Source organism: Silvimonas terrae (assembly GCF_014202765.1).
In the GTDB taxonomy this organism is placed as follows: domain Bacteria; phylum Pseudomonadota; class Gammaproteobacteria; order Burkholderiales; family Chitinibacteraceae; genus Silvimonas; species Silvimonas terrae.
This window is the reverse complement of record NZ_JACHHN010000001.1, coordinates 146,118-203,788: the sequence shown is the minus strand read 5'-3', so window position 1 is coordinate 203,788 and position 57,671 is coordinate 146,118. Positions and strand designations below refer to the sequence as shown.

At 58.2% G+C, this 57,671-nt stretch carries 46 protein-coding genes (1 of these 46 only partly in view); 7 read left to right on the top strand and 39 right to left on the bottom strand.

Annotated features, from left to right (window positions below; all coding sequences use genetic code 11):
- The 6 genes from HNQ50_RS00820 to HNQ50_RS00795 all read right to left on the bottom strand — a co-directional run.
- Nucleotides 1-612, bottom strand: the 5' portion of a protein-coding gene (locus HNQ50_RS00820) for a hypothetical protein (RefSeq protein WP_184096576.1). The gene continues 54 nt to the left of window position 1, outside the view; the window shows 612 of its 666 coding nt (coding positions 1-612); it begins with the start codon at nt 610-612; its stop codon lies off the left edge, out of view.
- 119 nt (nt 613-731) lie between these two features.
- Nucleotides 732-1,823: an ABC transporter ATP-binding protein gene (locus HNQ50_RS00815; protein WP_184096574.1), complete on the bottom strand. Its 1,092-nt coding sequence runs from the start codon at nt 1,821-1,823 to the stop codon at nt 732-734.
- A 5-nt stretch (nt 1,824-1,828) separates the two neighbouring features.
- Nucleotides 1,829-3,151: a GH1 family beta-glucosidase gene (locus HNQ50_RS00810; RefSeq protein WP_184096572.1), complete on the bottom strand. Its 1,323-nt coding sequence runs from the start codon at nt 3,149-3,151 to the stop codon at nt 1,829-1,831.
- 221 nt (nt 3,152-3,372) lie between these two features.
- Nucleotides 3,373-4,212 carry a carbohydrate ABC transporter permease gene (locus HNQ50_RS00805; RefSeq protein WP_246428522.1) on the bottom strand — a complete coding sequence of 280 codons (840 nt, stop codon included), beginning with the start codon at nt 4,210-4,212 and terminating at the stop codon, nt 3,373-3,375.
- Between the two features lie 2 nt (nt 4,213-4,214).
- Nucleotides 4,215-5,186: a carbohydrate ABC transporter permease gene (locus tag HNQ50_RS00800; RefSeq protein ID WP_184096570.1), complete on the bottom strand. Its 972-nt coding sequence runs from the start codon at nt 5,184-5,186 to the stop codon at nt 4,215-4,217.
- 409 nt (nt 5,187-5,595) lie between these two features.
- Nucleotides 5,596-6,849, bottom strand: coding sequence for an ABC transporter substrate-binding protein (locus tag HNQ50_RS00795; RefSeq protein ID WP_184096568.1), 1,254 nt, complete (start codon nt 6,847-6,849; stop codon nt 5,596-5,598).
- A gap of 370 nt (nt 6,850-7,219) precedes the next feature.
- Here HNQ50_RS00795 and HNQ50_RS00790 point away from each other — a divergent pair, with 370 nt between their 5' ends.
- A complete protein-coding gene (locus HNQ50_RS00790; RefSeq protein WP_184096566.1) occupies nt 7,220-8,239 on the top strand; it encodes a LacI family DNA-binding transcriptional regulator in 1,020 nt (339 codons plus the stop codon).
- Nucleotides 8,240-8,256: 17 nt separating this feature from the next.
- Nucleotides 8,257-8,556, top strand: a complete 300-nt coding sequence (locus HNQ50_RS00785) for a hypothetical protein (RefSeq protein WP_184096564.1) — start codon at nt 8,257-8,259, stop codon at nt 8,554-8,556.
- On the opposite strand, the gene HNQ50_RS00780 is transcribed toward HNQ50_RS00785, so the two are convergent.
- The 11 genes from HNQ50_RS00780 to HNQ50_RS00730 all read right to left on the bottom strand — a co-directional run bounded on the left by HNQ50_RS00780 (nt 8,545) and on the right by HNQ50_RS00730 (nt 19,965).
- Nucleotides 8,545-9,117, bottom strand: a complete 573-nt coding sequence (locus HNQ50_RS00780; protein ID WP_184096562.1) for a carboxymuconolactone decarboxylase family protein — start codon at nt 9,115-9,117, stop codon at nt 8,545-8,547. The genes HNQ50_RS00785 and HNQ50_RS00780 overlap by 12 nt on opposite strands.
- Nucleotides 9,118-9,188: 71 nt before the next feature.
- On the bottom strand, nt 9,189-10,229 hold the full coding sequence (locus HNQ50_RS00775) for a hypothetical protein (protein ID WP_184096560.1): 1,041 nt from the start codon (nt 10,227-10,229) through the stop codon (nt 9,189-9,191).
- A 107-nt stretch (nt 10,230-10,336) separates the two neighbouring features.
- Nucleotides 10,337-11,044, bottom strand: a complete 708-nt coding sequence (locus HNQ50_RS00770) for an alanyl-tRNA editing protein (RefSeq protein WP_184096558.1) — start codon at nt 11,042-11,044, stop codon at nt 10,337-10,339.
- A 126-nt stretch (nt 11,045-11,170) separates the two neighbouring features.
- Nucleotides 11,171-11,647: a hypothetical protein gene (locus tag HNQ50_RS00765; RefSeq protein ID WP_184096556.1), complete on the bottom strand. Its 477-nt coding sequence runs from the start codon at nt 11,645-11,647 to the stop codon at nt 11,171-11,173.
- Between the two features lie 222 nt (nt 11,648-11,869).
- Nucleotides 11,870-12,226 (bottom strand): DUF1304 domain-containing protein, encoded by a 357-nt coding sequence (locus tag HNQ50_RS00760; RefSeq protein ID WP_184096554.1) that lies wholly within the window; start codon nt 12,224-12,226, stop codon nt 11,870-11,872.
- A 36-nt stretch (nt 12,227-12,262) separates the two neighbouring features.
- The gene (locus HNQ50_RS00755) at nt 12,263-13,417 is read right to left on the bottom strand and encodes a trans-sulfuration enzyme family protein (protein WP_184096552.1); all 1,155 of its coding nucleotides are present in this window, start codon (nt 13,415-13,417) and stop codon (nt 12,263-12,265) included.
- Nucleotides 13,418-13,584: 167 nt separating this feature from the next.
- Complete coding sequence (locus HNQ50_RS00750) at nt 13,585-14,475, bottom strand: pyridoxal phosphatase (protein ID WP_184096550.1); 891 nt, start codon at nt 14,473-14,475, stop codon at nt 13,585-13,587.
- The gene (gene araC, locus HNQ50_RS00745; protein WP_184096548.1) at nt 14,472-15,431 is read right to left on the bottom strand and encodes an arabinose operon transcriptional regulator AraC; all 960 of its coding nucleotides are present in this window, start codon (nt 15,429-15,431) and stop codon (nt 14,472-14,474) included. Before araC ends, HNQ50_RS00750 begins: the two co-directional genes overlap by 4 nt.
- Nucleotides 15,432-16,226: 795 nt before the next feature.
- Nucleotides 16,227-17,231: an L-arabinose ABC transporter permease AraH gene (gene araH / locus HNQ50_RS00740; RefSeq protein WP_184096546.1), complete on the bottom strand. Its 1,005-nt coding sequence runs from the start codon at nt 17,229-17,231 to the stop codon at nt 16,227-16,229.
- Nucleotides 17,232-17,278: 47 nt separating this feature from the next.
- Nucleotides 17,279-18,805, bottom strand: coding sequence for an L-arabinose ABC transporter ATP-binding protein AraG (gene araG / locus HNQ50_RS00735; RefSeq protein ID WP_184096544.1), 1,527 nt, complete (start codon nt 18,803-18,805; stop codon nt 17,279-17,281).
- 182 nt (nt 18,806-18,987) lie between these two features.
- Entirely contained in the window at nt 18,988-19,965 is a 978-nt protein-coding gene (locus HNQ50_RS00730) for an arabinose ABC transporter substrate-binding protein (protein ID WP_184096542.1), read from the bottom strand.
- A 365-nt stretch (nt 19,966-20,330) separates the two neighbouring features.
- Here HNQ50_RS00730 and HNQ50_RS00725 point away from each other — a divergent pair, with 365 nt between their 5' ends.
- Genes HNQ50_RS00725 through araA form a run of 3 tightly spaced genes read left to right on the top strand, consistent with a single transcriptional unit; the run spans nt 20,331 to nt 24,295 of the window.
- Nucleotides 20,331-22,016 carry a ribulokinase gene (locus tag HNQ50_RS00725; RefSeq protein WP_184096540.1) on the top strand — a complete coding sequence of 562 codons (1,686 nt, stop codon included), beginning with the start codon at nt 20,331-20,333 and terminating at the stop codon, nt 22,014-22,016.
- A 1-nt stretch (nt 22,017) separates the two neighbouring features.
- Nucleotides 22,018-22,755 (top strand): L-ribulose-5-phosphate 4-epimerase, encoded by a 738-nt coding sequence (locus tag HNQ50_RS00720; protein WP_184096539.1) that lies wholly within the window; start codon nt 22,018-22,020, stop codon nt 22,753-22,755.
- Between the two features lie 34 nt (nt 22,756-22,789).
- Nucleotides 22,790-24,295: an L-arabinose isomerase gene (gene araA, locus HNQ50_RS00715; RefSeq protein WP_184096538.1), complete on the top strand. Its 1,506-nt coding sequence runs from the start codon at nt 22,790-22,792 to the stop codon at nt 24,293-24,295.
- 568 nt (nt 24,296-24,863) lie between these two features.
- Here araA and HNQ50_RS00710 read toward each other — a convergent pair.
- From HNQ50_RS00710 to HNQ50_RS00645, 14 genes are all read right to left on the bottom strand, one after another.
- Nucleotides 24,864-25,985: an ABC transporter ATP-binding protein gene (locus tag HNQ50_RS00710; RefSeq protein WP_184096536.1), complete on the bottom strand. Its 1,122-nt coding sequence runs from the start codon at nt 25,983-25,985 to the stop codon at nt 24,864-24,866.
- A 63-nt stretch (nt 25,986-26,048) separates the two neighbouring features.
- Nucleotides 26,049-27,677, bottom strand: a complete 1,629-nt coding sequence (locus HNQ50_RS00705) for an alpha-glucosidase family protein (protein ID WP_184096534.1) — start codon at nt 27,675-27,677, stop codon at nt 26,049-26,051.
- Between the two features lie 364 nt (nt 27,678-28,041).
- A complete protein-coding gene (locus tag HNQ50_RS00700; protein ID WP_184096532.1) occupies nt 28,042-28,872 on the bottom strand; it encodes a carbohydrate ABC transporter permease in 831 nt (276 codons plus the stop codon).
- Nucleotides 28,872-29,771, bottom strand: a complete 900-nt coding sequence (locus HNQ50_RS00695) for a carbohydrate ABC transporter permease (RefSeq protein ID WP_184096530.1) — start codon at nt 29,769-29,771, stop codon at nt 28,872-28,874. The genes HNQ50_RS00700 and HNQ50_RS00695 overlap by 1 nt, the downstream gene beginning before the upstream one ends.
- Nucleotides 29,772-29,964: 193 nt before the next feature.
- Nucleotides 29,965-31,221, bottom strand: coding sequence for an ABC transporter substrate-binding protein (locus HNQ50_RS00690; RefSeq protein WP_184096528.1), 1,257 nt, complete (start codon nt 31,219-31,221; stop codon nt 29,965-29,967).
- 637 nt (nt 31,222-31,858) lie between these two features.
- The gene (locus HNQ50_RS00685; RefSeq protein WP_184096526.1) at nt 31,859-32,578 is read right to left on the bottom strand and encodes a dienelactone hydrolase family protein; all 720 of its coding nucleotides are present in this window, start codon (nt 32,576-32,578) and stop codon (nt 31,859-31,861) included.
- Nucleotides 32,579-32,799: 221 nt separating this feature from the next.
- Nucleotides 32,800-33,423, bottom strand: a complete 624-nt coding sequence (locus HNQ50_RS00680; RefSeq protein WP_184096524.1) for an HNH endonuclease — start codon at nt 33,421-33,423, stop codon at nt 32,800-32,802.
- Between the two features lie 349 nt (nt 33,424-33,772).
- On the bottom strand, nt 33,773-35,230 hold the full coding sequence (locus HNQ50_RS00675) for a GIY-YIG nuclease family protein (RefSeq protein ID WP_184096522.1): 1,458 nt from the start codon (nt 35,228-35,230) through the stop codon (nt 33,773-33,775).
- A complete protein-coding gene (locus HNQ50_RS00670; protein WP_184096520.1) occupies nt 35,227-36,756 on the bottom strand; it encodes an EAL domain-containing protein in 1,530 nt (509 codons plus the stop codon). Before HNQ50_RS00670 ends, HNQ50_RS00675 begins: the two co-directional genes overlap by 4 nt.
- A 21-nt stretch (nt 36,757-36,777) precedes the next feature.
- Nucleotides 36,778-39,324, bottom strand: a complete 2,547-nt coding sequence (locus tag HNQ50_RS00665) for a LuxR C-terminal-related transcriptional regulator (protein WP_184096518.1) — start codon at nt 39,322-39,324, stop codon at nt 36,778-36,780.
- Nucleotides 39,325-39,382: 58 nt separating this feature from the next.
- Nucleotides 39,383-41,002, bottom strand: coding sequence for a methyl-accepting chemotaxis protein (locus HNQ50_RS00660; protein ID WP_184096516.1), 1,620 nt, complete (start codon nt 41,000-41,002; stop codon nt 39,383-39,385).
- A 649-nt stretch (nt 41,003-41,651) separates the two neighbouring features.
- Nucleotides 41,652-42,863, bottom strand: coding sequence for a metallopeptidase domain-containing protein (locus HNQ50_RS00655; RefSeq protein ID WP_184096513.1), 1,212 nt, complete (start codon nt 42,861-42,863; stop codon nt 41,652-41,654).
- 71 nt (nt 42,864-42,934) lie between these two features.
- Nucleotides 42,935-43,942, bottom strand: a complete 1,008-nt coding sequence (locus HNQ50_RS00650) for a hypothetical protein (protein WP_221302933.1) — start codon at nt 43,940-43,942, stop codon at nt 42,935-42,937.
- Between the two features lies 1 nt (nt 43,943).
- Complete coding sequence (locus HNQ50_RS00645) at nt 43,944-44,555, bottom strand: hypothetical protein (protein WP_184096511.1); 612 nt, start codon at nt 44,553-44,555, stop codon at nt 43,944-43,946.
- A 158-nt stretch (nt 44,556-44,713) separates the two neighbouring features.
- On the opposite strand from HNQ50_RS00645, the gene HNQ50_RS00640 reads away from it, so the two are divergent.
- A complete protein-coding gene (locus tag HNQ50_RS00640) occupies nt 44,714-45,727 on the top strand; it encodes a LysR family transcriptional regulator (RefSeq protein WP_221302932.1) in 1,014 nt (337 codons plus the stop codon).
- 409 nt (nt 45,728-46,136) lie between these two features.
- Here the strand turns inward: HNQ50_RS00640 and HNQ50_RS00635 are convergent, their stop codons facing one another.
- From HNQ50_RS00635 to HNQ50_RS00625, 3 genes are all read right to left on the bottom strand, one after another.
- Nucleotides 46,137-46,910, bottom strand: a complete 774-nt coding sequence (locus HNQ50_RS00635; RefSeq protein ID WP_221302931.1) for a FimD/PapC N-terminal domain-containing protein — start codon at nt 46,908-46,910, stop codon at nt 46,137-46,139.
- A gap of 211 nt (nt 46,911-47,121) precedes the next feature.
- Nucleotides 47,122-47,622, bottom strand: coding sequence for a hypothetical protein (locus tag HNQ50_RS00630; RefSeq protein ID WP_184096507.1), 501 nt, complete (start codon nt 47,620-47,622; stop codon nt 47,122-47,124).
- Nucleotides 47,619-48,128: a hypothetical protein gene (locus tag HNQ50_RS00625; protein ID WP_221302930.1), complete on the bottom strand. Its 510-nt coding sequence runs from the start codon at nt 48,126-48,128 to the stop codon at nt 47,619-47,621. Before HNQ50_RS00625 ends, HNQ50_RS00630 begins: the two co-directional genes overlap by 4 nt.
- Before the next feature lie 335 nt (nt 48,129-48,463).
- Here HNQ50_RS00625 and HNQ50_RS00620 point away from each other — a divergent pair, with 335 nt between their 5' ends.
- Nucleotides 48,464-49,195, top strand: coding sequence for a S1 family peptidase (locus HNQ50_RS00620; RefSeq protein ID WP_184096503.1), 732 nt, complete (start codon nt 48,464-48,466; stop codon nt 49,193-49,195).
- Nucleotides 49,196-49,301: 106 nt separating this feature from the next.
- Here HNQ50_RS00620 and HNQ50_RS00615 read toward each other — a convergent pair whose 3' ends face one another.
- The 5 genes from HNQ50_RS00615 to HNQ50_RS21845 form a co-directional block, all read right to left on the bottom strand.
- Complete coding sequence (locus HNQ50_RS00615; RefSeq protein ID WP_184096501.1) at nt 49,302-49,637, bottom strand: hypothetical protein; 336 nt, start codon at nt 49,635-49,637, stop codon at nt 49,302-49,304.
- A gap of 67 nt (nt 49,638-49,704) precedes the next feature.
- Nucleotides 49,705-49,926, bottom strand: coding sequence for a hypothetical protein (locus tag HNQ50_RS00610; RefSeq protein ID WP_184096499.1), 222 nt, complete (start codon nt 49,924-49,926; stop codon nt 49,705-49,707).
- Between the two features lie 69 nt (nt 49,927-49,995).
- Nucleotides 49,996-55,350, bottom strand: coding sequence for an autotransporter outer membrane beta-barrel domain-containing protein (locus HNQ50_RS00605; RefSeq protein ID WP_184096497.1), 5,355 nt, complete (start codon nt 55,348-55,350; stop codon nt 49,996-49,998).
- 128 nt (nt 55,351-55,478) lie between these two features.
- Complete coding sequence (locus HNQ50_RS00600; RefSeq protein WP_184096495.1) at nt 55,479-57,140, bottom strand: response regulator; 1,662 nt, start codon at nt 57,138-57,140, stop codon at nt 55,479-55,481.
- Between the two features lie 285 nt (nt 57,141-57,425).
- Nucleotides 57,426-57,671 (bottom strand): hypothetical protein (locus HNQ50_RS21845; protein ID WP_221302929.1); only part of this gene is annotated, 246 nt, incomplete at its 5' end.

Genomic DNA, 57,671 nt, shown 5'->3' with positions numbered 1-57,671 from the left:
CTTGATGGCCTCCAGGTATTCCACTGTTTTCTGCTTGGTCAATCGCATCGGTTTATTGTTGCTGGCTTCAAACGCACTGCCTGGGCGCCAGGAATATTGCACTTTGTGCAGAAAGTCTTTGCCTTCAATAAACGCCACAAACTGACCTTCGCCAAACGGGGCATTGGGCTCGAGCTTGTCGCAAAAGCCGCCACTCACGGCAAACAGCAAGCCATCGATCTGGTTCAGGCCGTGGGAGGTTTCTTCTCGCTTGCCACCACAACCGGACTGAGTGGCGGTCATGAACTGGGTGAGTGCCACTTCCGACAAATGCACTTTCTTGTCTGCCATTTGTTTGAGCACGGTGGCTGAGGGGTATGGGAAGCGTGCAATCGCCAGATATTCGCCGCGCCAATGATTGATGTCTTCCGCTTCTGGCACGTATTCCGCCATGAAACCGCCTGCGGGGTCCCCTTGCATCCAGGCCAGTTTCCAGCCCTTGGGAATTTGCGTGGTCACCCGCTCGCCCGTCACGGCAAAGGGTGCGCCGACAGCAGGCGCGGCCGGGGCGGCCTCTACGGCTGCCGTGCAAAAAAGAAGATGGATCAAAGAGATCAAAACAAAACGAGACATGACACCGCTTTCAAAAAATAACCAGAACACCGCCCCGCGTAGCGCACGGCGCGCAACAACATCATAAAGAAAAAGCCCCGCTTACGCGGGGCCTTGCATGATACGAAACTGCACGCTGATCAGGCCAGTTCCAGCGCCCGACCGCTGCGGTCAAACAACAAGGCACGGCTTGATTCAATGCGCAGACCAACGGTCTCGCCCACGCGCGGCACTTCGCTATCGCCCGGCAGGCGGATAGAGAACGGCTCGGCGCAACCGGCGACAGCGGTGTGGATGAGTTGCGTATCACCCAGGTTTTCCACCAGGTCCACCCGCGCTTGCAGGCCTTCTGCCGCACTCACCACACGGACGTGTTCCGGGCGGATACCCAGCGTGACTTCTTCCGGCACCTCGGCCGCAGCGGCGCGATCCAGCGTCAGGCGCTGCTCACTGCCCACCTTGAGCAGCAGGTTGCCCGAAACACCGCCAGCGGTCTGGCAGGAGAGGAAGTTCATCTTGGGCGAACCCAGGAAACCCGCGACAAAGGTGCTCTTGGGCTCTTTGTAGAGTTCAATCGGCGCGCCGACCTGCTCCAGCTTGCCCTGGTTGAACACGGCAATGCGGTTGCCCAGCGTCATGGCTTCCACCTGATCATGCGTGACGTAGACCATGGTGGTGCCCAGTTCGCGGTGCAAACGGGCCAGCTCAATCCGCATTTGCACGCGCAAAGAGGCATCCAGGTTGGACAGCGGTTCGTCAAACAGGAACACCTTGGGCTGGCGCACAATGGCGCGGCCAATGGCCACCCGCTGACGCTGACCGCCCGAGAGCGCGGCCGGCTTGCGGTTCAAGAGGTGGGTGATGTGCAGCACTTCTGCCGCACGGCCCACGGCCTCTTTGATTTTGGCCTTGTCCATGCCGGAGAGCTTGAGCGCAAAGCCCATGTTCTCCCCCACCGTCATGTGCGGGTACAGGGCGTAGCTCTGGAACACCATGGCAATGCCGCGTTCGGACGGATGCAGGTCGTTGGCGCGTTCGCCCTCGATGAAGAGGTCGCCACCGGTGATGTCTTCCAGACCGGCAATCATGCGCAAGAGCGTGGATTTGCCGCAGCCGGACGGGCCGACAAATACAACAAATTCGCCCTTTTTAACTTCCAGGTCCAGGCCCTCAATCACCGGCGCGTTATCGCCGTAGGCCTTCTTGATGTTCTTCAGTGAAATGGCAGACATGATGCTCAGCCCTTTTTCTGTTGGCTGATGAATTCACGGTACCAGTGCGCGCTGTCTTTGAGCGTGCGCTTCTGGGTCTGGTAATCCACGTGCACGATGCCGAAACGCTTGGACAGGCCCGAATCCCATTCAAAGTTATCCAGCAGGCTCCACTCAAAGTAACCACGGATATCCACGCCGGCATCCATGGCGTCTTTCAGGGCCGAGAGGTGGCGTTGCAGGAAGTCGATCCGCTGCGGATCGTTCACTGCGCCGTCTTTGATGCTGTCGGCATTAGCCATGCCGTTTTCAGTGATCAGGATCGGGGGCAGATCAGCGTATTCACGCTTCAGGCGCAACAGCAGGTCGGTCAGGCCCTTCGGATAGATTTCCCAACCCATGTCGGTGCGGCCCAGTTCGCACGGTTCCGGAATCTTCGGGGTATCGGTCGAGCACCAGGCGCGGAAGTAGTAGTTCACGCCCAGGAAGTCGATCTTCTGACCGATGATTTCAAAGTCGCCGTCTTGCACCTTGGGTGCGGCATCGCCATACACTTCCAGCGCCAGCGGCGGGTAGTGGCCCTTGAAGATCGGGTCCATAAACCAGCCGGTGAAGTTTTCGTACTCAAGCTGCGCCTGGCGCTTGTCGGCGGCGCTGTCGGTGGCCGGGTCGGCATCAGACTGGTTCAGCACGATACCCAGTTGGGCGGAGATATTCAGTGCACGCAGTGCCTTGATGGCTTCACCGTGCGACAGCAGCAAGTGGTGGGAGACCTGGTTGGCCAGCGCGACATCCTTGAAGCCCGGCGCAAAACGGCCCAGATGGTTGCCCAGATAAGCCGTGCACCACGGTTCGTTATGGGTGGCGATGGAGGCAACGCGGTTGCCAAAGCGGCGGCCGACTTCGGCGGCGTATTCGGCAAACAGTTGTACAGTTTCGCGGTTAGCCCAGCCGCCACGATCTTGCAGCGCTTGCGGCAGGTCCCAGTGGTACAAGGTGACGTGCGGCTTGATGCCCTTGGCTTCAAGTTCCGTGATCAGGTTCTCGTAAAAGGCAAAGCCAGCTTCGTTCCAGGCACCAAAGCCTTTAGGCTGTACGCGCGGCCAGGCAATGGAGAAACGGTAGGCATCCAGGCCCAGGCTGGCCATCAGGGCGACGTCTTCTTTGTAACGGTGGTAGTGATCACACACCACAGTGCCATCGCTGCCATCACTGATCTTGCCCGGGGTGGCGCAGAAAGTGTCCCAGATGGACGGGCCACGCCCGTCGACGTCAGTAGCGCCTTCAATCTGGAAAGAACTGGTGGCAGTGCCCCAGATAAAGTCGCGGGGGAAATTCAGGGTAGTCATGGCAACTCCGTTTGGATTCAAGTCAGTCAAATTCGGTGCGCCTGCCAACGTCACCATTTAAAGCATTCAAAACATTCAAATCGTTCGACCAACCAGACTGAAAACGTTTTCAAGGCAGTTTGTAAAAACACCCTCCCTGCCCGACCAATGGCCGGGTGGGATATGAACGGTGTTTGAAAACGGAAAAATCTGGCCGTAACTTATCTCTACATCGGCCCGGATCAGCCCTTGACCGCACCTGCAGTCAAGCCGGCAATCAGGCGGCGGGAGAACAGTGCAAACAGGATCAGCAGCGGCAGTACCGCAATGGCAGAACCTGCCATCACCGCGCCCCAGTCCGTATTGGTCGGGCTTTGCATGGAACGCAACGCGACCGGCACGGTGAAGCTCTCTGGTGTGTGCATGATCACCAGCGGTTGCAAGAAGCTGTTCCAGCTACTGATAAAGGTGATCAAACCCAGCGTACCGAGTGCCGGACCAATCAGCGGCAGGACCACGTTCCAGTAAATGCGGAACTCGCCACAACCGTCGATCCGTGCGGCTTCCATCAGCTCTTTGGGCACGGCCGAGCTGATGTACTGGCGCATCAGGAAAATCCCGAACGCAGCGGCCGCAGCCGGCAGATACAGGGCGCGCGGTTGATCCAGCCAGCCGATGAAGTTCATCAGCATGAAGGTCGGGATCAGACCCAGGAACGGCGGCAACAACATGCTGCCAAGCACCACGGTGAACAGCGCCTTCTTGAAACGGAACTCGTACATGGCAAATGCAAAGCCGGCCATGGAGCAGAAGAACAGCGCCAGCACCGTGGTCATGACGGCCACGTAAAAGCTCATGCCCAGGTTATGCCAGTACGGGATCATATCCGTCAGCGTGTGGATGTTCTTCATCAGATTGCTGCCAAACCACATGGGTGGCGGAATCTGGTAAATGCGGTCACGCGGCTGCGTGGCCAGCACAAAGGTAAAGAAGAACGGTGCCAGCATCAGCACGGCGCCCACGGCAACAATGGCCCAGGCAAGCGGCCGCGCGTAAGTTTTGCGGGTGTTGACCATGGCCATGATTACTCCTCCTTGCCGCCGGCAAGGGCGAACAGCTTGTGGTTACCGTACGAGAGCACGGCAATCACGATGAACATCACCCAGGAAATGGCACACGCCGTACCAAAATCGCTGAAGTAGAACGCGGTGCGATACATGTACATGGCGGTGGTCATGCCAGCCTGACCAATACCCCCGTTGTCGCCCAGCAAGATGAACGGTTCTTCAAACAACTGCAGGTTGTTGATCAGCGTCAGCGAGACGGCAAAGAACATCATCGGGCGGATCATGGGCAGCGTGATGTGCCAGAACTTGCGGAAGGTCCGCGCGCCATCCAGCGTAGCGGCTTCGTACAGGTCTTCCGGAATGGTCTGCATGGCGGCCAGGTACAGCACGGTGTTCCAGCCCACATAACGCCAGAACACAACAAAGCTCACCGTCGGTTTGACCAAAGAGGTGTCGAGCAGCCAGTCAATCTTGTGATCCGGGAAGATCATGCCGATACCTGGCAGGCCGTGCAGCCACATCAGGATGGCGTTGATGGCACCAAAGTCTTTGGAAAACAAGGAGCTGAAAATCAGCGCAATAGCCACGCTGGAGGTAATGAACGGCATGAAGTATGCCCCTAGGACCGTATTGCGACCACGCAGGACAGTACTGAGGAATGCCGCAAACGGAATCGCCACAAGGTGTTGCGGCAAACCCGAAGCAATGGCGATATAGACCGTGTTACCCAGAGACTTCCAGAACCAGGTATCGGTCAGCACAAACTTGTAGTTATCGAAGTGAATCCACTTGATGGCAGAAAAGCCGGCAGCCGGATCCCACTGTGCAAAAGACAGTGTGGCGGAGAATACCAGCGGGAAAATACCGAACACACAAAAGATGATCAGGAAGGGACTGATAAACAGATACGGGGCCCATTTCCAGGCCTGAATGCGCTTTTTGCGCGGCCGCGTTTCAACACTGGCGGCGGGGGACAACACGGATTCCATCAAACTTGCTCCGGCGTTCCGGTAATAAACGGCCAAAGGGACGGAACTGTCCTTTGACCCTGTAACGGGCACCCTGTAAGAGCGGCCAACAAAACCTTGCTGGCTGCGTTGTGCTCACTTGCCGTACTAAGTTGTACTGCCTGCGTTTCGCACGCCTTGCCACCATCGCTTCGCTGGGCTTTGTTGGCCGCTCTAAACACGTTGCGGGACGCATGCAATCAACCCTGCCCTACCCGTCACCGGCCGTTGTCCGCGGTGGCAGCCGCAGCGTCAGGTCGGTGTTCATGGTAAAGCCGCATCTGCACCACGTTCCCGCAACCCCCAGGAAAATGCAAACCCGGTCAAACAGGCGGCAGGCTAACCCCGAAAGGATCACCCGCCGCCGCAGTCTTTCTTTTAGATCAAATGCTTAGCGACGGGCGCGGCGATCGATATCAGCCTGGGCATCAGCCAGAGCGGCCTTGATGTCCTTGTTCTGATGCACAACTTGATCGAGCTGGTCGTTGATGATGTCTTCAGCAACGCCGTCGTTCTTGTTGATCGGGATTTCCGGGATGTGTTTTGCAGCTTCACGCCACATTTCACGTGCCTTCTGGCCACCCAGGTACGGCAGCGGTTCGGACATGATCGGATCATCCTGAGCGGACTTCAGCGACGGGAAGGCATCCATTTCCTTGAACGTAGCCAGTTGCTGGTCACGGTTCAGGGTCAGGAACTTCAGGAATTCATAAGCTTCAGCCTTGTGCGCGCTCTTGGCCGGAATGGCGTAGAACGAGCCGCCCCACGATGCATAAGCACCTTGCGGCAGGTTGGTAGCGCGCCACTTGCCGCCTTCATCCGGAGCCAGCCAGTGAGCCAGGTGACCATTCAGCCATGCACCGATCGGCTGGGTAGCGATCTGGTCATGCTGAAAGCCGGCGGCCCAGTCGTTGGTCCACTGCTTGATGTTGCCAGCAATACCGGCGTCCTGAGCTTCCTTGGCCAGCTTGAAGGCGTTTTCGAAGCGCGGGTTGCCGGCCACGATGACCTTGCCGCTCTTGTCAAAGTAGATGCCTTCGCCGTTCTTCAGGTTGGAACGGATGTAGATATCCTTGATGTCCACCGGGCTGGCAACCAGGTAAGCGCCCGTTGCAGCCTTGATCTTCTTGCCGGCAGCAATGTAGCTTTCCCAGGACTTGTTCAGATCGGCTTCAGAGACGCCGGCCTTGTCCAGCAAATCCTTGCGATAGAACATGGTGCCCGGGCCGATATCCACCGGAATGGCGTACTGGTCGCCGTTCGGGCCCTTGGCCTGTGCCCAGGAATAGCTGGTCACGAGGTTCTGGAACTGGCCGACGTTATACGGTGCCTTGGAGAGGTCTTCCAGACCGCCGGAAGCAACAAAACGGCCCACGAAGCCAATTTCCAGACCCACGAGGTCAGGCAGACCGGTACCGGATGCCAGTTGGGTGGTCATGGCGTTCACGTGGTCGACGCGTTCGCGGCTGACCAGTTTGATTTCGACTTCTGGGTGAATCTTCTTGTACAGCGGGATGGCAACCTTGATGTCACGATCCAGATCCGGGAAGCTGGCTACGGTCAGCGTGACCGGAGTTGCAGACAGTGCCGGCACAGCTGCGGCCAGCAGAGCACCCATAACTGCGAGTCGTACTACTTTGTTCATCGCTCTCTCCAACGACTTGGGGGTTGTAGTAACATTGAAATCGATTTCGCGATTGCAGCATTTTCAAGCTAGTTTCGCTGATTTTTTTGAAATCGTTTTCAGTTTCAGGCATCCTTTTTACCAGGGCAATAAGTGGTTCCATGTAGGTGCAGCGTTTGCACTACAACTTGGCACCCCAAAAGCCATACCTGGCGTAACGATCACAGCACAAGCACAATAAGTCAGGCAAACAGTTGATTTAGCTGGTTATAAAACAGTAACCACGATCATTCAATGCGCTGATTGCAAAACCGTTAAACTTGCGAAGAACAGACAATTTGCGCACAAATATAGTGCAGCACGGTGTAGTCAAACCAACAACAGAAGCAAAATGGAAGACCAATCTGCAAAAAAAGACAATGTGACAGTGCAGGATGTCGCGCGTGAGGCGGGGGTGTCGGCCAGCACGGTGTCGCGCTATCTGACCGGCGTGACGGGCGTCTCCAAAATCAAGCAGGAGGCCATCTCCCGCGCGATCGAACTGTTGAACTTCACGCCTAACGTGTTGGCGCAGAGCCTGAAAACCGGCAGCACCAAAACCATAGGCATCATCACCCAGGATCTGGGCTCCCCTTTCTTTGGCGAAGAGCTCAAAGGGGTGGAGCACGCCATCTCTGGCACCGGCTATGCGCTGTTGATCGTGAGCGGGCACTGGCAATCACGTGAAGAAAAAGATCACGCGGAGTTGCTGATTGGCCGCCGGGTGGATGGCATCATCATTTTCACCACAACCTCCAGCGACAAGCAAATCCTGGCCTTGTCGCGCCAGGTGCCGGTGGTGATCACCGGCCGGCGGCTGGATGCCATGCCGCGTGCGCTGGGGCTGGCGGTAGATAACGAGCTGGCGGCGTACGAAGCCACACGGTATCTGTTAAGCCAGGGCCATCGCCGCATTGCCCATATCTGCGGCCGCCTGGGTCAGCCCGATGCCGAAGAGCGCTTGCAAGGCTACAAGCGCGCGCTCAAGGAAGCCGGCATTACGGTAGACCAGCGCCTGATTGCCAGTGGCGACTTCACGGAAACCGGTGGGGTACTGGCCATCAACCAGTTGCTGGAATCACGCAGCCCGTTTACCGCCATCTTTGCCGCTAACGATCAAAGTGCGCTGGGCGCGCGGCTGGGCTTGTACCGGCGTGGTATTCGCGTGCCGGAAGAAATCTCGTTGATCGGCTTTGATGATCTGGCGGTATCCAATTACATGCTGCCGCCCTTGACGACGATCCGTCAGCCCACATTTGATCTGGGACGACTGGCCGGGCAAACCTTGCTGAGTATGTTGCAAGGCTCGACCACACCTGTGGTGCAACCGCAGTTTGAACTGGTCAAACGCGAGTCCGTACGGCGTATCTGACCGTTCAAGACGTTACAATGACGCAGCGGTCCGGGTCTTATGCTCCGACCGCTGTTTTTCTTTTCTTTTTATCTTTGTTTACGCAGGACACAAAGACCATGAAAACCAGAGGCAAAACCCTGGTGCCGCGCAATCCGTTTGCGCTGGCAGCCAGCCAACGACACGCCGGTGCGCACGATAAACAGCACAAGGTCAAACGGCGTGACGACAAACAGGCGCTGAAGCGAGAAGTAGCGCAAATGAAAAAGGGAGGCAGTTTTTTGCCTCCCTTTCTTTTTGTCTCGCACATTTCGCTTGCCGGCGCTTCAGCGCGGTAGCACCGGTAAGGGCACCGGGGTGATGGCGGGCGTATGTGCGGCGTTCAGCATCATCACCATGCCCGTGAAATAGCCAATCAACCCCACCAGTTCGACCGTCCCTTGTTCTTGCCATTGCGCCAGCGCACGTTGCCAGGTGATGTCACTCACGCCCTTGTTGCGGGTGAGTTCCAGCGTAAAATCCCAAGCCAGCGCTTCATCTGCGGCCATCTGTTGCGGCCGGCTGCCTTGCGCCAGCTCATCCAGTGTGGTTTGGGCGACACCCGCCTCCAGCGCCAACGGGTAATGCACCGACCATTCAAATGGTTCGCTCCACTCCCGCGCAACAATCAGCGTCACCCATTCATTGATACGCCGCGGCAGAATGCTGTCATAGCGCAGGTATTCGCCCACGCGCTGGATGCGGTCCATCAACTCCGGACTACGCAGCAGGGGCACAAAGGGGCCTTTTACCCCTTTGCGCGGGCCATTGATCAGCGCCTGGGCCGCCTTGCGCTGGGCATCGTTCAGTTGTGCTGGCGCCAGGGGCGGTAAACGGTCAGTCCTTGCAGATTCGGTCATGCCAACTCCAGGGGCGTGGTCGCGACCCTGCAACACTGACATAGCTGCTCATCCTGGTAAATGAGAATGCATCACCGCGCTGGGGTCTGGATGGACTGCGGGCGTGCCACGATAGGGCTGGCGTCTTGCCACTGGCGTTGAATGGCGGCCGCCAGGGCGTCTGCCGCTACGCGGTTAAAAGCCGGCATGCGTGTCACCGTGCGCCCTGCCCGGTCGTATTCCGCGCGATACACCCGGCCATCTGCCTGAAATCCGGTCAGCGACTCCCATAACGCGTCTTCCGGGTGAGCGGGGTTCATATCAAACAACAGGCGCGGGTGTGTGTCGTTCCAGCCGGCCACTTCCAGCAAATGACCGCCATGCAATGCCAGGGTACCCATATCCGGCAACGTCCGCGCCTGTGGATCAGGCTGGAACAAGATCTGGTCAGCGCCATAGGTATGGCGTTCGGTATAGATCACAGCCCCGGGCGGCATACTGGCGCGGGAGGCCGCGACCAGGCGATCCAGCGCAAACCGGTCCAGTCCGCCAGCTTGTGCCACATAATGCTGCAACACGGTGGCCATCGGCAGCCCGGAGACATCATGCGCAACCAGTTGCACTTTGACGGGTTGTGCCGCCATACCGGGCGTAAACACAAAGCCATCCGGCAAGGCGCCGTGATAAAGCGCTTCGCCAAACAGGTTATTGCCGGCGTGACCAAGCGCAACATCATCAATAAAGGCGGTGGTGCCATCAGCGAGGCGATAGACCTGATTCACCGGCAGGGTTTGGGCCGCACCGACCACCACACGCTGGGAGCTGGTCAGCAGCGGCCAGGCGTAATCTTCCATACGCAGACCCGCTTGCATGCCCTGTTCCGGAATCACGACGCGCCTGCGTACCGGGTCCAGAAAGCTCTGAACCTGCGTGATACCGCTCACCTGTCCCAGGGCATTGGTACTGGCTACAAAATGATAAAGGCCTGTCTCTGGCTGCAGGAGCGTGGTCACATCCAGCCTGGCCGCGGTGGACTGTGCAGACAGGGCAGACAATGGCCCACGGCAACTGACAATGGCACTCCCTGCCAGCACGGCCAGTAGCAGTGACAGGGCCAATTTTCTCGATAACATGGAGTTTTCAAATTACAAAAACCGTATGTTATGGAGGCACAACGGCGCAAAATATCAGACTTACCCTGGAAAGCGCCTGGGTGTGAAATATGCCAAATGGCTGAAACTCAGATCAGCGCAATCACCACCCGCTTGTTGCGTGCGCCCTTGCTTTCGATCTTTTTCACCGTCACTGCGCCGATCTCGCCGGTGCGCGCCACATGCGTACCACCACAGGGCTGCAAATCCACGCCTTCTATGTCGATCAGGCGGATTTCCGGCAGATGCAGCGGTGGTGTCACCGACATGGTTTTGATCAGTTCCGGTTGCCGTTGCAGCGCCTCACCACTGGTCATTTGCACCCGCACCGGGCGGTCCTGGGTAATCAGCCGGTTCAGTTCTGCCTCAATCTGGTCTTTGTCCAGCTCCATGCCTTCTGGCAGATCAAAATCCAGCCGGCCAGTGTCTGCAGTGAGGTTGCCACCGGTGACGCCCGCCTTGATGACCACAGACAGCAGATGCAAACAGGTATGCACCCGCATATGCCGGTGGCGGCGCGCCCAATCCAGCGTCAGTGTGACCGGGGTGCCAGGCGGCAGGCGCGGCGTATCGCTCGCCAGCAGATGCAGGATGTCGCGTGTTTCTTTGTCGCGGCGGGTGTCGGTGATGGCCAGTTGCGTCCCGTCAGCCAGCGCCAGCGTGCCGGTATCCCCGGGCTGCCCGCCACCTGACGGGTAAAACAGGGTGTCCTCCAGGACCAGCCCATGTTCATCATGCCGAAGCACGACCGTGCCCAGGGTTTGCTGGTAAGGATCAACGTAGAAGCGTTCCTGCATGGCGGGTTCTCCGGTGAAGACGCATAGCGCCATTGCAGCTTAAGCCGTATGCACCGGTGTGTGCCATGAACAGTAGCAAAGCGCTTCTGTGGTTACAGTGGACCAGGCCCGGTTGGCGGGCAACCGTCAGGGGGTCTCCGTTTGTGGCGCGGAGGCGTCGTCGTCCGAAGGAAACTCGGAAGGCCGAAATGCGCGGGCATGCTGGTAGACTTCTTCGGCATGCTCAAGCGCGCCCATCTGCTTGATTTTCCAGGTAGACCAGTCAATCCCGAAGCGCCACAGCCCCAGGTCATTGATGGCACCCTCTTCGATCTTGAAATACGGCTCGCTACAGAACGGGCTGGTGGGATTGCCTGAGCCAATACTCAGCCTGTAAAAACAATAAATGCCAGGCTTCATATGAATGAAGTACGGCATTTTCCAGGAATTGTGGCGAAACGGAACTTTGTAGACTTCCTGAGTCTTCAGATTCATCAATTCAAAGTGTTCATAACCCGCACCATCAACCACCGTTCCCTTGTTGTCCACTTCAACCACACGCACCGCCATGATGGCCAGCGCCGTATCTTGAGAATCTGTCGCCCACGCAGGCGCAATGGACATGACTAGTCCAGCGGCCAGCAAGGCCGTTTTGAATACATTCACCCTGAATTTCCCTGTTATTTATTAGTATGTCGCGGCCTGACTCATCCAGAAAACAGGTCGAGACTGACCGGCGCAGCAATTATGCCAGGAGACAGGATAAAAACAGGGCAGAAGCGCGCAGTTGCCGCATTTTCGCGGCGATTGCGCAACAACACGTGGGTGTACCAGGAAGAAGCCGAATCAGCCGGCCAGCGTGGCCCCAAGCGCCAGGGCTGCCGGCAAGGCTTGCACGTAGAGGATTTTCTTGCCGACGGTGATGGCGCCATACACGCCGGCCACGATCACGCACAACAAGAAGAACACCTTGATGCCCAATCCGGCCGCCCCCAGGGTCAGGCCCCAGATCAGGCCGGCGGCCAGAAAGCCGTTGTACAGCCCCTGATTGGCCGCCAGTGTTTTAGAGGCTTGCGCAAATTCCGGGGTCAATCTGAAGACCTTGCGGCCTAGTGGTTTGGTCCAGAAGAACATTTCCAGCACCAGAAAATACAAGTGCAACAAGGCGACCAACGCCACCAGCAAACTGGCAATCAATATCATCAACAATCCTGGTTCTTGTGATCAAACGGGCCGGTTTCAGCGCTTGCTGGCGTAACCGGCGAGTGAGGTTTCAATATCCGCAATCAAGTCACTGACGGCTTCAATACCCACAGAAAGACGGACCAGGGTCTCGGTCACCCCCTGCCGTTCGCGTTCTTCCGGCGCCAGGTTGGCATGGGTTTGCAGCGCGGGCACGGTGATCAGGCTTTCCACACCACCCAGGCTTTCCGCATAGGCAATCAGGCGCGTTTGTTCGATCAGGCGAGCCAGCGTCCCGACGCTGTCCACTTCAAACGAAACAATCGCCCCTGCCCCGCCGGCAAATTGCTTGAGCAGACGGTGGCCGGCGTCTTCCGGCAAACCCGGGTAATACACTTGTTTCACAAACGGCTGTTGGCCCAGCCACTGCGCCAGCGTTTCTGCGGTGGATTGTTGCTGTTCAAGGCGCAGCGCCAGCGTTTTAAGACCGCGCAGCGTCAGCCAGGCATCTTGCGGGCCCAGCACTGCGCCCATAGCGTTTTGCAGATAACCGATACGGCTGGCCAGTTCAGCATCCCGCACGCTCAAAATACCGGCGATGGTGTCGTTGTGTCCGGCCAGGTATTTGGAGGCACTGTGGATGACGACATCCGCACCCAGTTCCAGCGGGCGCAACCAGTATGGGGTGAGGAAGGTGTTATCCACCCATAGTTGCACATTGCGCGATTTGGCAAGCTGCGCCAGCGCAGGCAAGTCCGGCACTTCCTGCAGGGGGTTGGACAGGCTTTCGACAATGATGGCTTTGGTGTGGGGATTAATGGCCGCAGCAAAGGCATCGGGCTCGGTCACGGGCACGTAACTCACCGTCAGGCCAAAGCGGGAAAACACTTGATCCAGCAAACGCTGGGTGCCGCCGTAGCAACCTTCTGCCACCACCAGATGATCACCGTGGTTAAACAGGCTCAGCGCGGTGCTGATGGCGGCCAGACCGCTGGCAAAGGCAAACGAAGCCGCTGCACCATCCAGCCGTGCCATGGTGCTTTCCAGCGCGGCGCGGGTGGGGTTGCTGCTGCGGCTGTAGTCGTAGCCGGTGCTTTGCCCCAGAGCCGGGTGGGCAAAGGTGGCAGTCTGGTAAATAGGCATACTGATCGCCCCGGTGACGGGGTCGAGGCTGGAACCGGCCTGGGCCAGCAACGTTCTGATATCGGGCATGTAGGTTCCGCAAAGCGCATAAGGGTCGCGCACAGTCTATGACACGACGGAGCAGCATAAAGCCTGCCAGTTTTTCCAGGGCCTGTTTTGGATGTGTCGGGACCTGGCGCTACCTATTGTAGTCAGTCCTGGCTGACCTGCCGAATCACGCTGGAGAGGCCGGCGCGCTACGTCTGGCGGAATGTGTCGGGGCGCAGACCACGCTGCACCACCGGCGGGCTGCGCAAAATGTCTTGCTGGACAAACTGCGCAATGGTATCGCTATCGTGATCCCCAATCACACGTGCTGCGCGCATTTGCACGGCGGGCTCTGCGTTACCCATCGCCACGCCCAGCCCGACGCCTTGCAGCATGGAAATATCATTGTGGTTGTCGCCAAAGGCCACCACCGCGCTGGCCTCTATTCCCTGGGCCGCCAGCCACTTTTGCAGCAAGGCGCCTTTGCTGTTGCCGGCGCTGGCGACGTCCACCCGGTTTGGCCCGGAACGCTCGCAGGCAAGGCCCAGTTGCGCTTTGACGCGGGCGATAAAGGGCTCAATCCGCCCGTCGATCTCGCAGGACACCGCGTATTTCCAGATCAGCGGCTCGGCTTGCACCAGCGGCAGCAGGTCGGGGACATGGATCAGCTCAGGCCGCACACTGGCCGGCAACGCAGCCGCCCAGGCCAGCAGATGGGCCAGATGCGGTTCTATCTCCTGGTAGGCTTGCGCGCGTTGCAGATACAGCAGCGCATGCACCCCGAACTCTCGCGTGAGTTCCAGCACCCGCAATGCCTCAACGGCGGTCAGCGGATGGGCAAATTGCGCTTCGTCCCGGGCAAAATCCCAGGCATAGCTGCCGTTGCAGGCCAGCAACGGCGTATCCAGGCCCAATTGCTGGTGATAAGGCCTGGCCATGATGTGATGGCGTCCGGTCACCAGAATCACCCTCAACCCGGCGTCCCGAGCGGCATGGATGGCGGCGATGGACGCGGGTCTGATCTGCAAATCCCGCCCCAGCAGCGTGCCATCCAGATCAAACGCCAACACGCGCCAGGGCGATGCTTTAGCTAGCGTCACAGATAGAACTCCATGCCGTTATCAGGGACTTCTACATCCATGTGCGGCCAATCCATATTGGGGGTGCGATAGGGATAGAGTGGCTCACCACTGGTTTTGCGAAACTCGCTGGGGCTCACGCCCACACGCTTGCGAAACACGCGGGAGAAATACAGTTGATCTTCATAGCCCACCGTGCCGGCAATGCGGGCAATGGGCGTACGCGTACTGTGCAGCAAATGCTTGGCCAGGATAATGCGCTGGTCTTCACGCCAGCGCAGGATGTTCACGCCCACCTGATCGCGGAACAAATGCGCCAGCCGCGATGGCGACAAGCACACGTGCCGCGCTATGTCTTCCAGGCCAATTTCCTGACCCAGATGACGGGTAATGTACTGGCAGGCTTCCTGCACCCGGCTATCGAGCGGCTTGGGCAGGTTTTCCGGCGAGATTTCATAGGCGCGGATCAGCAAGCGTTCCAGCAGATTGATCGCCAGCTCTTCACTGGTCACCCGGCCTTCGCGGTGCGTGCGGTCAATTTGCTGGAACAGTTCATCAAACTCGGCCATCAGCGTTTTGTCAGGCAGTACCAGCTTGCCTACCTTGCGGGTCTGGTCCTGCCATTTCAGCCACGGCGCCCAGTAAGCGCGCGGGCGAAAATAAATCCAGCGGTGATACCAGTTGGGGCTGGCCGGCGCCCGGCCGTAGTAATGCACGGTCTCTGGCGAGAACAGCAGCATGTCACCCGGGTTGACGTAAAACGCATCGTCGCCGTCGAACACTTTGCCTTGCCCTGCTACCGTCATATTGATGATGTAGCCCTGCATGCCTTTGGGCCGGTCGATGATGAAATCCAGCGGCCCGTTCTCGATGATCGGGGTGATCCCGGCCACGAGGTACAGGTTGAACGAGTACCCCGGCATGAGTGGGTCGAGGTTCTGTTTGGTGGCAGGTGGGTCTAGATGTTGCGGTTGCATGAGGGCCTTCTTGGGGCGTGTTGGCGTCTGACGGCGCAAGGGTCTTTGTTCAAGAACGTCAGTACTGCGGTATGCCGGTTTGCAAGATTGATGAGTTCCTGTTTTACCACTTCGTCATTCCCCTCCGCTGAGGCGGGAATCCAGCTGCAATTCTTGCAAGGATAGTGATGTCCCCCGCATCCACTATTTCGTCATTCCGGCGAAGGCCGGAATCCGGCTGCACACCTGGCAAGGATGGGGACGTTTGCCCTATCCACTACTTCGTCATTCCGGCGAAAGCCGGAATCCAGCTGCACGCCTTGCAAGGATGGGGACGTTTGACCTATCCACTACCTCGTCATTCCGGCGAAAGCCGGAATCCAGTCCGGCCGCCGCAGGTGGCCTTTGCGGAAAAGAACTTTCTCGTAGCCCGGATGGAGCCAGAGGCGGGAATCCGGGGTGACTGACCAGGGCAATATTGTTGCGGGTGTTAGCGCCTGCCGGCGCGGTTGTTTTTGATACCCGGGGTGCCGGGCCCACGTCACTTTCTTTGCTTCGCCAAAGAAAGTAACCAAAGAAAGGCGACCCCAGCCGGGCGGCCCTCCGGGCTTCCCTCAGTCGGTCGGGAGCCTAAGGTCTCCCTCCACGCCCTCGGCGCTGGGCTTTAACGGGGAAATAAAATCAAAAGCAACCCCAACCCCAACAGCGACCCCAAATTCAAAAACAGTGACCAGCCCCAGCACAAGCCACCAACACGGCCCTACTAGCAAGCCGAGCATAACGCAGCCAGCGAGGCCGTATTCGTGGCGCAAACCCTCAAACCCGCGTCGCGCTCTTTTGTTTGTACCGGTCAAAAATCACTGCCGCCAGCAAAATCAGACCACGTACCACGTACTGCGCAAACGGCGAGATATTCAACAGGTTCATGGCGTTTTCCACTGTGCCCAGAATCAACACGCCAGCAACGACATAACTGATCTTGCCAATGCCGCCCTTGAGCGATACCCCGCCCAGTACGCAGGCCGAGATTACGGTCAGTTCCAGCCCCAGCGACGTCATCGGCTGGCCGGAGGTCATGCGGGAAGCCAGCACCACACCGGCAAAGGCGCTGATCACGCCAGAGAGAGTAAAAATGGCGATCTTGTTGCGCACCACGTTCACGCCGGCCAGACGCGCCGCTTCTTCGTTACCGCCAATCGCCAGCGTGTTGCGGCCGAACAAGGTGCGGCGCATGACAAAGCCGAATACGGCAAAGCAGATGACGGTGATCCAGACCGGAGCCGGCAGGCCAAACCAGTTGGTGTTACCCAGCGCAAAAAAGCTTTCTTCCGACACGCCCACGGCTTTGCCATCCGAGATGATGTACGCCATGCCGCGCGCAATCTGCATGCTGGCCAGCGTGGTGATCAGCGCGTTAATGCCCAGCCAGGCCACGATGACGCCATTGAGAAAACCAAACACCAAACCCGTCGCCACGCCGGCCAGTACGCCCATGGTGACGCTGTTGGTCATGTTGATCACGGTGGCGCAAGCCACGCCGGCGCAGGCCACGACCGAACCGACAGAGAGGTCAAAGTCCCCGGCGGCCAGGCAGAACAACATGCCGCAACCCACCATACCGGCCAGCGAGACCGCCAGCCCCAGACCGCGCATGTTCTGGAACGACAAGAAGTTGGGCACCAGCGCGGAACAGGCAATAAACAGGACCAGGAACACCAGCAACATGCCGTAGGTGTCCCACAGGCGCGCAAAGACCGAGCGCCCGGGTGCCAGGGTGATTTCCGGCACACCGACCGCCGGGTTAACAGAAGCTTTGGACATTTCTGGTTCCTTCAAAAGCAAATGACTGAGATAAACCGGCGGCGCGATCAGGCGACTTCGACGGTGTGGGCCGGCTGACGCAACATCGCCAGGGCCAGCGCTTTTTGTTCTGTGGCTTCGTCGTGCAGCAATTCACCCACGATGCGGCCTTCACGCATGATGACCACGCGGTCTGCCAGACCCAGGGCCTCTGGCAGGTCGCTGGAGGCAAACAGGATGGAAATGCCGTGTTCGGCCAGGTCGTACATCACGCGGTAAATTTCGTGCTTGGCGCCGACGTCGATCCCACGGGTGGGTTCGTCCAGCAACATGATTTTCATGTCTTCGGACAACCAGCGGCCCAGGATGGCTTTTTGCTGATTGCCACCGGACAGGTTCATGATCAGTTGCTGGTCAGATGGCGTGCGGACGTTCAGTTCCTTGACCATCTTTGCGCCGTTGGCGCGCTCCCAGCTTTCATCAATCAGGCAGCCGCCCTTCACCGTGCGGCGCCGCGCGCTGATGTTGATGTTGTCCCGCACCGAATGTACCGGCACGATGCCTTCTGCCTTGCGGTCTTCCGGGCACAGCATGATGCCGGCGGCAATGGCGTCGCCCGGACGGCGAATGCGCAGCACCTGGCCATCCACACTCACCTGCCCGGAAAACACCGGCGCACCGCCAAAAATGGCTTTCATCAACTCGGAGCGGCCCGCGCCCACCAGACCAAACAGCCCGACAATCTCGCCCCGGCGTACTTGCAAAGAAGCCGGCTCACGCAGACCGGGCGCCAGCAAGTCACGCACGTCCAGCCGTACTTCGCCGTGTTCGCGCGGGCGGTAATCGTAGATATCGCCCAGTTCACGACCGACCATGGCTTGCACCAACTGGTCGTGCGTTACCGTCGACATATCGTTCCAGGTATTGACGTAACGGCCGTCCTTGAACACGGTCACGGCGTCGCACATGCGGAAGATTTCTTCCATGCGGTGCGAGACATACAGAATCACGCGGCCTTCGGCTTTCAGTTCATTGATCACGCGGAACAGTTGTTCGATCTCGCGTGCGGAGAGCGAGCTGGTCGGCTCATCAAACGCAATGACGCGGGCGTTGCGGGTCAGCGCCTTGGCGATTTCCACCATCTGCCACTGCGCAATCGACAGGCGTCGCAATGGGGTTTCCGGGGCGATATCCATGCCCAGGTACTGGAGCTTTTCTGCGGCCATGCGCGAGAGCGCGGCGCGATCCACCACGCCAAAGCGATGCGGTAACTGGCCCAGATAAATGTTCTCTGCCACCGTCATGTCCGGTGCCAGATGCAATTCCTGATAAATGATCGCCACACCCGCCTTGAGGGCGTCCTGGGCGTGGTTGAACTGGACGGGCGTGCCGTCGATTTCGATCTGGCCGCTGCTGGGCTGGTACATGCCCGAGAGGATTTTCAGCAGCGTGGACTTGCCGGCGCCGTTTTCACCCATCAGGGCGTGCACCGAACCTTGCTGGCAGCCAAAGGAGATGTCCTGCAGCGCCTTCACGCCGGGGAACACTTTGCCAATGCCTTTGAACGCCAGATACGGTTTTGCGGATTCAGTCATTTTTGTGTGAGGCGTGAGGCGTTAGGTGTGGGGGGAAAACCCCAAAACCCAACGCGCTGGATTCATCAACGGGCTCACCGGATGGCGTAATGCCACCCGATGAAAACCAAAAGTTGCAGTGAGGATCGAGCCACAAAGCACAAGGTTTTACACCTCACGCCTCACGCCTCTCCCCTCACACATCACAGCCCCTTCTTCTTCAGCTCATCCTTGTAGTTGTCGCGGGTAATCAGCACGACGTCGCTCACTTCTGTGAACTTGGCCGGCGCCTTACCGTTGGCAACCCACTCATGCAGCATCTTGATGGACTGATAGCCGTGGACGTCCGGGCTAGGCAGCAAAGAGCCATAGAAACCGGTGGCTTGCGCCTTGCCCAGTTCGTTCTTGGCATCCACACCATTGATACCGATACCGATCACGTTCGGGGCCTTGAAGCCTTGACCTTCGGTGGCGCGAATCCCGCCCAGCACGGTGTTGTCGTTCATGCCGATCACCAGCCAGTTCTTCACATTCGGGTGTTGCACCAGCATGGAGTTGGCGGCATCCAGTGCACCCGGGATGTCATTGGACTTGGTCGGTACGGTGTAGATCTGGCCAGCCGGGAAGCCATCTGCCTTGAGTGCACCCATGGCGCCGTCAGTACGGCGGCGCGCGGTATCCAGTTCGTTGGCAGTAATGGCCAGCACGCCGGTGTCCTTGGCGTTCCAGTTCCGCTTTTTCATTTCCTTGTACAGCTCTTGACCTTGACGCTCCCCGACCTTGGAGGCAGCCATCATTAGCAGCGGTACTTCGGTCATCGGCTGACCCTTGGCGTTGACGAACTGATCGTCCACGGTCACCACTTTCAGGCCCAGCGCATTGGCCTTGGCCATGATGGCCGGGCCCAGCTTGGGATCAGGGGTGCAGATCACAAAACCCTTGGCGCCGCTGGCGGCCAGGGTGTCGATGGCGTTCAGGGTTTTCTCACCATCCGGCACGGCGATCTTGATCACCTCAAAGCCCATATCCTTGCCGGCTTTCTCAGCAAAGGCCCATTCAGTCTGGAACCAGGGCTCTTCCGGCTGCTTGACCAGATAACCCAGTTTTTCTGCGGCGTACGCACTGCCCACTGCACCGAACATGACACAGCTCAAAGTGAGCAATTTGACCATTTTGTTCATATCTGACTCCGTTATATTTGCGTTTCGCTATAGGTCGTACCTGGAACAACGTACTTACAAATACCAGCCACTTAGCCGTGCGATGCAGCAAACACGCGGATACAGAGTCGCTTTTTTTGCTGCCGGCTGAAGTTGTGGCGATTATATGGCCCAGATTTTTGTAGCAACTTACTCCAGATTACAGTTTAGCGACTTAATCCATATGTTCGGCAAGAAAGTGCGGGTTTGTCCATGCTCAACTGGGTCAGATACCACACAAAGGAGATTTGTCCATATTCTTGACCAGCGCCTCCTTATAGACCTTGGCCGCAGCGCCCTATTCTTCGGGAAAACCTGAACAGCCACCCGAAAAGGCGTTTCTTTCCATGTCAGTAGATATATCCATAGGTCTGGACTTTGGCAGTGACTCTGTCCGCGTGCTGGCGGTCGATTGTCACAGCGGGGCCGAGCTGGCTACGGCCGTTGCTTACTATCCGCGCTGGAGCAAAGGCGAATTTTGCGTGCCGACGGCCAACCAGTTTCGTCATCATCCACTCGACTACATCGAGTCCATGCAGACGGCGGTACGCAATGTCGTCGCGCAACTGAGCCCGGCCCAGCGCGAGGGCATCAAGGGTCTGGGCGTGGACACCACGGGCTCCACACCCGCGCCAGTCAACGCTTCTGGCGAGGTGCTGGCGCTGACGCCGGCCTTTGCCGACAACCCCAATGCCATGTTTGTGCTGTGGAAAGACCACACCGCCATTGCCGAGGCTGAGGCCATTACCAAACTGGCACAAGAAGGCAGTGCCGCCGGTTTGTACCCGGATTACACACGCTACATCGGCGGTATTTACTCGTCTGAATGGTTCTGGGCCAAAGCGCTGCATGTATCGCGCGCCGACCCGGCTGTTGCCAAAGCCGCCACCAGTTGGGTGGAACTGGCGGACTGGGTGCCCGCCCTGTTGAGTGGCACCACCCGCGCCGATCAACTCAAGCGTGGCCGGTGTAGTGCCGGACACAAATCGCTCTGGCATGAAAGCTGGGGTGGCGTGCCGGGCAAGGCCTTCCTGAACACATTGGACCCGTTGTTGCTGGAACACCTGGACCAGCCGCTGTTTACTGAAACGTATACCGCGGATGTGCCGGTTGGCCGCATCACTACCGAGTGGGCCAGCAAGCTGGAACTGCCAGCCCACGTGATCATTTCCGGCGGTGCGTTTGACTGCCACATGGGCGCGGTCGGCGCGGGCGCGGGCGACAACACGCTGGTCAAGGTTATTGGGACATCGACCTGTGACATCCTGATTGCGGACCCCACTGATATTGGCGAGCGCGCCGTGGCGGGCATCTGCGGCCAGGTCGATGGCAGCGTGGTGCCCGGCAAAATTGGTCTGGAAGCCGGCCAGTCGGCCTTTGGCGATATGTATGCCTGGCTGGCAAAACTCTTGAGCTGGCCACTGCAACAGGCCGCCCGACACCAGCCAGAACTCGCCCCTGCGCTCAACAAGCTGCAAGAAGACTTGTTGCCGACACTCACCGAAGCCTTTGCCGCCCGGCCGGATATTGATCACCTGCCGCTGGTGCTGGACTGGCTCAACGGCCGCCGCACACCGTATGCCAACCAGCGCCTGAAAGGCGTGGTCGGCGGGCTGGATCTGGGCTCAGACGCACCGGCGCTGTTTGGCGGTTTCATTGCCGCGACCGCCTGTGGGGCCCGCGCCATCATGGAATGCTTTACCAGTCAGGACATCGCCGTAAACAGCGTGCTGGCGCTGGGCGGCATTGCCCGCAAATCCCCCACCGTGATGCAGGTGTGCGCGGATGTGATGAACCGGCAGATGGACGTAGTGGGTTCGGATCAATGTTGCGCGCTGGGCGCGGCCATCTTCGGTGCGGTTGCCGCCGGCATCCATCCGGATGTCGCCACCGCGCAAGCACACATGGCCAGCAAGATTGAACGCAGCTACCAGCCTGATCCGGTAGCGGCCGCCAAATACGAGGCCTACTACCAGCGCTATCAAGCCTGGTCTGCCGCCACCGAACCGCTGTACGCCGCAGGGGAGCATTGATATGCCGACCGTCCTGCAACTGAAAGAAGAAGTGCTGGCCGCCAATCTGGAACTGCCCAAACACGGGCTGGTGACCTTCACCTGGGGCAATGTCAGCGGGATTGATCGTGAACGCAATCTGGTCGCCATCAAGCCCAGCGGCGTGAGCTATGAGCGCATGAAGGTTGAAGACATGGTGGTGCTCGATCTGAATGGCGAGCGGGTCGAAGGCACGCTGCGCCCGTCCTCGGACACACCCACGCACCTGGCGCTGTACAACCGGTACCCGCAGATTGGCGGCATTGTGCACACGCACTCTACCCATGCCACCTCCTGGGCGCAGGCCTGCCGGGACATCCCCGCGCTGGGCACCACCCACGCTGATTACTTCTACGGCGCGATCCCCTGCACCCGTGCGCTGAGCGCGGCGGAGATCGAGAGCGCGTATGAGGCCAATACCGGCAAGGTGATTATCGAAACGATCGGTGATGGCGACGTCATGGCTATCCCGGGCATTCTGGTCAGCGAACACGCGCCGTTTGCCTGGGGCAAAGACGCCGACAACGCCGTGCACAACGCGGTGGTGCTGGAAGAAGTGGCGCGCATGGCGCTCTTTACCGTGATGCTCAACGCCAGCCAGCACGCCATCCCCGATCACCTGTTGAACAAACACTACCTGCGCAAGCACGGCAGCAACGCGTACTACGGCCAGGGCACCCCGCCCGAGGCCGTCCCCGCCAAGCCGCGCCGCGTGGCCTGAACAACCCCTCTTCACCGGATACGAGAACGATCACATGGAATTCTTCAAAGAACTGGAAGTCTGGTTTGTCGTAGGCAGTCAGCACCTGTACGGCAAAAAAACCCTGGCACAAGTGGCGGAAAACGCCGAACGCATCGTCAAGGGTCTGAACGCGGAAGCCAACCTGCCGGTAAAGCTGGTCATCAAGGAGACCGTGACCTCGCAAGAAGGCATTTTGCAACTGTGCCGCGATGCCAATTACGCCAAAAACTGTATTGGTCTGGTGACCTGGCTGCACACTTTCAGCCCGGCCAAAATGTGGATCAACGGGCTGGCCGTGCTGGAAAAACCGATGATGCAACTGCATACGCAGTTCAACTCGGTGGTGCCGTGGAACAGCATGGATATGGACTTCATGAACCTGAACCAGACCGCCCACGGCGGCCGCGAGTTCGGCTTCATCGGCGCACGCATGCGCAAGCAATACCACGTGGTGGTCGGCCACTGGCAAGACCCTTCTGTGGCTACCCAACTGGGTGACTGGATTCGCGTGGCTGCCGCCGTGCACGACAGCCGCAATCTGAAAGTAGCGCGCTTTGGCGACAATATGCGTGAAGTGGCCGTGACCGAAGGCGACAAGGTCGCCGCGCAAATCCGCTTTGGCTACGCCGTGCATGCCTATGGACTGGGTGACCTGGTCAAGTCGGTTGAGGCTGTCACGCAAGAAGAACTGGACGCGCTCATTACCGAGTACGAATCCAGCTACACGCTCTCGGACGCCGTGAAAAACAGCGGCGACAAGCGCAGCCATCTGCTCGACGCCGCCCGCATTGAACTGGGCATCAAGCATTTCCTGGACAAAGGTGGCTTCCACGCCTTTACCACCACCTTTGAAAACCTCTACGGCCTGACCCAACTGCCGGGTCTGGCGGTACAACGGCTGATGCAACAGGGCTACGGCTTTGGCGCGGAAGGCGACTGGAAGACCTCAGCCCTGCTGCGCGCCATCAAGGTGATGAGCGCCGGCCAGCAAGGCGGTGCATCGTTCATGGAGGACTACACCTATGACTTTACGCCAGGCAACGAACTGGTGATTGGCGCCCATATGCTGGAAGTCTGTCCGTCCATTGCCAATGATGAAAAACCCTTGCTGGATGTACAGCCGTTGTCGATCGGCAAGAAGGCCGACCCGGCGCGCCTGGTGTTCAGCGCGCGCCCAGGCCCGGCCATCAACGTCACGCTGATCGACATGGGCAACCGCTTCCGCCTGATTGCCAACGATCTGGAAACCGTCGAACAACCCAAGCCCCTGCCGGCATTGCCCGTGGCCCGCGCGGTCTGGAAAGCCCTGCCAGACCTGCAAACCAGCGCTGCCGCCTGGATTTACGCAGGTGGCGCACACCACGCCGTGTACACGCAGGGCGTGACGCAGGAACAACTGCGTTTGTTTGCGGAAATGACCGGCATTGAATACGTGCAGATTGGCAAGCGCACCGAACTGGGTGCGTTCAAGAATGAACTGAACTGGAACGAGGTGTTCTTCAACTTCTGCAAGCAGTAACCACCGCGACTAACAAAACCCTGCCGACTGCGTTGTGCTCGCTTGCCGTACTCAATGTACTGTCTTCGCTTCACACGCCTTGTCGGCACCGCTTCGCTGGGTTTTGTTCGCCGCGGCGCGCCTTGCAGCAACCGAGCAGTAGGACCGGCCCGCAATTGCGTTGCCAGGCCGGTCTTGTTTTGTCGGGCAACGCGTCATTCGCAAAATCTTTGGTCTGAAGGACATCTGCGCCTTCCAGTGGTCAGCTCCATGCTGTTTGCGGCACTCTCCTCTGCCGCACCGGCTGTGCCGCCTTGACGGTGATGGGGCTGACCACTGCTCCTTTCTTTTCTGCTGTTTTTTCTTGCTGTTTGATGCCCCCGCCGCTGTACCAGGCTCTGCCCCGGCTCGTCATTCCGGCGCACGCCGGAACCGACCGTAGGGTGGATTCGGAACGCAGTGACAATCCGCCTGTGCGATGGTGGATTGTCGCTACCGCGCCGAATCCACCCTACCGCCTCCTGCCCGCACCACATGGGTGCTGTTCAATCACTTCAAGAGGAGACCTTCTACTACCCTTCCAAACCCGTCAAACCGTCGCTTCCTGCACCGCAGTGCGTTTGTGCGCATCGCCCTTGGCATCGAACAAATGCATGGCGTGCGCCGGCAAGGTAAACGCCACCGTTTCACCCAGCTTCACGTCTTCACGCGGGGTTTTGGCGATCAGTGACGCTGGCGACAAAGAGGTCTGCAGATGCAGATAAGTGTGTTCGCCCAAGGGCTCCAGATGCATCACCTTGCCGCTGAGATTGCCGCTGCCCACCTGGATATGTTCCGGACGGATGCCCAGCGTCACCGGCGCGCCTTCCGTCAAACCCGCGCCTTCGACCGAGGCCGACAGTTCACCGCCCGCCACCGCCACCTCCACCGAGGACAGATTGATTGCCCGTACCGTGCCCTCAAAAAAATTCATGGCTGGGGACCCAATGAAACCGGCGACAAAACGGTTGGCCGGATGGTGATAAAGCTCCAGCGGGTGGCCCACCTGCGCAACACTGGGCAAGTCATCCTGGCCGGACAACGGGCGCAGCAGCACAATCTTGTCGCCCAGCGTCATGGCCTCCACCTGGTCGTGCGTGACATAGATCATGCTCACGTCCGGCAGGCTGTGGTGCAGCTTGGCGATCTCCACCCGCGTTTTCACGCGCAGCGCGGCGTCCAGGTTAGACAGCGGTTCGTCAAACAAAAAGACCTTGGGCTTGCGCACAATGGCCCGCCCGATCGCCACCCGCTGGCGCTGACCACCCGAGAGTTCCTTGGGCTTGCGCTTCAACAAATTGGTCAGGTTCAGTGCCTGCGCGGCAGTGGCAAGACGTTGTTCGATTTCGCCCGCGGGCAGGTTGAGGTGACGCAGGCCAAAGGCCATGTTCTCTTCCACCGTCATGTGCGGATAGAGCGCGTAGCTCTGGAACACCATGGCGATATCGCGCTTGGCGGGCAGCACGTCGTTAACGCGCGTTTCGCCAATGAACAGATCACCGCCTGTGGGCGCTTCCAGCCCGGCAATAATGCGCAGCAAGGTGGACTTGCCACAGCCGGAGGGGCCGATAAACACGCAGAACTCACCGTGTTTGATGTCCAGATCGACATCGGACAACACCAGCGTATCGCCAAATTTCTTTTGCAAACCTTTGAGCTGAATGTGGCTCATGTGCTTGTCTCCCCGGTGCTGGCGGGCACCACCGTGTGCCCGCCTCGCAAGAACTGTTCTGGTTTAAACGCCCGTGACACGCGCAAAACATGCCTGCAAAGGCCCCAAATCAATCTGGCCGTTGCCCAGATGACCACTGAAATCATGACCACCGATATTGCTGCCCTGCACACCGGCGGGCAGCTTGAAGGTGGCCGGTTTGTCCGACAGGTTGAACGCACACAGCGTGGTTTCATCGCCATGCTGACGCACAAAGGCCACCACCTGGTCATGGGCATCCAGCAGTTTCAGATTGCCAAACTGCACGGCGGCCTGCGTCTTGCGCCAGCTGATAAAACGGCGATAGTCGTTCATAACCGATGCCACATCCGTTTCCTGGTCGGCCACCGTCTTGTTGCCGTGCGCTTCACCCAGCGGCAGCCATGGCGTGCCGGTGGTAAAGCCCAGATGCGCGCTGTGATCCCACGGCATCGGCGTGCGGCAGCCGTCGCGGCCTTTGAATTCCGGCCACATGGTGATGCCATACGGGTCTTGCATCAGCTCAAACGGCACATCCACATCGGTCAGGCCCAGTTCTTCGCCTTCGTAAATACACACGGCGCCCGGCAGGGACATCAGGAAAGCGCCCAGGATGTTGGCGCGTTGACGTTCATCGCCACCCAGCGCGGCCCAGCGGGTGACCAGACGCGGCACGTCGTGGTTGCCCAGCGACCAGCACACATACGCGTTGCCGGCGTCACGCAGATACTCGGCCAGCACGCCATGCAGGTATTTGGGCTCGCACATTTCGGTCAGCAGCGCGAACACGTAGGCCATGTGCAGGCGATTGTTGCCTTCGGTGTACTGGGCGAGTGTCTGGTACTGGTGATCGTCACCAATCTCGCCAATCGTGGTGATGTCGTCGTACTTGTCACACAGCGCCCGCAGCTTTTGCAGGAACAACAGGTTCTCTGGCTGCGTTTTGTCGTGCACGTGTTGCTGGCGGGTGTACGGATTCACCATCGGCGCGGTGTTGGAGATATTGCCGCGTGGCATGGCCGGGTTGTCGCGCAGTTGTTGGTCGTGCACGTAGAAATTGACGGTATCCAGGCGGAAACCATCTACGCCGCGATCCAGCCAGAATTTCGCCACATCCAGCAAGGCATCCTGCACCGCCGGGGTGTGGAAGTTCAGATCGGGCTGGCTGGTCAGGAAGTTGTGCATGTAGTACTGCTGGCGGCGGGTGTCCCACTGCCAGGCCGAACCACCGAAGATTGACAGCCAGTTGTTCGGCGGCGTGCCATCTTCTTTGGATTCTGCCCACACGTACCAGTCTTTTCTGGCGTTGTCCCGGCTGCTGCGGCTTTCCTTGAACCAGGGGTGCTGGTCAGAAGTATGGCTCAGCACCAGATCAATCAGCACCTTCAAACCCAGCGCATGCGCACGCGCAACCAGTTTGTCGAAGTCCGCCAACGTGCCAAAGATGGGGTCGACATCGCAGTAGTCGGACACGTCGTAGCCAAAATCCAGCATGGGGCTGGTGAAGAACGGCGACAGCCACACGGCTTGCGCGCCCAGGCTGGCAATGTGCTCCAGCCGTTGCGTCACGCCCGGCAGGTCGCCGATGCCATCGCCATTGCTGTCCTGAAAGCTGCGTGGGTAAACCTGGTAAATGACAGCGCCGCGCCACCAGTTGGTTTGGGGTTGGGACATGAGATGGTCTCCTGCTCGGTTGATGTTTGTTCGGTTGTTGGTTGGGTGCAGCGGGTTGGGCTGCACACCGGAATTTGTTGGGGGCGTAACGTGGATTGCTACGCGAATCCACCCTACAGCCTTTGCACACCACTTCGTCATTCCGGCCTTGAGCCGGAATCCAGCTGCAATGTTTACTAAAACCACGGTGCAAGTGCCTTCGGCACAGTTTGTTCAGAACTGGATTCCCGCCTTCGCGGGAATGACGAGTCACAGGTCTGCGTATTACTGTTTTTTGCGCCACAAAGGAACAACGGCGTAGGGTGGATTCGGAGCCTTGGCGACAATCCACCATCGCGACAGTGGATTGCAGCGCGCCACCGCCCTACCCCTTTACCGCCCCGGCCGTCAGCCCGGACACAATGTGCCGCTGGAAAATCAGCACCAGCGCAATCAACGGCACTGTCACAATCACCGAAGCCGCCATCAGCAAGCCCCAGGGCAATTCAAAACTACTGCCGCCAGAGATCAGCGCAATGGCCACCGGTACGGTGCGTTCATCGTTAGAAAGCGTGAAGGTCAGGGCAAACAGGAACTCGTTCCACGCCGCAATAAAGGCCAGCAAACCCGTGGCCACCAGCGCCGGCCACAGCAGTGGCAAGAAAATGCGAAAGATCAGCGTGAAGATACCCACGCCATCCATCACCGCCGCTTCTTCAATCTCTTTGGGCAGGTCACGCATAAAGGTAACCAGCACCCACACGGTGAACGGCAGCGTAAAAATCAGGTCGGCCAGCATCAGCGCCCACAGGCTGTCGTACAAACCCAGAGTGCGAATCAACTCGAACAAACCCGACAACAGCGCCACTTGCGGGAACATGGACACCGACAAAATGCACATCATCAAGGTGCCACGCCCACGGAACGACACCCGCCCCAGGGCATACGCCGCCAGCATGGACAAGCCCAGCGAGAACGCCACCACGCCGCCCGCCACAAACACGGAGTTGGCCAGGTTGGCGCCAAAAGACTGCTCTTTGAAGATGGCGATGTAATTGGCCAGCGACGGGTGCGCCGGCCACAGCGACGTGGAAAACAGCGCACTGCCGTTTTTCAGCGACGACACAATGGCGTAGTAGAACGGGAACAACGCAAAGATCAGTACGACAATCGATGCCGCGTAAAACCCGATCACGCCCCAAGGGTTCTTTTTCATCAGTTGCCCTCCACGCGGGTACGGGTGCCCACCATGTAAATGGTGGTCGAGACGGCAATGATCAGGAACAACAAGGTGGCAGAGGCAGAGCCGTAGCCCACTTGCTGGAAGTCGATCAATTGCTCACGCACATACACCGACATGCTCTTGGTGACATGGCTGTTGGACGTCATCACGTAAATCAGATCGAACACCCGCAGCGCGTCCAGCGTGCGGAAAATCATGGCGACCAGAACGCCCGGCATGATCAGCGGCAGCGTGATGTAGCGGAAAATGCGCCAGCGCGGCACGCCATCCATATGCGCGGCTTCGTAACAATCTTCCGGCACCAGTTGCAGCGCAGCCAGGATCAGCAAGGCCATGAACGGCGTGGTTTTCCAGACATCGACCATGATGATGGTCGGGAACGACAAATGCGGGTCTGCGGTAAACGCCAGCGGTGACGAGATGAGGTGCAGGTTCTGCAGCATGGCGTTCACCACGCCAAACTGGTCGTTCAGCATCCACGACCACATTTTGGCCGACACCACGGTCGGAATCGCCCACGGCACCAGTACCGCAGCGCGCAGCAGTGCCTGGATACGGGACGGCGTGTTGAGCAAGAGCGCAACGCCCAGGCCCAGCAGCGTTTCCAGAATCACCGAAATCACGGCAAAAAACAGCGTGTTGCGCACGGAGTTCCACCATTCGCCATCACGCAGCACACCGGCCTCGCCCACGTAATTGGCAAGGCCAACAAACTGGCTGTTACCCATGTCAGAAAGCTGGGCGTTGGTCAGGCTGAACCAGATGGTGCGCAGCAAAGGCCAGCCGGCAATCGCCGCCAGCACCACAATCACGGGCAGCACCAGCCAGTACGCCTGCCGCCTGCGGGCGCGCGCGATCAGCGAGTCATCCATGTAACACCTGTGAGGAGTGAGGTGGGAGGAGTGAGGGGTTACTTCCGCATAACCAGCATGGCAGTGTCAGTGATGCGGATGTCGAAGTAGCCGTAGGGTGGATTCGCGTAGCAATCCGCCGTAGTGCTGGTGGATTGTCGCTATCGCTCCGAATCCACCCTACGCTACTCCCCTCACCACACGCGAAGCGTGCTTACTTCCAGGGGCCCATACGCTTGAGCGATGCATCCAGACGGCCCAGCGCGTCTGTCGCTGTGGCGTTGCCGGACAACACGTCATGCGTGGCGTTCCAGAACTGGTTGCTGACCTGGTTGTACTTGGAAGCAGTCACCGACGATGGGCGAGCCACAGCGCTGGTGAACGTGGACAGCAGATCGCCCATGAACGGGTTGGCCTTGAGCACATCGGCATCTTTGTACAGCGCCGGCATGGTCGGGTTGTAGGCCCCGCTCACTGCACGCATCTTCTGGACTTCTGCGCTGGTCAGGTAAACCGCCAGATCAGCCGCCAGCTTGGCGTTCTTGGAATACCTGGACACGGCCAGTTGCCAGCCACCCAATGCAGCCGCGTTGCGACCGTTGGCACCGCCCTTGGGCAGGGCCATGATCCCCACCTTGTCCTTGACCGGGCTTTCATCCTTTTGCGCCAGCGCCCAGGCATACGGCCAGTTGCGCATGAACACCGCATTGCCAGACTGGAACACACCGCGCGCTTCTTCTTCGCCGTAGTTCAGCACGGCCTTGGGCGAGATGGTCCCGACCCACTTGGCGGCACCGTCAATGGCTTTGATGGCTTGCGGGTTGTTGATGGTGACCTTGCCATTGGGTTCGATGATACTGCCGCCGTTGTAGCTGGCCAGCCACTCCACCGCATCGCAAGTCAGGCCTTCGTAGGCGCGGCCTTGCCACACATAACCCCACATCTTGTCATTGCCGGCAGCGCGTTCACCATCCTGGACTTTCTTGGCGTCAGCGGCCATTTCATCCCAGGTGGTCGGCGGTTGCAGTTTGTACTTTTCCAGCAAATCCTTGCGGTAGTACAACAGGCCGGCATCGGTAAACCACGGCAGCGCCAACAGTTTGCCGCCAACAGTATTGTTGGCGATCATGCTGGGGAAATACTGTTTTTCCACACCCTTGGTGTACGGCTTCAGATCCACCAGATGGCTGGCCAGCAAACCGGGCCACACCACGTCGATCTGCAACACGTCGATCTTGTCCGAACCGCTGCCCAGAATCTGTTGATACAGCGCCAGACGTTCGTTGGAATCGTTAGGCGGGGTCACCACTTGTACCTCGTTACCCGTCTTTTTGGCCCACTCCGCCACAGACTGTTTACACAACTCCAGCTCACCGCCGGTAGAACCACAAGCAATCCGCAACAACGCCGCATTTGCACCGCCGGCCGCCAGCAGCGTGGCCATGGCGATCAGGCTCAGTTTGGTCTTCATGATGACTCCTCTCATCTGGTTACGGTGAATATGTGTTTCTGGTTTAGCGCAGCGCAGATTGTGCGACTGCGTACTTTGAGCCGTTAACACACCCTTGCTGGCAAGGCATGCGAAGCGCCGACAGTACCAAGTAGTGCGGCAAGCGAGCATAACGCCGCCAGCAAGGGTGTGTTTGCGGCTCTTAACGAACCGGGAGCCATTTGAGCGTGCGAGTGTTAACCGGAAATTTCGAGAGATGACAGGTTTGTTAACAATTGAAACATGGACGGGGCTGGTGGTGACACTGCTAATGAAACCAGAGCTTTGCAGGGGATAGGTTCCAGAACTGTGCCGGAACTGGTGCCAGTGTTGAGGTTCGTTCAGCGATATGGAACGGTTTAAACCGCCTTTACGGGACCATAAAAGCGGGTCTGCTGGTGATCTTGACGTAAACCAGACTGGTCAGCATCGTTGCCATCCAGCCTTGTTCAAGTGGACGATTCATATAGAAAACATCTGATCTTCCAGCATCCAGACCAGTACCATTACAGGTGCAAGCAGCTAACAGGTTAGTTTTTTATATATAGAAAAGACCGGCACTTAGCTGCAGACCACATCCAGTGGCTCATGGCGACGATCCAGTTCCTGGTCGGCGTCATCAAAAGCAACTCACCTCAGCCACAAAGTTCGCGATGGCCCGTCGTGCCCGCTGTGCCGAGGCCGGTGAGTAGACGAGACGGGCGTTTGGATCAGTGCCCGCCTCCGGGTTATCGAATGCGTGGTGCGTCTGGCTATAGAGTTCAAAGCGTACATCGTTGCCGGCCTCGTCCATTTCTTTGACCACTGCCGCAATCGTCTCCATTGGGGAGACTTGATCCTGCGTGCCTTGCAAGATCAATACGGGCGCGGTGATACGGCTCTTCATTCCCTCTGCGGCCGTTTTTAGTAGCGCCGAGCAGACGATGATGCCAGCGATATCCTGACCGCTGCGGCCATAGTCCAGTGCAACCATCCCGCCGGCGCTATAGCCCAGGATCAAGACAGGTGTACCGTCAGGCAGCTCTTTTCGCACTCGGTCTATGCACGCGGCCAGCCCTTCCACCCCTTGCGCTCTGTGCGCGATCAAACGTTGCACCATTGGGCCCACCTGATCCGGGCTGTCCGGGCTGAAACCATCGCCATAAAGATCCGCAATGGCCACTACGCATCCGAGTTCGACCAGGTAGGCCGCATGATCCCGAGCCAGGGGGCTTTGACCGCGCCAATCTGGCAGCAACACCACCGCCGCCTTCGGTACCAGACCCGAACCTTTAATCAGCAAACCGCGATAGTTCTGCTGCCCGGCAGCGTAATCAAGGCCGGTTTCGACATTGCTCATCAGTACCTCCTGCGAAAGTCATTCTGGGGTGATAAAAGCTTGAGCTAAGTTCTTTGCTCGATGAGCACCCACCCTTGTTAGGGATGTGAGGCCAAGCCATTGTCTGAGCAGTCTAGTCATAAACCTGGTTTAATCTGCAGCAAGACACACAGTAGTACGTTGAGTGGTAAACCGACTCGATTAAAACGGTTTTCTACTCAGTTTTTGGTTGCGGAAATGTCTCAACGAAACCGCTCCAAACCATCCCACAAAGATCGTATCGGCTCGCGTTCGCGAGGGTCCAGCAACGCAGTCTCATCAAGTGTGTATTGCATACGCCCGAAATTGCACGGTGCACAGGTTATAACCATGTTACCGATACTGTTGTCACCGCCCTTTGCATGCGGAAGTATGTGATCGTACTGGGCCCACATCGCCTGAAACCCTGCATGCTGAAGATTATTCTTTTTGCCCCATGGCAACGCATCCGGATACTGGGCGGCAATTCTCTTCCTCGTCTCTGCCCGGATTACTGGTATACCGCAGAAGCGACAATGGAAACCGTCGCGCAGGAGCAGCGCTTGTTTTTCAGCGGCGTTGGGCATCCTTGAAACTACCCGCACAATTGGAGCTTGGGCCGCCACCTGTTCAACGGTACGCACCTTTATATAAGCACTCCCGCGCCCCCAAATCGACTCCGTCCATTCTCTTATGGCTGGCATATCAGCCAGCTTTAATAGCTCGATAGCCAAAGCACGGTGGCCGCTCAGGTGTGCCGACACCGCTGCGTCAAGATAGCGAGCCGCATCTGCGATTTCAGGAATAGGCGCACGGAAGCAGGACTGGTAGAAATAGTCTTCAACCATATCTCAGAGTATGAACTGGTTTCAAAAGGTGGCTAACTACCGGAAAAAAAGCCATCCGCGGTACCGCCCTGCTCACTGCCCCCATTGATCAGCTTCATTGCAAAGTGTTCGACATGAACGGCCGCACAAGCTGTCTGGACCCGATCGGGGAATATAAGCAGTACTCGTCGCTAGGAGCTGCGATCCAATTCGGCAAACCACAACTCTTGGGTTGTCAGTACTTGACCACGTTGGAGTTCACGTATGCCCGGAATAAACTTCTGGGCATACAATTTACGCTCCTTAACTACCGCTAGATCCAATACTGGCACGCCGTCAAACATGTTAAGCAGCTCAATGTCCATTTCCTCTAACAACAAGGACTGGATACATCCGACGATTGCAAGCCGTCCGCCTGATCAGGCTCAACAGGGCTTGCGGCTTGCTTATGTTTTCTAGGTGAATGATGCTTTTTATGACTGGCATGACCAGGTTTCTTGTTTGCTGTTGGGATATCCACAGGGGCATGAATAGCAGGCATGGGCATCGGAGCCGGAGGACGTGACCACCAGTTACAGAGCGTGCTGAAGATATATCCCGATCCAAGAGCGGCGGCACCGCCAGCTAATATGAAACAGATGATCTTCCAGATTCCAGATCGTGATCGTGATCGTGATCGCTGGTGCGGCTGCCGGGTGACAACGGGTTCTGGCCAGTGGGACTGGATATAGCCAATACTACGCTGAGTCTGACGGTCAGGTTCGGTAGATCGTGGTGATACAACCTGCGGCATGGTCTTGCCGTTGTCAGGCGAACTGACCGTTGTATCAGTGACCTGAAAACCTGACTCCCGCGCCTTTGCATGTGCTATAGCTGCCTGGGCCTGCTCCAGTGAGCACGAAAAGAATTCCCTGTACGGGTTAACTCGACAGGTTTCCAATGCCTTGTGGACCGCTTCTTCAGCATCAAATGCCCGTTCAAAGTGCTCCTCGTGTACAACCTTAAATTGCTGTGGCACACCCCGGTAATCCAGATCTTTATACCGGTATAGTGCGCCTGCTCGCTGGTCAGGAGCCCAAGTGGTATAACCAATTTTCAGAAGCGGGTCGGAACCATTGTGGTACACATCGTTGGTCAGCACGTAGACATAGCCCGGCGATGTCGTGCGCTTGTCAGCACGCCATTTAGCCAAAGCTTTCAACTGTTCCTCTACCTCAGGCTCTAGCTCGATTTCCGGATCAATTTCGTCGTCATCGCGACTCAGTTCCGGTGGGCGATTAACTCTGTAGCCAATGTCTCCCTGAACAGCCTTCTTCAAGGCGTCGACGGCCTGCTGGATAGAACAAAAGAAGAAGTCGCGATCAATCTCATCGGGATTCAGCCGCCACGAACTCAGGGCAATGTGAGCCTGGCGCATGGTCGCCCAAGCCTTCCAGACCATCGCCTTGTATTCCACAACAAACGGAAACGGTACTCCCGTTTTGTCGAGCAGCTTCAGGCTGTTTTCCATGGAATTGGTCGTATAGCCGATCTTGACAATGGGCAGGCCATTTCGACGATATCCAGGATTGGAAAGCACATAAACGTAGCCAGGACGTTCCGGGATATCAGCATTGAATTCACACCTGGGAAAACGTGAACACACGAGCATGCTACCCATCGCCAGCGGCAGCCCCGTCAGTAGCAAGAAGCCTTGCCAATGATTGTTCCAGGCCAGCGGCGTGATGACATCAATCAGGCACCTGAGAAAAAACGTGTTGGAGAGGATGGAGCAGACCACGACACTGCGTGTGGCTATTTTTCCGAGTGTGGAAAACGGCTGGATCATAGGGTTTCTTGTGCAGGCATCTGCGGGGCCGCTGCGATATCCACAGACTCTATGGGCCAGATCACGGGTTGTTGCCAGACACTGGCAGGCTGCGGGCGGCCAAAGAAGTAGCCTTGCGCGGCATCGACCTGTCGGACGCTTAACCATGCCAGTTGCGTGGCGGTTTCTACCTTTTCGACGACCACTTTGACGCCAAGCACTGCCGTCAATTGAAGGATGCAGTCAAGCACCAGATCAGCATTGGGGCTGACATCCAGGCTGTCCAGAAACAGGCCGTCAATTTTGATGCAATCAAAAGCAAACCGATGCAGATAGCCCAGAGAACTGTACTCGGCGCCAAAATCATCCAGCGCGACCTGCACGTGATGCGCCTGCAATTGGGCCAATACCGTCTCAATACGGTTTGTGCGGGACAGATCCACAAAACTGCGCTCGGTGAGTTCTACAACGGGCTGCAGGCCCTGCCCCAGTAATTGTTCGGCCCAGGCAATCACGTCTTCAATCAGATGCTCGTCCAGGAGCGCTTCTGCGCTGAGATTGAGCGCAACGCTGCTACCCGCGGGCAAAGACAGAGCCGGAAGTTGTGCGCTGGAGGTATGCATCATCAAACGGGTTAACGGTGCAATCAGGTCCAGCTCTTCGGCCCTGGCAATAAACCGGTCAGCAGGAATGAAGACACCGTCGGCGGTTTTCCAGCGCGCCAGTATTTCCACACCAGACAAGGTGAGGCCGGATAAGTGATACACAGGCTGGTAATACGGCGTAATTTCCTGGAACTGCAGCGCTTTGGCCAACGCCGCGTCAAACTGCCACGCTGCGCTGAAATACCGCCGGATCTGGCCAAACATCAGCCACCCCATCACCAGTGCAATGACGTTCCAGGTAAAAATGCTGTCCAGCACATACGCCCAGGCCAGTGTGCTGCTGGCTTCTACAAAAACCCGCGCAACGCCGGAGGCGGACTCGGCCACCCATTCGTGACGGAAAACAGGCCGCTGATTGGTGCTGGTGCGGCTGGATAAATAGGTATTGCCTATTTGCAGCACGATCTGATCGTAACGCTCAGCGGCCTGCGCCCGGATTGACTCAAGAAAGTAATCTGGCCGCAACAGGAACAGCACGCTGTAGCCGTCTACATAGTCGTATTCCAGCGAAGGATAACTGCGCAGCGCATTTTGCTGATCTGAGCCCATATGCGCGCTGCACACTTGCTGATGCCACCGCTGCACATAAATGGCATCGATAAACGCCGACGTACTGATTGCTTGATCCAGACCCAGGCGCAGCTGCGCGTCGCATTCGGTGCCGGTCTGAATGGCAGACGTGCCGTGCTCGTACAATTGCTGGTGGAGCGCATTCGCCTTTTGCCGCGCAGTATTGAGCGAGCTATCTACCGTACCCAATATGCTGGCGCTAACCGCATTCAGTTCCTTGTGCACACTACGCTGGGCAAACCAGACCAGGCCTGCATTGGCCAAAACGAGGGGCGCGACAAAGCACACCGACAGGGCAATCTTTCTTTTCATGATTCCAGTCCCTGCAGCGGTTTAAAGCAGGCCCAGGCGGCGGGCTTTATCCACAGCGCTGATCCGGCTGCCTACACCAAGCTTGCTGTAAATGCCTTTCAGATACCACTTGACGGTTTGCAGTGATAACTCCAGCCTGGCTGCAATGGTCTGGCTGGTGAGCCCTTCTGCCACAAGGCGCAGGATTTCCATCTCACGCGCGTTGATATCCGGCACGGGCAACGGTTTTCTGGCTTGTCCGCGTGCACTGAGAATGCGGGCGATATGATTCTGCTCTGCCACGGTAAACAGCCGTGCTTGCCGCGAAGACAGTTGCGACAGTGCGTCTATCAACACCGTGCCCTCGTCCAGAAAAGTGCTGATTGCGCCGTTGACGCTGGCCAGTCGAATGGCCTCCAGCAAGGGCGCCCTGGCTTGCCGGGCATCGCCGTTCAGTAAATGAGCCAGCGCAGAAAGCACGTACAGTTTGGTTAACCGCCAAGTGCGGCCGGTGCTGCGGGCGGCCACAATGTGACGATCAAGCATATGCATGGCGGTGACGGCCTCATCCCCACCCGCGTGCAACATCAGGCGCGCCATTTCGATACCACACCCCTCAACTTCTTCCGTGGGGTAGACAAATGCCGGGTCCGGTAAGGTGTGATTGGTGCTCAAGTACTGCCGAATCAGGGGCTCGGCGGCCTCCGGGCTTTCATGGGCAAGGGTAATACGTGCTCGTTCAGCCTCAATTTTGCTTTGCATCAATGGCTCATGCGCCACGCTGAGCATCAGTTTTTCCAACACCAACACCCCAGCCATCGGGCCTTGCTCGATGCAAGCCAGCCGGCTATCCATCATGCCAAACAGGAAATTGACCAGAATGATGGGCTGAGTTGTATTCAGCCAGCGATATTGCTCCAGCCAGTGTCGCGCCTCGGCATACATGCCCAATTCATATAACAATTGCAAGCGATAGCCGCGACAGAAAATATGCATGATGCCTGCGGGCAATCGCGCATCATGCGTTTCTATAATATCGTCAGCACATTGCAATAGACTCAATGCATCACGCAGGGCCCCTTTTGCGCCAAGAATAGATGCCTCGGCAAAATAAGAACTGCTCAGAGCCTGAAAATTATTGACGCTACGATTGATCTTTTTGGCATTCCACACCGCTTGTGCGGCGACATCCATTTTGCCCTTACCCAATTCAATCATGGCCACCAGGTTGAAAATACGGCCTTGATTGGCATCACCCAGATGAGGCATTGCAGATTCAAGTTCTTCCACTCTTTCCACGAGTGCATGGTAATCATGCAAATGCAATTCACTCAGCAGTAATTCCTGATACTTGATAGTCGGCTCGATGAGCGGATCAAACATGCCACGCATTTTGTTTTTCAATTCTCTTAAAACAGACATTGCCCCCTGTTTGTCTCCCGAAAACAAAAGGCACCATATATAACTGAGACACAGGTCAATATTTCCAAATAACAATACTTTGGGAATTCGTTGACACCACCGGATCACCGTCTTGAAGCGCGCCCCATGCAATAAAGTTTGCGCAGCAGACCCCACCAGGGGCATGACTTTTTCCCAGTCGCCCTTGTCAATCAGTAAGGATATCGCTGCGGCTGTATGCCCTTGGTCAATCAACCAGTTGGCAGCACGGTCGATCACCGCCGCTGTGGGCGGGTCATCTACCTCAATTTTGTAATTGATCACGTCATTCCTGAATGCCGGGTGAAACCGGTACCAACCTGCCTGTGTCGGTTTCAGCGGCCAGCCGGCGGCAACCAGCGCCGCCAACCGGATGTCCTGCCCGGGATACATGGCATTTACCAGTGCATCACAGACCTCATCCAGACGCCCGATGGTACGAACCCGCTGTTGTTGTTCCGGGCTGTGCGCGGCAAAAATCTGCTGTTCAAAAAAATGCCGCAACCGCGTCTGATAACGGGTGCTGGCCCACGCCGCACGTGCGGACTTCAAGGGCTCGCCCGATTCATCCCGCAATAACGCCACCAGGGCAGGCCAGCCCCGCGTTTCGCGCGCAAGGGTTTGGTCTATCGGTGTGGACCAGCGCAACACCTGGCGGCACCATGCCGCCACTTCTTCCGTGGAAAACCGCAGGACATCCGCATCAAAGACCTTGACCGTGCCTTGGGCAAGCAACCCCACCAAACGCGCTTGATCCAGTACACGCGTGGCAAATACGGCATGCACCCCAACTGGCAACACACTGATCAACTGGCACAGCCAGTCGGCAGACGCGCAGGCCCAGCGATCCAGATCATCCACGAGCACCGTCAGCGCCACCTCGCCCACGTCTGCGGTGTCACCCACAAAGCGTTTTGCGCACACTAGCGGGTCCGCATCTTGCGGCGTTAACACCAGCTGCCGGGCATGGTGGTGCTGCGTAATCAGATGGTTGAACAACGCCACCAGCGCCTGCGTTTTGCCGTAGCCCGCTGGCGCATGCAGCACCAGCACCTGGCTGTTCTGGCTAGCGGCCAATAGCTTTTGCACCAGCTCCGGACGCGCCAGCCATCGATCGTCGACACCCGTTACCGGCAATTTGGTCTGCATGATCTCTGCTCCGCCCTGCCGTGATTCGACCTATGGATAACGCACCGCCGCAACCCGGTCAGACTTTGTAACGCGCCACAATCTGTAGCAGCGTCTGACTATCGGCATGCAGTTTTGTGCCCACCTCCGCCACGCCCATGGCGTTCGCGCTGGTTTGTTCAGTCATCTGCGCCACCTTCTCGATCTCGCGCGCCATGCTGTTACTGGCCACACTTTGCTCGCTCATGGCATACGAAATGTCGTTGACGCTGCCAAGCACCGTCTGCGCGCTCGACCGGATGCCCGCGACAACCTCACCGACAGAAGTCACGCGCTCCACACCCACTACCACTTCATCAACCGTCAGATGGATGGCCGCGACAGTCTGGCGAGCCTCCTCCTGGATCTGCTCAATGGTCTGGGCAATCTCGTAAGTCGACACGGATGTTCGTTCGGCCAGCTTGCGTACCTCATCGGCAACCACCGCAAATCCACGGCCCACGTCGCCCGCCCGTGCTGCTTCAATGGCTGCATTCAAGGCCAGCAGATTCGTCTGCTCTGCGATCCCTTTAATGGTGGTCACAACTGCGCTAATGTCCACCACCTTTTGCGACAACGCCTCAACCTGACGGGCCGTGGTATTGGCTCGGCTGGCAATCAGGTCAACCTTGCTGATGGTGTCCTCTACCGTTGTACTGCCGATAGCGGCCATCTCGCCCGCTTTTTCAGCCAGATCACGGGTCTCCTGAGAGCGTTCAGCCACATGCGCAATGCTGACCGTCACTTGCTCCACGGCGGCTGCCATCGCAGCAGTCGAATGGCTCACCATTTCGTTGGCGGCAGACAGTTCGCTGGTATTAGTCGCCAACTCTGCCGCATGAGAGCCCACCCCTTGGCTGATAGCCGAAACCTCGCTCAGACTCTGTTGCATCAGGCTCAGCAAATTATTCAGTACGTTCGCAGTTTCACTGATTTCATCCTTGCCACCAGCGGCAAAGCGGCGAGTGAAATCCAGCGAAGCTCCTACCTCTGCAGTCTGCGTCTGCAGTGTTTTCAGCGCTTTGGTAATACCGCGAGAAATCAGCAAGCCAATCACCAGCACTGTGAGTGCGCCGATCGAACTGATGACAACAATCATGATGTAAAGCTGATGAATACCTGCAGAGGCTTCTTCACTCTTTTTTGCCCCCAGATCCACATTAAATTGGGTCAGTGCATTAATACTGGAGAAGACCTTGTCAGCCTGCGGAGAAGTCACTTCACGGATATATTTGATCTGCTGGTCATTCGCTTCAATCGTCAACAATTGATCAACCATGCCTTCCCAGGCTTGTTCATTTTTGGCCAGATCCTGAAATAATTTCCGGTCTTGATCTTTAATAGACGGGCTATCAAGATCAATGGCCTTGTTATATTCATCCAGTTTCTTCACAAGATTGGCGCGCGCTGCTGCCACGCCTTTTGCAACGCTATGTTCTTCTGATGGCGGAACGGCGCCCCATAGCAAAATCTGCCGCCGGGCTTCGGCAAATGCAGCCCCAATATCAGGGATAGTTGCCAGTGTCGGAACTACGTTTCCCGTGACTTCGTCCGTACTTTCCTTGACTTTAGCTACAGAGGAAAATATCACAATACCTTCAGTTGCAAAGATGGCCAGAACAACGAAATTTAACAAAATTAATTTAGTAGATATTTTCATATTTAAACACCGGAAAACACGCACCTTCCTGAGGCTATTGCATCTTTTTTTTAAAAAAAGGGATATCCGCAGGTATCGCCTGTTTAGCAAAGACCTATCGGGAATGACGGCAGAATAAACAGGAAAAAAAACAGGAACAATCCGAAAAATAATACAAATTGATCTGCCTCAATACAACACACCAATAAATGCGATAGCCACCCCTAGGAGTGGTGCCATGAGGGCACAGGTGGTGTTATGCAAAAGCGAAGGCGCACGATCAAGCCGCACCCATCCTGCGAGTGACAGTTCGTTATGCAGCTGGACTGAGAGCAACAGTACAGAGTGCCTAACCTGCGCAGGCTGAAAGCCAAGGCGGTTTAACTCCCCGCTAAATACCAACCAGGTCATGATTGGTGGCCTTCAAATTCCCAGAAGAAATATCGTGAAATTACCTGTGCAGTTTCACCCATGTGGGGCATTTACACGAGGCAACCCTGTCATCTGGTGGCACAGTCCAACTCAATAAAATGAAGTCGTAGTTGCTGCTGAAGCGGAAGGAAACAGGCTGACGCCGGCTTTTCGCGACAGTCAGCAACTTTCAGGACTCACTTCTTCGGCGGCAAAACCTGGGGGCCGGCACCTTTTCAATCAAACTGAGCATGGGCGCTTAAAGTTTTTGAGCCACGACCTTGATTTGCGACCCAGGCAGATCCATCAATTCCACAGTAAACCGTACGTTCCCCGAAGGCTCCGTGAATATCGCGGGCTGACCAATCTTGTCCGGTATTGCCACTCCGCCAAGGTAAATGGCCGTCACACCAATACCTTCTACTTCCGCGAGTCGACGGACAAACAGGTAGGCAGTCCCTGGGACGACACCCTGATTCCAGTCAATTGGACGGACGTATTCCAGATAGTAATCCCAAGCGGCGTCCGGGGTTTTGTATGCAAGCTTCGCGCCAAGATTAGTCTCCACCGCAGGACGGGAAATGGCCCCCAGTAGCAAGGCAATTCCCTCTTTGCGTCTCATCCAATCGCCAGCGTCAACCAGAACCCGGCGTTTGTAGAGCCAGCCTTGTTGCGCCAAGTGTGCAATACACAGTGCCGGACCAAAGGGAACCTTGAAGATAGGGTGCTGAAAGGAACCATTCTGACTCATGATGCAACATGGATCTGCATAGTTGGTTTTCATATCGGCCCCGACATCATGTTCCATGTTAAAGCCGTGCCCCATTTCATGCGCTACCACGTTACCGTCAAATGGCGGCGTCAGGCACACTTTGCCCCGACCATCCGCGCTCCCGTCTATCCAGTAGCTTCCCCATCCTGGCGTTCGATAATCTGCCCCGGCAGGAGCCCCATCTTTGGCCCATCTGTAGGGATAAATTACGATCTGACTGTGAAAGCCAGCCAGTGGATCATCCCCTCTCTTTTGCAGCGCTTTGATTGCGTAATCAATCAGGCCGGAGCGCCCCGGTCCCGCTGGTGTACTACGAGGTGTTCCAGCGGCCTTGCTACGCTCAATGTCTGTTTCAACCCAGTCAAATACCCTTGAGCCAGTGATGTCGATCGAGCCGAGGGAAACGTCTCGCCAGTACTCCACAAGGCCGCCGGAGCCCGGAGAAAAGGCGTGTCGAAAAAAATCTTCGATAGGCCTTTCCAGCACAGGGTTGGGACCCATTCCTTTGAACCGACAGAGTATTACAGCCCATGGTCGTCTGGTCGCAACACTGGCAAAAATTGCTGCTTGCAAGGCTCGTACAGAGCCTGCCGGATCAGGATGAAAGTGCTGCATCAGCGTGCGCGCGCTAACCGCGCCACTTGCTTGTACCTGCCCACGCTCCCGCAAACACTCAATTGCACTCATGAAAGTGGCCATGATGACTCCTACAAAAGACGACCCGCCGTATAAACAATCTACGGGCCCCTATCTGGACAGGATTATGGATTTCACTGAAGCGCCACTAGAATCGGGATCAGCCCCTTGGTGCTAGCCAGTGGTGCAAGCGCTTTGCCAATCACGGCGCCAAAACTGCGCATAGGGTCAACCGCTTTCATGGCATGACCGGGGGTAGAGGAAGTGGTCATCAGATCGCCGATCTCAATCGCCACTTCGGTTGCATCGACAAAACAATACACTTTGCCAATCAAAGCAATGGGTAGCCGGGAGGTTTCGTCGGGATGCTGCCTGTCAAGGCAAATGGCTGGTCTGAAACGACCTGCACCCGATACGACGCCCGCAACGCACTTGTCGTATTCACGGTGACTTGGCGCAAGACGTCCTTGCGCATCAATGCACATCACCATGCCAGGTATCGTACCTTCTATCGGTGCTATGTCGAAATGCTCTGCGCAATCCGCCCCGGCCAACATGAGATCTCCAGTCACCGTCACGTTACCGTTGAAAAAACCCGCCAGGCCGCCCGGATTGTGTCCAGACACCCCGGCCGCATTCGGGTTGTGGCTTACACCGAAGACACCATCAAACCCATCACTTTCCCCCACAACCCCTGCCTGACTTTTGCTGTATCCAAAAACACCCTGCCAAGTATCGCTAAAGCCTGCCAGACCTCGGCCACTGGAGCTTTTCCCCTGGACGCCGTTCCCCGACTGGCTACTACCGTCGACACCGTTGCCGGACTGCGTAACACCGATGACGCCAAACCCTCCATTGTCATTCGTACCAAATACACCGCCGCCATTCGGGTTATGGCACACCCCATACATGCCATGTAGTTTGTCGCTCTCGCCAACGACTCCCGCGTTCTGAACACTCCTCCCATAAACGCCCTGAAATTGCTCGCTGGTTCCGACCACGCCCCGCCAGCCGACTCCGGAAAGCCCGTCTCCACCAGCAGAGTTCACACCCGTGACGGCTGGTGTCCCTGCCACGTTCGATTCACCAAGCACAGTATTTGCCATTGCAGTCTCCAGAATGGACAGGATCAGGCGGCTCAAATCAGCCTGGCGCCAGGCTTGATAATCCGGCGTTGGTCAATCGTTTGGCTGCGTCATTGAAGGCGGTGCTTAGCTCACTGTGGCCGATACCGGGTGCAGCGCCACCAAAGCGGGCGCCCATGGCCATTTGAGCTAGCGGCGACAGCGTAATCGGCCATGGCTCCGGATCGGGAACCGGGTACGGATGCCAGACGCCTTTTACGACAATACTTACCAGCGGTGGGCATAGTTCATCGACCTCATCACTCAAGCGTCTGGCGATGTAAGCGCTTTCGTCCTGCCTTACCCAGCCATTGAGGGTGCTTGCAAGCGTCACCGCATTAATCAGGCGATCGGCAATTTCAAGGCCAACAGCAATATCACGCAGTTGTGGGGGCAGCCGTTGTGGATTTCGTGCCGCTAGCAAGCCCGGACTTTGGATCCGCGTTTGCATGTCGAAGGCAATCTGTCGCCATGGATCAGGCGACGGCGTCAGCACAACACGTTCGCCGACGCGGATATCTGCCTGAGAGAGCTCCCACCAGTGTGGCCAGCAATGGTTCAACTCAAACAGGGCTGTGATCAAAGCCTTGGCGCTGATGACATTCGTATGCAGCGTATTCAACTCGTTCATCACCGATATCTCCTTTTGATGGCAAAGCTGCCCCCGCGCATGTCCTGACAAAGGCAACGCGCAAAAGCATGCAGAAATGATGCGTTGGTAGAAACAGTTACAGAGATTGACGAGCGGGCTGCCGCTTTTCACAGCTACGGCGAGAGCTTGAAAGTGCTATGCATAACGCATGGCACGTTCTGTGCCTGATCCAACTTAGGCAGTACCTGGTCAGAAAAAAATGGTTTTTCCTGCAATTTCATTTTTCAATTTATGCAATGGTCTCCCTGGAACACATCAGAATCCTGGTGGCCGCCATAGATACGGGCGGCCTGGCGTCAGCCGCCCGACTACTGGGTTTGTCCCCGGCGTCGGTGACACGCGCCATCGCCGCACTGGAAGCCGAACTTGGTGTGAAATTGCTGCATCGTGGGCCGCGTGGCACACGTCTGACAGAAACGGGTGAAACGTTCCTCCTTGATACGCGGCATATTCTTGAGGATCTGGAACATGCCGAGGCCACGGCCCGGAACGCGCACCTTGAACCGGTGGGGCTGCTGACGGTGACCGCGCCGGTTCTCTTTGGCAGGCTTCATGTCGCACCGCTGTTGACCGATTTTCTGGAATCTCACCCAAAAGTGCGGGTACAGGCCATTTTCGCTGACCGCTTGGTACACATTGTGGAGGAAGGCGTGGATGTGGCCTTGCGTATTGCGCCCCTGCCCGATTCGGCCTTGACCGCAGTGCAGGTCGGTGCGGTCAGATTGATCACCGTGGCGGCGCCAGCCTATTTGAGCCAGCACGGGATACCCAGCAGCATTGACGACCTGCCTTCACACCGCGCCATTGGTTATCTGGACATTGGCGGAGGCCCCAAAGTCTGGAGGTTGACCAATCGGGATGGAGACACTGCAGGCCATGCGCAACCGGATGTCGCCTTGAGCGTCAATACTGCAGACGTGGCCATTGATGCGGCCATTTCCGGCTATGGGCTAGCGCGGGTGCTCTCCTACCAAGTGTACGACCACATTGAGCAAGGACGCCTCCAGCGCGTTTTGCAATCATACGAACCTCCCCCTACACCAGTAAATATCGTCTACCCGCAAGGCAGGAGGGCTGCTGCCAAAATCCGGTACTTTGTCGATTTTGCGGCGAAAAGACTGCGGGTACACCCTGCCCTTGGCGAACGCTGACCTGAAGCCAACAAAAACCGGCTCAACCCGCATACAACCCGGCATTGCCAATTGCGTCAGGCGCTTGCAAACAGGGTTGCCAGGCGCCTGGATTCAACCCCACCAATCATTTGCTACTGACTCACTGCCAATCGAAGGCCGGCAAAAGGAATGGTAAAGCAGCCAAGTGACGGCCTTTTCTGTATATAAAAACCTGGCCTGTTAGCTGCTGGTTCAGCCAGCCGAAAAGTACAGCCTGTATTTCAACGTTCCGGGCCGTTGAAGGCGCTTTCGCCAGGCAGGGGCGTGTGGAACGGTGAAATACATCGTTTATTGCTCGGCAATCTGCCGATCCTGCTTAAACCGGCGTGCGGCGAAATGGCGGCGGCGCGGGCATAAAAAAGGCCACGTCTGGCGTGGCCCCTTGGGCTTAGAACAAGGCCGCGATCCCGCGGCAGGCCTCATCCAGATCATCAAACCACGGCATCAGCATGCCGCTCACGCCCCGGCTGGGCAGGGCCAGTTGCCCGGTTTCTTCCAGCAGGGTCAGGAACAAGGCCAGCCCATCGCGGGTGGCATAGAGCTGGGTGAGATGCTCGTTGATCACGTCTTCCACGGTTTTATCCAGCTCTTGCAACAGGTGGAGATTTTGGGAAAGGCGTAGCTGGCTGGCTTCATCCAGGGCCAATTCCTCGCTCAGCGCCACGGTTTGCTGCAACAAGGAACTGCGGCGCAATAAGGTCAGGTCATCCCATTCTTTGGGGTCTACCCAGCCCGCAATAGTGCGGCTGGTATAGGCCTGCGGCACGCTGACATCCAGACGTTGTTCGCCCATATCAAACGTGGCGGTGGCCGAGGGCACCAGATCTGGCAAAAGCAGGACGGAAGCTTCATCTGCCGTGGCCAGTTGCTTGACCGAAGCTTCCGGCAGACGGCTGACATCTACACCAATGCGTTGCAGCAGGTCTTTATCAAACGCGGGCTGGACGTTGCCACTACCTTTGTCCACTTCACGCAGAGTCACATTGGTCTTGCCGACCCAAACGTTATTCACATACAAGTCTGCCCGATATTGGCCTGGCAGCGCCGGGTTGCCTTTGTTAAACCGGCTGATATCCGGCCGGCTGGCTGCGCCACTGCCGGACAAGAAATCCGGGTTGAATTCCACAGCCATGGCAGCGGTATGCAATGGCGGCACCGCCATGACAATTTCATCGGCGTATGCGTAACCGGTTACTGAAAAAACGGCCAGCAGCGCGGCGCTTACCGGCCTGAGCGGCAATCCGGGATGACACCATTCGCAATATCGATGCCCTGCATCCGGTGCATAGCAGCCACACCGGGGCCTTGTGCTTGCCGGCTTCGCTACCCCGGATTCTCGCTGCGCTTCATCCGGGCTACGGTGTGCGGGGCGCTTACTGCAAGTTACCCCAGCGGCCGACTGCGGGCTCGGCCAGTGCCCATTGCCACTGCCGGGTGGTGGGATTGCGGCAAGCCACACCATGGAACCACTGCGTTTCCGGGCCTGGCGGCGTATCGGTAAACAGGAATGTCTTGCACGTCGCCAGCGCGTTCTCGGTCTGGACCAGTACGCGCACCTGCCCTGCGCCGTTCTCAATCGGCAAGACGTGATTCACCTGCCAAGGGTGGGTTTGCCCTACCGGACTTTCGCCGACCACTGCGGCAATCTGCTCTTGCTGATCTTTGTGCAAACGCCGCGTCACATTTTTTGATGCTTCGTCGACGCCCGCCTGAACCGCCAGGCCAATGGCCACCCCGGCGGCCGGGTTGGCGGTAATGGCGCTCATGGATAACGCCGCCGCCGCGCCCGAGAGCGAGCCTGCCATCTGGCAGCCTTGTAGCGACAGCAGCAGCAACAGCAGGCCCCCGCTTTTCACAGCCAGGCGCGGGTTCATTGCAAACTCCCCCAACGACCGGTAGCGGGTTCTGCCGCCGCCCACTCCCAGCGGGTAGCGGTTTTACAGATGGTGGAAACGTAGAACGCCTCTGGCGAGGTCACGCCGGTGTCGTGCTCAATCACGGAAAATACGATTTCCTTGCAATTGAGTTCCCCGCTACTGACGATACGGCTGACGGTCACCCGCCCGTCGGCGGCGGGTTCCAGCGGCACAGAGGGGCTCCAGGTCCAGGGCGCAACCGCGCCGGGTTTCAACGGGCCGGCCACAGCGGCAATATTCAGTTGTTGATCGCGATGCAGCGTGCGTTGCGAGTACTGCACCCCCTGGCGCGCGCCAGCAACGGCGATCAGGCCAATGCCGGTCGCCACCGTCGCGTTGGTGGTGACCTTGGCGGCAACGGCAGCACCTGCCACACCAGCGCCAGCGACGGCGGTTTCCGAGTACATGGATGACGAGAATGAGCTACACGCCGCCAGCAGGCAAAGCGCGCTGCTTGCCGCCACGGCTCTCAGAACCCTGCCAGCACAAAAGCCAGACGAACGCGCGGACGAATGAAAAGCAAACACAACCATGTCGGTAGCCAAAGGGAAAAACCGCAAAGTATGCGGTCTCAGGCTTACTCGATATATCAGACGCCTCCCAATCGCGGCGCATAGCGCGCGGGCCGGTTTTTTTCCGGTAGAGAGGGAAAGACCCACGTGCGCGCGTCGTCTTCATACTCTTCTGTGCGACGGTACACGCAGCATGATCACGTTCCGGGCGACGGCGTGCTGCTCACGTCAGCGATATCGTGCCGGGCCAGAACAGATTAGTCTGGTGCTTTGCGGAGGTATCCCTCATGACGGATTCGTTATTGCTTGCAGCGGCACGGCTGAACACCTTTCAACAGCAGTTGCCGCTGACCAATGCGAGCGGTTTTTTCTTTGCACGCGGTGGACGCTTGTATCTGGTGACCAGCCGCCACGTCGTGATTGATGAGCCCAGCAGCCACTTTCCCGACCGGATTGAAATCGAGCTGCATACTGACCCGGTCAACCTGACCCGATCCACGGGGTTTTCTATTCCGCTGTACCGCAACGGCGTTGCCATCTGGCGCCAGGGGACGGATTCAGCGGGCGAAGTGGATGTGGCGGTGATTGAGCTGGAACAAGCGGCACTGCCTGCCGGAATGATCTACCGCGCTTTCACGCCAGCGCATCTGTTTAACCTGCAAAACCAGATCACCGTGGGCAGTTCTGTGCTGGTGGTGGGGTTTCCTCTCGGTTTTCACGATACCTTGCACCATATGCCGGTGGTACGGCATGCCATCATCGCCTCCGCGTTCGGGCTGCGTTTTCAGGGCAAAGGCTATTTTTTGACCGACGGCCGCACCCACCGGGGCACCAGTGGCGCACCGGTGGTGCTGCGTGTCACCGGCAATGCGTTGCCCGATGATGATTTTCCCTGGTTACTGCTGGGCGTGCATTCGTCCCGCATTGACGTCGGCTCACGCGATCTGGTCGAGGACGAAAAGCTGGGGCTCAATGTCACCTGGTATGCCGATATCCTGCTCGCCCTGACCGAGCCATAACAACGCAACACCGGCGCGTGGTGCGTTGTTCGCTTTGCCAGCGGGAGCGCTGATTGACGTGTTTTCCAAGGTGCTAGGCATACTGAAAAGACAAACCCACCCACACCTACCGACGATGTTCTTGCAGTATTTTCAGCACTTCCGCCGAAAGCGGAACGCCTTGTGCCACCAGGGGGTCTGCAATTGCCCGCCATTTGGCATAGGCCAGCTTGCGGGCATCAAACAACGGCCATACTTCATCGTCCGTCGCTTCTCCAAGCTGCACTCGATCTTTGGCTTCACGAAATGCAATTGAAGTTGCAATCAACGCCTTTTCAGCATGCTCCAGGTTGATTCGCGTGATTTCATCCATCAATGTCACCCCCTCCTGCAACGTCATGATCACCCCCACCAAGCCGACGTGACTGAGCTGTTTGTAATTTGCAATCAAGCTGACAGACATGATTGCCCAAGTCAAATAAAATTCATGGTGCGTTGCAGTGCCCGGCGGACCACCGGCACCCGCGCTGTCATTGCAACCGTTGCCGACGACGCCGGAGCAACGCCGCGTGGTCCTGCGCCGCTTTGTAGTCACCCGCGATCTCGGTCGTCAGGGAGACCACGCCGTGCTGACACACCCAGGATACAGCCCATAAGTCTGGCGCATTGTCTTTGGCGACCACTTCAACGTTAACCAGACAGTTATTCATGACCGAGACGCTGGCGGCCAGACATTCAAAACATTTTCTCATTGCGAACCTCTTTTTTCGTGCGTGCGGGGGCATCACGGCGGAGTGATTGATCCACCATGATGGCCGGCGTTACCAACGGATTTTCAGACCACCAAGCGCGCCGTAGCTGCTGAAGTCGGTAGCCCATTGGCCATGGCCTTGTGCCCAGGCGGTCGTATCCCGATCCAGACGGGCTTCCAGACCCGCTTTCAGTTCACCCCGGCTGGCAGGCGTGTCGGTGGTGATGGTCTGGCCATCAAAGCTCACGGTGTCGGCATGATTGCCATGCAACCAGTTGGCTTCCACAAACGGCTGCACGCGGTTGCTGCCGTCATCCACGGTGTGCCGTTGATAAATCCGCACACCCAGCCGGGTATCAAGCTGACCACTGTTCTGAGCGCTGATGCGGGTGCCTGCGGCATCCACGACGTTGCCGGCGCGGTAGTGGGTGTAGACCAGTTGCGCTTGCGGTGTCGCCACCACTTGCTGGCCCTCCCCTTCGTGCACAGGCAGGTCGTACCCGGCCTCCACCGAAGCAGACAACGCCCTGGACAGGTATGACTGCGTGGCATAGGCATCGGCGCTGACTTTGTTATCAAAGTGACCATATTGCAGCCAGGTATCCACATACGGCCCCTTGTGCTCTGCCGCGTTGCCAAACCAGGTGCCATACACGCCGACGCTGACGCCGCTTACTTCGCCCCGGGCGCGGGCCTGGTTGCCATCCGCGCTGACGTCGGTTGCAGCGGTACCGGCACTGACCATGGCACCAAGGTGCGCCCGCTGGCCGTTCTCCCTGTCCCAGCGCGCAAGTTCGCTCCCCACCTGCAGCAAATACCGTGAACCGGTTTGGCTCAGTTCACCCTGACCGGCCTTGCTGTCGGTGCGATCACCCGTCACCCGGGCCCACGCACCACGAGGCGCGGCGGTGTTCTGGTCAAAGTACGATTCACCGACCCGATCACGCAGGGTCTGCATTTGCCAGCCTTTGACGGCCGACTGGTTGGCCAGGTAGGCCCCCGGCTCCGGACGAAAAACCGGTGTGGTAAAAGCCTGATCGACGACCGCAGATCGATCGGATGGCCCGGGATCAGTTGGCCGGTTAGCGCCCCCATCCTCGGTTGCATCTTTTTGCGAGCGCAAATACCAGTTGCCATCCGCAGCGTCATCAGAACCCTGGATGAGCTTGTATTCATAGGCGCCGCCCACCGCACGGCCTTGTAGCGCAAATTGCCCGTCAGACTGGCCGTCCACCCGGATCAGTTCAATCCCGCGGTGGGTCAGCGCGCCGGCGCCGTTGGCGTTTTTGACCGCAACGTGGCTGCTGCCCGAAGTGTTCCCGGTGACTTCCATGCGGTCAGTGATGGAATGATCGTCACCCAGCGTCGTACTGAAAATCAGCGTGCTGCCGGGTTGACCGACGTAGTTACCGGCAATTTTCAGGGTATTGCCGGGTTGGGCATTGGCGCCGGCCAGTGTCACGGTGCCGGCGTTGTGCAGATCGCCACCGATGTTGAACGCACCGACCGGACCACCCGCTTGCGCGGCGCTGCCGACCAGGACGCCACCCTGGTTGTTCACTGTGCCTTGCACCGTGCCGTAACCACCCAGCCTGGCGACCGGGGCGACATTGACGTTGGCACTGGCCAGTTGGCCCGCACTGCCGACAAACAACGTCCCGCCGTTGACCTCGGTGTTACCGCTCCAGGCTTGCGCGGTGTTCACGGACAGCGTCGCCGGGCCATTCTTGACCACCGTGCCCGCGCCTTCCACGGCGTTGGCCAGCGCCCAGTCCTGATTCACATTCAGGTTGAGCGTACCGCTGTTACTCACGCGGGCAGTGCCCAGATTGTCGGCGCTGGAGGCCGTCAGTTGCGTGCCCGTGGCCGTCGCAAACTGGCCAGAGAAAACACGGTTGTTGGCCGCCAGGGTGACATCCGCCGCATTGGTCAGACTGACCGCACCGGTGCCATCCAGCATATTGACCAGATCGCCGGTGGCGCCCGTGAGTTGCAGCGTGCCAAGGTCGCTGATCTTGCCGCTGCCCAGGCCTTGTACATGATCCAGCCGTACCGTAGCGCCATCGGCAATATGGGTGCTGACCGCCAGGCCCGGGTTGGCGCCGTGCACATCCAGCGTGCCGCCCCATGCCCGCAACTCACCCGCCCCCGTCAACGCGCCTTGCGAGGTGCCACCGTGATCGATGCCCAGTGCCCCGCCGTTGAAATCCAGCGTCGACCCCGCCGCACCCTGCAGCGCGCCAATCGTCTGGCTTGTGCCATTGAGATCAGTCCTGGTCGCATCCGCCATATTCAACTGGCGGGTCTGGCCCAGCGCATGGTTGGCTTCGAGCCGGAGCGTGCCGCTTTGCACCGAGGTTTCACCTTCATAGCGATTGTTGGCGTTGGACAGCGAAACAACGCTGTCTCTGGCATTGATCGCCAGATTGCCGGCGCCGATGATCTGCGCGGACATATCCGCCGCTGCCCCGGTCGCCCCGGTGTTTTGTGCCAGCGTCAGGGTCTGGCCTTGTTGCAGATCCAGTTGGGTCAGGCCGTAGTTGACGTAAAGCCCGTCGCCGGGCTCGGTGGTCAACCGGTAGCCGTAGGTTCCCAGGGCGACAATCTGATCCTGTTGGGCGATCTCCAGCATTTGGCTGCCGCCCACCCCATTGCCGTTCTGGTCTTGTAGCGTGAGCGCACCGCCGTAACCGTTGACGGTCGTGGCCTTGACCAGTTGCACGCCGATCTCGCCGTCATCCTGTTGCAGCAGATTGGTGGTCTCGGGCGTATCAATCGGGCTGGGTGCGTAGGGGACTGGCACCGTGATGCCCACCGTGCCGGTACCGCTTGCATCCAGATGCGTGGTGTTGATGGTGCTCTGGGCCACCGTGGCGTCGGGTACCGTGGCGTTGAAAATGGTGGTCCCGCCGTTAAAGGTGAGCCGGCCAATGGTTTGTTCGCCGTCGCCTACCGTCACCACACTGCCCTGATCGACCAGCAAGGTGGCGTTGGTCAGCGCCCTGGTGTTGTCGTCTTGCAGTGCCAGGGTGCCCTGGCCCATATCCAGCGTGCCCGCGAAGGCGTTACCGGTGTTAGCGCCAAAATTGAACGCGTCGTGACCCGTGCCCATTTTTGCGACGATGGTTCCCTGACCCGTCAAATTGTTGTTCAGGGTAAAACCGCTGTTTGTGGGCGCCACATTCAGCGTGCCATCCAGCGCAATACCGGCCGTGCCCAGGTGCTGCAGACTCGCGCGCACCTGCATGCTGGCCGCGTTGTTGATCTGCCATTGACCGGCAAACGCGCTGTTGTCGCCAGCAATATTGATATCGTGCCCGCTGACCACCGCATTGCCGCTGCCAGTGAGGTTGTTGGCAAAGTCGGCGTCGTAGAGACCGTTGGTGCCGGAGAAATCCAGCGCAACGGTGCCGTTGCCGGCCAGCGCCACCGCGCCGGTGCCAGCGGCATTCTGGTGGGTGAGCCGCAAGGTGCCGGCATCCACGTTGCTGCCACCGCTGTAGCTGTTGGCTGCGCCCAGTGCGAGCGTGCCTGCTCCCGCCTTGTGCAAGCTGCCGCTGCCTGCCAGCCCGTCGTTGTAAACCAGCGCACGGCTCGCTGCGATGCTGGCATTGACGCCCCCATTGAGCGTGATGCCGCTGGAGGACAATGTGCCGCTGCCGGTGATCAGTGCGCCGTTGTTGGCGTCGATGCGGCCGCTATCGCTCACGCTGAGCGCGCCATCGCTCGCGCCGTCGCCCACCTGCAAGGTGCCATCCAGCACGACCCCGTTGGTCGAAGTCACCGCGCCAGTGCCGGCCAGCGTGCCGCCCGCGTTGATCTGGATTTTCCCGGCAAAGCCCACGCTGGCGTCATCCAGCGCCAGGGTGGCGCCATCCTGAACGCGCAGCGTGCTGAGCTTGTCGGCACTGGTGAAGTTCAGGCTGTCGGTCACCACGGTGGTGCCACCGCTGGCATCCGCCAGCACGTTGACCATATTGGCGCCACTGGTCATGCCGATGCTGGCCTGATCCACGTTGACGCGGGTGAGGTTCAGGGTGTCGGCCCCCGCGCCAAAGGTGATCGAATCGGCCCCGGCGCTGCCGGAAATGCGCACGTTGGTGAGATTGGCGGTGTCGTTGCCGGCCCCCAGCAGCAGGCTGGATGCGTTGGCCAGATTCAGCGAGAGATCGCGCAAATTGGCCGTGTCATTGCCATTGCCCAGATCCATAGCCACGCCGCCTTGCAGCGTGGTGCCGGTCAGGTTCAGCGTGTCGTCGCCGTCATCCAGCTTGATTGATACGCCATCCAGCGTTGCGGCCGTGGCGGTGAACGTGTCCGGGCCGTTACCCATGCTGACCTTGCCGCCAATAAGTTGCGCCCCGTCGGCCAGGGTCATGACATCGTTGTAGTAGCCAAAGTTGTAGACGATGTCGGTTGACGACGCATTGGCGCGGATTTGCACCGTATCGCTGGGGTTCTGGCCGGTGCCTTCCGCCATATTGCCGGTCAGAGCGCCCGTGCCTTTGTCCTGGGTATCGGCAAATTCGTACATGCGCACTTCGCTGACGGGCTGGCCATTGATCCGCAGTGCGGTAATCGAAACACCTTCGGGGATGATGAAGGTGTCCGAGCCCATGCCCATTTCAATCTTGCCGATGGCCTGGTTGTTTTCATCGGCGGTGATAATATCGTCGCCGCCGCGAGTCGACAGCCAGCCGCCGTTGAAGATGAAATTGGACAGTTTGACATCCGTGTCATGGCGATATGGGTCGTAGCGGAACGTCCCGCCAGTCAGTTTGATATGGCTGTTTTCACCAAACACCACCGGCGTGTAGTTGTAATCAAAGTTGCCGTTGTTGGTGATCGCGACATAGTTGCGGCCTTCATAATTGAAGGCGATTTCCAGCGTGGCGTTTTTTTCCAGCACCAACTGGCCGCCGGGTTCTCTGGGGTCATACAGCAAGAACATGGCACCGGATTTTGAGGGTGCGACATCCAGTGCCGGCAGGGTCGGAAAATACGAAGGCAGCCCCGTGCCGCTGCCGCCGGTGATCTTGCCGTATTGCCCTTCTGCCACCGTGAATTTACCGGTGGCGCGGTAGTACCCACCGGTCACATCCAGCGTGCCGCCAGTAAACAGATAGTTTTCGACTACTTGCGTGGCATCCGGCGCGGCGCCACCGGCTTTGGCCTGGTCCTTGTAGCCACCCATGATGGTTTTGCTATCGCCGTCAGTCAGTTCGACCGTAGCCACGGCCAGGGCATCTGCGCTGGCCAGCGCCAGCACCAGCCCGTAGCCCATCGCCCATACGCCGCGCGGCAAGTGCAGATGTTCGCCCACTGCGGCTTGTTTGGCCGGCTTGCCGTGTGCACTGGCATTTTCGGCTACGGCAACCCAGGCATTGTGAGTGGCATTCCAGATCGTGCGAAAAAAGCGGTTCATGACGGCAAGTCCAGCAAATGATGATGCTGGGCAGTCTGTGCCGTGCCTGAACTCAGAAATATCCGAGTGTTCCGAGGTCGCTATAGGAGTTTGCCGCGCCTTGCCGGACTGTTCACATCGGTCTGGGCTCAGGCGTGGCCCAATGCCGCCGGCAACTGCAACTCAATTTCAATCCGTCGCCCAATCTGCGTGAACTGGCCCTTCATCAAGCCCACCACCGCCCTGCAGATGGCAAGGCCAAGGGTGCGGCGGGCAGAGACTTCCGTCGTTCCGGGAATGACGTCAGCCGCATCCAGTTGCAACCGTACCGTCACCATTCCGCTGGCCTGGGTAAGAGTTGCCAGCTTGATCGTTCCACCGTCGATACCCGCCAGCAAGCCCGCCACGATCTGACCATAACGGCGGGAATCCACCCAGACCTGGGGCTGCGTCACCGCAGACGGGTCAAACACCGGCGGTGTGCTATCACCCGGTCGCGCGTCGATCACGGATCGGGTGAGTTGCGCGACATCGACCGTGGTCGGCTGCAGCACCACGGCACTGACGTCATAAAGCAGCAGTTCATCCAGCGTGTTCATGAGCATCTGATTGGTCTCGCCCGCGTGGAGAAGCGCCTCTTGTGCGACATCACCGCTGGCGGCATTCGCGATGCCAAGGTGCTGATCAATGTCTTGCAAGGACAAGCGGATCGCCCGGCTTAGATTGATCAACAAGGCACTCTTTTGGTGGCTCTCTGCGGCGGCCTGCTCTTTGGCATCGCGCAGGCGTTTGAGCATGTCGTCTTGCGTGGATTGATCAATGAACCCGCCGACCACGCCCATGATGCGACCGTCTTCCCCGCGAAACGGCACAAACCAGCCGCGCACCGAGATCGGAACCCCGGAGGACTCAATCAAAAAGTCGGTGACGAACGACGACCCGATCACCACCGCTTCGTTGTAACGCTGCTGAAGCAGCGCCCGGCGTTCAGGAGTAAGCCACTCGGACTCACCGATCCGCTTCATATAGGCCTGGTCGTTCGAGATATGGTGAAAGTCCAGCAGGCTGCGGTTGGCCAGCAGAATCCGGCCTTCGACATCGCGCACAAACATGGGGATCGGCGCGTTTTCGATCATGGTTCGCAGCATGTGCAACTCACGCTGCGTGGCGGCATCCACCCGCATCATTTCAACCGCTCCGTCGGCGTGCAGATTCAGCCCGTTGCGCTGCGCGATTTCGACCAGTTCAACGAGCGAGGCGGCGTGCAACTTGGTCAGCAAGCGGGTTTTGTAGGTACTGACTGTTTTGAAGCTCAGCGCCAACTGTTCCGCGACTTCATTGTTGGACATGCCGCGCGTCAGCAACTGCAACACCATCAATTCACGCGGGGAAAGCTGGCCCAGTTCATCTTCACGGGGGGATTCAAACACCTCATGGGTAAACCAGGTCTTGCCGTGCAACACCATCTCCACGGCCGTACGCAGTGTATCTACCGCATCAAACTTGCTGACGAAGCCACTGGCCCCGGCGGCAAGGCTGCGCGCCGCGAAATGCTCTGCGTGCTGTTCGGAGTAAACGAGGATTTTCAGCCCGTCTTGCTGTTTCTTCAGCCGCTGGATGACCTCCAGGCCACCCACGCCGGGCAGGCTCAATTCCAGAATAACAAGGGCGGGTTTCTGCTGGCGACACTGCGTCAGGGCGTCACGGCTGTTGTCCGCTTCCGCCACCACCTCGTGCCCCGCTGTGGTGAGCAGGGTTCGTAAGGCCTGGCGGAGCAATGGCTGAGGATCAATGATCAGGATCAGGCTCACAGGCCCTCCAGACAAGCAGCACCGCTAGCCTTGTGTGATTGCCCCGGAAACCCGGTGCGCAGGGATCAGATTCGACGTGGTTTCGCCCGGTTGGCGGGCAGATTTACTCTAGACCAACAAAACCGGTTTCGCCCTGATTCGAGGTTTGAATCACCTTGCGACTCGAACCCGGGGTGACCCCGCCTTGATACACCCACCTGTCTGAAATCAACAGCGACGTAGTCCGGATGGAGGCAAAGCCGGGAATCCGGGGTCGCGATACCGAACTAGCACGTTGAAGCATGGTCACCCCGGATTCTCGCTGCGCTTCATCCGGGCTACCTGGCTGCGGCCATTCACCGGCCATGAAACTGCGCGTTTCAGCGCCGTAGCCCGGATGGAGGCAGAGCCGGGAATCCGGGGTCGTGATACCGAACTAGCACGTTGAAGCATCGCCACCCCGGATTCTCGCTGCGCTTCATCCGGGCTACCTGGCTGCGGCCATTCACCGGCCATGAAACTGCGCGTTTCAGCGCCGTAGCCCGGATGGAG

Bases quoted from the DNA above. Each gene is read 5' to 3' on its own strand.
- HNQ50_RS00815 (WP_184096574.1), bottom strand. From the start codon at position 1,823: ATGTCTGCCATTTCACTGAAGAACATCAAGAAGGCCTACGGCGATAAC.
- HNQ50_RS00810 (WP_184096572.1), bottom strand. From the start codon at position 3,151: ATGACTACCCTGAATTTCCCCCGCGACTTTATCTGGGGCACTGCCACC.
- HNQ50_RS00805 (WP_246428522.1), bottom strand. From the start codon at position 4,212: ATGGCCATGGTCAACACCCGCAAAACTTACGCGCGGCCGCTTGCCTGG.
- HNQ50_RS00800 (WP_184096570.1), bottom strand. From the start codon at position 5,186: ATGGAATCCGTGTTGTCCCCCGCCGCCAGTGTTGAAACGCGGCCGCGC.
- HNQ50_RS00795 (WP_184096568.1), bottom strand. From the start codon at position 6,849: ATGAACAAAGTAGTACGACTCGCAGTTATGGGTGCTCTGCTGGCCGCA.
- HNQ50_RS00790 (WP_184096566.1), top strand. From the start codon at position 7,220: ATGGAAGACCAATCTGCAAAAAAAGACAATGTGACAGTGCAGGATGTC.
- HNQ50_RS00785 (WP_184096564.1), top strand. From the start codon at position 8,257: ATGACGCAGCGGTCCGGGTCTTATGCTCCGACCGCTGTTTTTCTTTTC.
- HNQ50_RS00780 (WP_184096562.1), bottom strand. From the start codon at position 9,117: ATGACCGAATCTGCAAGGACTGACCGTTTACCGCCCCTGGCGCCAGCA.
- HNQ50_RS00775 (WP_184096560.1), bottom strand. From the start codon at position 10,229: ATGTTATCGAGAAAATTGGCCCTGTCACTGCTACTGGCCGTGCTGGCA.
- HNQ50_RS00770 (WP_184096558.1), bottom strand. From the start codon at position 11,044: ATGCAGGAACGCTTCTACGTTGATCCTTACCAGCAAACCCTGGGCACG.
- HNQ50_RS00765 (WP_184096556.1), bottom strand. From the start codon at position 11,647: ATGTCCATTGCGCCTGCGTGGGCGACAGATTCTCAAGATACGGCGCTG.
- HNQ50_RS00760 (WP_184096554.1), bottom strand. From the start codon at position 12,226: ATGATATTGATTGCCAGTTTGCTGGTGGCGTTGGTCGCCTTGTTGCAC.
- HNQ50_RS00755 (WP_184096552.1), bottom strand. From the start codon at position 13,417: ATGCCCGATATCAGAACGTTGCTGGCCCAGGCCGGTTCCAGCCTCGAC.
- araC (WP_184096548.1), bottom strand. From the start codon at position 15,431: ATGCAACCGCAACATCTAGACCCACCTGCCACCAAACAGAACCTCGAC.
- araH (WP_184096546.1), bottom strand. From the start codon at position 17,231: ATGTCCAAAGCTTCTGTTAACCCGGCGGTCGGTGTGCCGGAAATCACC.
- araG (WP_184096544.1), bottom strand. From the start codon at position 18,805: ATGACTGAATCCGCAAAACCGTATCTGGCGTTCAAAGGCATTGGCAAA.
- HNQ50_RS00730 (WP_184096542.1), bottom strand. From the start codon at position 19,965: ATGAACAAAATGGTCAAATTGCTCACTTTGAGCTGTGTCATGTTCGGT.
- HNQ50_RS00725 (WP_184096540.1), top strand. From the start codon at position 20,331: ATGTCAGTAGATATATCCATAGGTCTGGACTTTGGCAGTGACTCTGTC.
- HNQ50_RS00720 (WP_184096539.1), top strand. From the start codon at position 22,018: ATGCCGACCGTCCTGCAACTGAAAGAAGAAGTGCTGGCCGCCAATCTG.
- araA (WP_184096538.1), top strand. From the start codon at position 22,790: ATGGAATTCTTCAAAGAACTGGAAGTCTGGTTTGTCGTAGGCAGTCAG.
- HNQ50_RS00710 (WP_184096536.1), bottom strand. From the start codon at position 25,985: ATGAGCCACATTCAGCTCAAAGGTTTGCAAAAGAAATTTGGCGATACG.
- HNQ50_RS00705 (WP_184096534.1), bottom strand. From the start codon at position 27,677: ATGTCCCAACCCCAAACCAACTGGTGGCGCGGCGCTGTCATTTACCAG.
- HNQ50_RS00700 (WP_184096532.1), bottom strand. From the start codon at position 28,872: ATGAAAAAGAACCCTTGGGGCGTGATCGGGTTTTACGCGGCATCGATT.
- HNQ50_RS00695 (WP_184096530.1), bottom strand. From the start codon at position 29,771: ATGGATGACTCGCTGATCGCGCGCGCCCGCAGGCGGCAGGCGTACTGG.
- HNQ50_RS00690 (WP_184096528.1), bottom strand. From the start codon at position 31,221: ATGAAGACCAAACTGAGCCTGATCGCCATGGCCACGCTGCTGGCGGCC.
- HNQ50_RS00685 (WP_184096526.1), bottom strand. From the start codon at position 32,578: ATGAGCAATGTCGAAACCGGCCTTGATTACGCTGCCGGGCAGCAGAAC.
- HNQ50_RS00680 (WP_184096524.1), bottom strand. From the start codon at position 33,423: ATGGTTGAAGACTATTTCTACCAGTCCTGCTTCCGTGCGCCTATTCCT.
- HNQ50_RS00675 (WP_184096522.1), bottom strand. From the start codon at position 35,230: ATGATCCAGCCGTTTTCCACACTCGGAAAAATAGCCACACGCAGTGTC.
- HNQ50_RS00670 (WP_184096520.1), bottom strand. From the start codon at position 36,756: ATGAAAAGAAAGATTGCCCTGTCGGTGTGCTTTGTCGCGCCCCTCGTT.
- HNQ50_RS00665 (WP_184096518.1), bottom strand. From the start codon at position 39,324: ATGCAGACCAAATTGCCGGTAACGGGTGTCGACGATCGATGGCTGGCG.
- HNQ50_RS00660 (WP_184096516.1), bottom strand. From the start codon at position 41,002: ATGAAAATATCTACTAAATTAATTTTGTTAAATTTCGTTGTTCTGGCC.
- HNQ50_RS00655 (WP_184096513.1), bottom strand. From the start codon at position 42,863: ATGGCCACTTTCATGAGTGCAATTGAGTGTTTGCGGGAGCGTGGGCAG.
- HNQ50_RS00645 (WP_184096511.1), bottom strand. From the start codon at position 44,555: ATGAACGAGTTGAATACGCTGCATACGAATGTCATCAGCGCCAAGGCT.
- HNQ50_RS00640 (WP_221302932.1), top strand. From the start codon at position 44,714: ATGCATAACGCATGGCACGTTCTGTGCCTGATCCAACTTAGGCAGTAC.
- HNQ50_RS00635 (WP_221302931.1), bottom strand. From the start codon at position 46,910: ATGGCGGTGCCGCCATTGCATACCGCTGCCATGGCTGTGGAATTCAAC.
- HNQ50_RS00630 (WP_184096507.1), bottom strand. From the start codon at position 47,622: ATGAACCCGCGCCTGGCTGTGAAAAGCGGGGGCCTGCTGTTGCTGCTG.
- HNQ50_RS00620 (WP_184096503.1), top strand. From the start codon at position 48,464: ATGACGGATTCGTTATTGCTTGCAGCGGCACGGCTGAACACCTTTCAA.
- HNQ50_RS00615 (WP_184096501.1), bottom strand. From the start codon at position 49,637: ATGTCTGTCAGCTTGATTGCAAATTACAAACAGCTCAGTCACGTCGGC.
- HNQ50_RS00610 (WP_184096499.1), bottom strand. From the start codon at position 49,926: ATGAGAAAATGTTTTGAATGTCTGGCCGCCAGCGTCTCGGTCATGAAT.
- HNQ50_RS00605 (WP_184096497.1), bottom strand. From the start codon at position 55,350: ATGAACCGCTTTTTTCGCACGATCTGGAATGCCACTCACAATGCCTGG.